A 57671-nucleotide genomic window follows, 5' to 3' on the forward strand; every position below is an offset into this window, starting at 1 on the left:
CCGCGATGCAGAATCGCCCGGATCTCGGCGAGGCTCATGCCCACGCTCTGGCATGACAGCACGATCCGGCACCTGCTCAGGTGCTCGGCCGAATAGTCACGGTGCCCGGCCGCTGTCCGGTCCGGCACGACGACGCCTTCGTCCTCCCAGTGCCTGAGTACATGCGCTGCCGTCCCCAGCTGCGCGGCCGCATCCCCGATCTTCATGACTCCATGATGACACCTTGACTTCAGGTCGACCTGAAGTTCTACCGTCGATTCATGACGACGCCCACCGATCGCAGCCCCGCTTTCCGCATATCCACCGACCGCATCACCTTGAGCGACGGCGCCGAGGTGGCCACCACGACCATCTCACCGACCTCCCACGGCAACGTCCATGACCGCCTCGGCGAGGTGATCATCTGCCACGGAACCCCGTGGTCATCCCGCATGTGGCTGCCACTCGCCCGGGACCTCGCGCATACGAACCGCATCCGCCTCTGGGACATGCCCGGATACGGCGAGTCGATTCCCGCCACATCCGACGATTCCATCCCCGATCCCTCCACTACGTCGGCACAGCCGACGGGCAATCCCCTCGCCGAGGCGGCCCCCGCCGTTGATCTCATCACCCAACGTCGTCGACTGGCCGAGCTCATCGACTGTTGGAACGTCTCGAATCCCCATGTCATCGCCCATGACATCGGCGGTGCTGTGGCGCTCGGTGCGCACTTGCTCGAGGGCTGCGATTTCGCGTCGCTGTATCTGCTCGACGTCGTCACTCTCGACCCGTGGGGTTCACCGTTCTTCCGCCTCGTCGCCGAGAACGAAAAGGTCTTCGCCGCCCTCCCGCCTCGCCTCCATCGCGCACTGGTCCGCGAATACATCGCGGGTGCGGCAGCCGCGACAGCCGACGATTCTCCGACAGGCGAAAACCGCTCGAGTCTCAGCGAAGAATGGATCGCCGCACTCAGCGCACCCTGGTGCACTATCGCTGGTCAGTCTGCGTTCTACCAGCAAATCGCCGCGCTGCGTCCCGAGCACACGCCACCCATCGTCGACCGCCTCGGCGAGGTGCGTTGCCCGGTCCGCATCGGGTGGGGTGAGGACGACCCATGGATTCCCGTCGACCAGGCCGACCGTCTCGCCGAGGCGCTTCCCCGCCGTCCACACGTGACCCGATTTCCGCACTCGGGCCACCTCGTCCCGCTCGAAGCACCGCACGATCTGCTCGCCGATGTGACCGCGTGGCTCGACGGGTGAGAGTCGTGTGCGCGAGGATGGAAACATGCGCGCATTCGACGAGCTCGTCACCGAAGCACAGTCCGCCGATGTCACCGGGTGGGGGTTCGGCTGGCTCGATGGGCGCGCCACCGAGGAGCGGCCACCCTGGGGTTACGCAAACCTCCTCGCCAGGCGGCTGTCGACGGCGACCGCGGCCCTCGACATCGACACCGGCGGCGGTGAGGTCGTCGATGAGGCACCGGTTCTGCCGCCGCGCATGGCGGTGACCGAATCGTACCGCCCCAATATCGCTGTGGCCCGTCACCGGCTCGGCCCGCGAGGAGTCGATGTCGTCGAAGCCGACCCGCGCCGATTGCCGTTTGCCAATGGCAGCTTCGACCTCGTCACTTCGCGGCATCCCGTGAGTCCTGCGTGGTCAGAGATCAGCCGTGTGCTCGTCCCCGGCGGCACTTACCTCGCACAGCACGTAGGTCCGGCCTCGGCGTTCGAACTCATCGAGTTCTTCCTCGGACCGCTTCCCGAAAACCGCAAAGCTCGACATCCAAAGACCGAATCGGATGCCGCCGAGGCGGCCGGACTCACGGTCGAAACGCTGACCACCGCACGCTGCCGCATGGAGTTCTACGACGTCGGCGCGGTCGTCTGGATCCTGCGCAAGTGCCCATGGTGGGTGCCCGATTTCGCGGTCGCCGATTACCTTCCGCAGCTGCAAGAGCTCGACACGCAGATGCGCACGGGCGAACCCTTCGTTGCTCATTCGACGCGGCACCTCATCATCGCGTCAAAGCGCTGAACCGCCCCGTCGCCGGCAAGTCACCGAGCAGCAGCGCCCACCCGGAACCGTTCCGGCACACTGCTGGCTCCCGTTGCGAGGTCGGCCGCGAACTCACCGAGCAGCGGCGCAAACTTCGCCCCGTGCCCCGAACAGGCAGACACGATGACCAGGCCATCCACCTCGTCGATGACGAAATCCTCGTTCGGTGTGTTCGTGAACAGACACGTGGTCTCCGCGTACGGTTCCGGAACGAGCCCCGGCAGGTTCCGCTTCGCATAGTCGATCATTCGGGTCCGCATCTCCTCGGTGATCTGTCCGTCCTGGTCGAGCGCCGAACCGATGACCTTCCCGCCGTTGAATTGCGCGAACTTCTGCCCCGCGAAGCCGGCATCCCGCCCGCCGGGCAGTCCGTAGGTGAACATTTCACCGGATTTGTGGATGAACGTCGGCCAGGGTGTGCTCGGCCGTCCGTCTGCGTCGGCATCGCGGTAGGGCATGTGGAAGGCCTGCTCCTGCCGCACTTCGAACCTCGGCAGTGCGTCGAGGAATCCTTGCGGAAGGCCAAGATCGCCGAGGAGGTCGGGCAGCCACCCGCCCGCAGCGACGATCACGCGGTCGCCCTCCACAGATTCCCCCGTCGCCGAGGTGACACTGAAGCCGCCCACGCAACGTCGGGCCACCTCGGTGACCGTCCAATCGGTGAGTATCCGAGCCTGACCGGTGTCCACTGCACGGTCGAGCATGGTCGTCACCGTGGTCTCGGCATCGATGACGCCGGCGTCGGGGTGCCACAGAACTTCGGTATCGAAGGCGAACTGCGGCCACCGTTCTGCGCCCTGTGCCGGATCGAGGACTTCGTATTCGACGCCGACGGCTTCGAAGATCTCGGCGAGGAAATCCGTGTGCCTGGCGTCGCCGAAGTCGAGAGCTCCGGTGCGAGTGATCAGCTCCGTCCCCGATTTCGCCTCGAGGTCGTCCCACAGTTCACGGGCGCGCACCACGAGTTCGGTGTAGAGACGATCGGGATAGGCATACCGGAAGATCCGCGCTGAGCCATGGGAGCTGCCACGGTCGTTGGCCGGGGTATGCCGTTCGAGCACAGTGACGTCCTCGCCGCGCGCGGTCAGTGAGCATGCGGCCGCGGCACCGGCCAAGCCCGCTCCGATGACGATATGGTGGGTCATAGCAGTGCTCCTGTCGAGTGGGTGACGACGGTCGGCCCGGCTTCCTCGTAACTACTTCAACTTGAGGTCGGTCACGCAGGTGGGCCCATCGCTTCTCGTGGAGAAATCGGTCGTACCGGTCTTGCCCTCGGCGGTGACCTCGATGGTACCGGTGATGCCGGACGGCACCCAGAATCCGACGAACCCGTTATCGAAGGTCGTCGTCGACTCATCCACCACTGCTTCGCCCGTCTCTGAGTCTGTGATCACCACATCGACGTCCTTCTCGCTCAACTCGCCCCGACAGGTCGTGAGGCTGTGGTAGGAGCAGTCGTGCGTCTCATCGACGAAAGGAGCGATGGAGACGTAGCTCTTCCCCTCCGGCAGTGCCATCGTCGCCTCTTGCTGTCCATCGGTGAGAACAAGTTCGTCCGGCTGGACCGAGGCCATGAGGTCGGTGGGCCTCTCGTCGACAGGCAGGCGATCGAGTTGATCGATGACTCCTGTGACGTCCTCGTCGGCCAGATCGAGGTCAGCTAGCAGCGTTTCAGCCGAACCCGACTGCACTGCTGCAGACTCTCCTGATTCTGTGGATGCTTCGCTTCCCGTTCCAGAAGCAGAACACCCGGGCAGGGCAAGAACGAAGGCCGCAGCCCCCAACACGAATTGCGTCGTCTTCATATATATCCCCATGTCACTACGGATGCAGAGCACGTATGCCGTCTTGGCAATCATACCCATAAGGGGTATAGGGTGACCGTGGCGGGTCCACGAGATGGGATGCCCTGAAAGGTTCCCATCTGCCGCCGAGCGAATCCGACGCGACCGTCTCACCGAACCAGGAGACCACTCATGAAGAAGCTCAATCCAGCCGCCCGCCTCACTGCGGTCACCGCAGCACTCGGACTGGCTCTGGCAGGCTGCTCAACTGCGAATGACGAGGGCCGCGGATCGGGCGGAGAAGACCCCCACGGCAGCCACGAGTCCGCCTCGAGCGAAACTGGCGGCTCCGAACACGACGACATGGACCACAGCGAATCCGGACACGAATCGGGTGGCCATGAAGGGCACGCCGCCGACGGCGGCGACCCACCGGAGGGCATCAAGAAAGCCGCCGACCCGAAGTTCGATGTCGGCGACACAGTCGTCCTCTCCGCCGACCACATGCCGGGAATGAAGGGCGCCGAGGCAACAGTCTCCGGCGCCTTCGACACCACGACCTACTCAATCAGCTACACGCCGACCGACGGCGGCGACCCGGTCAAGGATCACAAGTGGGTCGTCCACGAAGAGCTCAAGGACCCAGGCAAGGCACCGCTGCAGCAGGGCGACAAGGCCACCGTCAACGCCGATCATATGCCCGGAATGAAGGGTGCCGAGGCGACGATCGACTCAGCGACGGACGAGACCGTCTACATGGTCGATATCAAGACCGATGAGATGGAGATGACGAACCACAAATGGGTCGTCGAAAGCGAGATGAAACCCGCGAAGTAACGGAGTGGTTCACCAGGTCCGACCAAATCGTGCGAGGCAGTGCCAAAGCTTCTTGCTCTGCTGCCCGTCGAGGTCCCACACCCGTCTGGCACGTGCGACATGAATGGGGAGCAACTGGGTTGAGTTCGCCAGCCTCTCGACGATCCGCTGCGCGAGCTCGACCACATCCTGGCCCCGATATTCCGGGTGCGCCGCAATTTCGGCAACCTCGGCGACATAGCCGGGGTGAGTCTCGACAACGAGGCCGCAGCGGCCGGCTCTCTCCACGACCGCATGATCGGCGAAGCTTGGATCGACCACCAATGCTTCAACATCATCGGGCACCTTCACCCCTCCGTGGATATGGGCCTCGATGTAGTGATCGAGACGGTCGACGATGCCGCATCCCTGGGCAGCAGCCTGGTCGGCAGCCCGCTCGTCACGACGATAGTCGGCAATGAGCCTCATCCGGTCAGCCACCCCGAAGAGCTCCGGCTCAAAGGTGCTGTCCGGGTAAGCGAACGTCGCTCGCGCAAGGACCTCCGGACGGAGACGCAGGTAGGCCGACCCGAACCGCGGTGCCGGCCCAAAGGGGTCGCCGTCGAGGTCAAGTGCCCCATAGACCGGTCGGTGGTGCACCTCCACATGGTCATAGGCTCCACCGAAGATTCTCTGCTCCCAGAGCCACCGGTCGCCGCCGGGGAAGGCCGTCAGACCGCCATTGCTCGTGCCTGTGGCGAACTGGGAAAGATACTGTCCCAGCTCGAGAATCGACTCGAGCACCCCAGCCTCAGAGGCGTCATCACCGGGATGGAAATGCAGTGCCACCCGCGCCCCGACCGGCAGCTCGTGCCCTGGCGCGGAACGTGCTCGGACCCAGTGAAGTGCTGTTGCGGCTGGGTCCGATTGCGTCATCGTTCTTGGTTCGGCAACATCCCCGCGGCCTCGACGGCGCTGCGGACGATCTCTTCGAGACCGAACTCGGCCTTCCAACTGAGCAGGGCCGAGATCCGGGTGACGTCGGCGACCAGCGCCGGCGGGTCACCGGCGCGACGCTCGCCCATTTCGGGGACGATGTCACGGCCGGTCACCTCGGCGATGGTGTCGATGACTTCCTTCACCGAGGCGCCGGTCCCGGTGCCGACGTTGAACACGGTCTCCATGGTGTCGCCGGCCTTCATGTAGTCGAGGGCGGCGATATGCGCCTCGGCGAGGTCCTTGACGTGAACGTAATCGCGGATGCACGTGCCGTCAGGGGTGTCGTAGTCGTCGCCGAAGATGATCGGCGCCTTGCCGTCCTTCAGCCGCCCGAGCACGATCGGGATGAGGTTCATGACGGCGGTGTCGGCGAGTTCGCTCCAGCCGGCACCGGCGACGTTGAAGTAGCGCAGCTTCACGGCGTTGAACGTGGTGCCCCGCATCTGCGAGGCGGTGATCTGGTTGTCGATCATCCACTCGCCGATGAGCTTCGTCTGGCCGTACGGGTTGATGGGGCGGCAGTCGAGATCCTCAGGCACCATGTCGACATCGGGCATGCCGTAGGTCGCGGCTGAGGAGGAGAAGACGAGCGATTCGATGCCGGTCGCCTCGACGGCGGCGAGGATGTTCGTCAGTGCCCCGATGTTCTGCCGGTAGTACATGACCGGTTCTTCGACGGACTCGCCGACCTGCTTCTTCGCGGCGAAGTGAATGATCGAGTCCACGCCGTGCTCCTTGATGGCGGACACGAGGCGCTCTTCGGCATCAGCGGCGGCCAGGTCGAGGTTGACCACGGGCAGTCCGTCGACGCGCGCGTCGATGCCGGTGGAGAAGTCGTCGACGACGAGCACCTCGTCGCCGCGTTCGGTGAGCAGCCGCACCACGTGCGACCCGATGTAGCCTGCCCCGCCTGTGACCAGTACTGCCATGCCCGGTCTCTCCTTCATCTCGACGACTCTTCACTGTCAGAATGCTCGGTATCAGAATACGCGCTCAGACTCCGAAGCTCTGATTCGGGCTGAATGCGCGGTGGGAAAACATCGTGCACGAAAACGTTGCATGTCCAGGCCGACCACCAGCTGGCGCTGAGGGGGGGGGTTACGCGTCATCTGCGGCAGCGTTATGGTGATCATAGGCTCCGGGTCAACGTGAAACCGGAGAGAACAGGAGCAGAAATCATGACGCAGTCAGTGACAGTTCCCGACCCCCATGGCTCAGAGAAGACAACCCGCGAGAACGCCGAACGCGGCTTCATCGCCTCCGACGCCCTGACCAAGAACCTCCAAACGGTTCTGGTCGACTTCATCGCTCTGAGCCTGACCGCCAAGCAGGCGCATTGGAATATCGTGGGCACGAACTTCCGAGACCTCCACCTCAACCTCGACGAAGTCACGGACATCGCCCGTGCAGGCAGCGATGAGATCGCTGAACGCATGCGTGCCCTCCACTCCACTCCGGACGGTCGCCCCGCGGTGATCGCCGAACAGACAGGGCTGCCGGAGTTCCCGAACGGAGAGATCAGCACCCACGACGCCATCGACCACATGGTCGCGTCGATCGAGGCAACTGTAGCGTCCATGCGTGACTGCCATGACGAGGTCGACTCGGCGGACCCGACAACTGCCGACATCTTCCACAGCTACATCGCCCAACTCGAGCAGCAGGCCTGGTTCATCAGCGCAGAGACCCGCACACCCAAGTGAGTCGGCGCGACTGAGCAGCCGCTCTGGCATTCGGGCCGCCTCCCCTTCCTCACGGTCGGGCAGGCGGCCCTTCGTCGTCGAGGCCCGCCACCGGCATCATCGCCCGTCGATGATGCCGACGAGGTGTTCGGCAATGGCCAGCGCCGAGGTGGCTCCCGGGGACGGCGCGTTCCTGACGAACATCGTGGCTCCCGCCCGATCGATGACGAAATCATCAACGAGTGTTCCATCCCGATTCATGGCCTGCGCGCGGATCCCGCGGGTGGCGCGGTGACCGTTGGCTCCGGCGAGCGAGGGAACGTAGCGGGCCGCCTCGGCGACGAATCTCTCGATCGAGAGCACCCCGGGTAGCTCACGGGCAGCGGTGGCCATATTGGCTGCTGCGAAGCGCCAGAATCCAGGGTCGGCGGCCACAGCGAGGGAGTCGGGGATGTTGAGGCCGAGGCCTCGGTAGCCTTCGCGGGATAAGGAGAGGAAAGCGTTGGGCCCGATCATCAGTCCGCCGTCGATGCGCCGGGTCACGTGGACGCCGAGGAAAGGATACTTCGGGTCCGGGACGGGGTAGATGAGCCCGTTGACGGCGTCGCTGTATTCATCGTCGAGGATGAAGTACTGACCGAAGAACGGCACCACGGTCGGGGTACGGCTTTCTCCGGAGCGGCCGGCGAGGCGGTCGGATTGGAGGCCCGCGCAGACGACGACGTGGTCGAACTCCTGGGCATCGACCAGGGTGCGGACGATGGCGGAGCCACGGGTGGTGGGTCCGCCTCGTCGATCGATGCTTTTGACCGGGGTGGAGAAACGGACACGGCCGCCATGGGCGCGGAAGTCGGCGACGAGGGCGTCGGTGAGGCCGGGGTAGTCGATGATTGCAGTGTGGGGTGAGTGGAGGGCGGCGAGGCCTTCGGCGTTCGGTTCGATGTCGCGCAGTCCGTCGCGATCGAGCATGGCGATATCGGGGACGCCGTTGGCCAGAGCGCGGTTGTGGATGGCGTGGAGGCGTTCGACTTCTGTCTCGTCGGTGGCAACGACGACCTTGCCGCATTCGTCGAAAGCGACGTTGTGTTCGTTTGCGAAGTCGCGGATGAGGTCGACACCGCGGCGACAGAGCGTGGCTTTGAGGCTGCCCGGCTCGTAGTAGAGACCGGCGTGGACGACTCCGGAATTGTGCCCGATCTGGTGGGCGGCGGGGTGGTCTTCCTTTTCGAAGAGGGTGACGTCGGCGGAGTCGTGGCGGCCCAGGATCTCGCGGGCCACGGCGGCTCCGATGATGCCGGCTCCGACCACTGCCCATCGCGTGCGCTCCGCCATGTCTCAACTCCCTCGTCGATCTCCGTCGTTCCTGCCGTTCGACTCGACTGTAGATACTGACGAAGCGTCCGTTTCGGTCCGTCCACACCATGGAAGCCGTGACCTTGCCGCTGACGGCTTGGTCACGGGTCGACATCGCAGGCAGCTCTTTAAATCTCAATTTGTGACATATGGACGCAGCACAATGACTCGGTCATGACTGGCGCATCTCCCGGAACACTGAATCCACTTGCGATCGTCAGACCTGTGAACTGGCCTTTTGTCGGCTACAGCGCCTGCGAGACCTGACTGACAGGATTTCGCAATGCCCGCCTACATCTACTTCAACGTAACTATAACGACGAGGTAACTTTTCTTGTGATCCACTGATTACTTTTTCATTACTCCGTAACGTTGTGAGGGATCTGTCAGGAAACTGCCCGTTTCCGTCCAGGCCAAGCTTGGAAATGATCAGGATCCGAACGATGTGGAGAACCATGAGAAAACTGAGAGGCCGGCCCGGAACCGGTCGGAAGATCGCGGTGGGGTCCGTCGCCGCAGCGACAGCTGTGGGACTGACGCTGCTGACGACCTCGCCCGGTGCCGCCGATGAACAGAACCCGAACGAAGACTCAGAAGCCTACGGGCAGCTGATTGAGAGTGACCTTCTCGGCGGACAGCTTGCCGATGTCGCATCTGCGTACAGCAGCTCTCCCAACAACACCGATGAGGTCGCGACTCCGCTAGATGTCGAGGCTCTGCAAGCTCTCGATCTCGATCTCGGCAACGGCCTTTCGCTGCCTCTTGTCAGTGAGCCCGGCGGAGATGGGCTGCTCGATCTCGGCGCAGTGGGTGCCCTTAATGCCTTTGGCCATGCCCCTTCGTACGATTCATCGACGGCGAGCGCCGGAGCAGTTGGAGCGGACGGCGCTCTCAACCTCGACCCCGACAATCCCGGTGAATTTGGTAACGCGCAGGTCAATCTGACCGACCTGTTGTCTCAGCTCAACGTCGACGCGCTCTCGGACGAGATCGTCGACCAGCTCTCACTCGAGCTCGGCGCAATGGGCAGCACAGCCACCGCGTCCGGAGACAGCATTGACTCCGAATATGTCGTGGCCGACGCCGAAGTCAACCTGCACAGTCCTCTTGCGGGCAAGGTTTCTGGTCAGCTCGACGACACTTTCACAGGTGTCGGCGACACCGTCGATGCTGCGACCGGATCGGAGGGAGCCCTTGGCCAGATCCTCAGCGATCTTAATATCGAGCTAAGCGCTCTCGGCGTCGGAGTCGCAGTCGAGTCCGGAACCATCGGAGTCGACGGCCTTGACACGGCTCTCGACGACCTCAGCGATGAACTCATCAATGAGCCACTCGTCGACTCAAACGAAATCGTGTCGATCAATCTTGCCACCGGCGAAGTGTCGGTCAATGTGGCAAATGCTGCCGGGGAGAACGGACTGAATGGTCTCGGTCCCAATACACAGCTGCTGGACGAGGCCACGATCACGAACATCACAGAGGCGATCACCGACGCTCTTGGAACACTGACGACGAAGGTCACCGACGGAGTCACCGATGTACTCAACGACACCTCAGTGACTCTGAATCTCAACGCCGAACTCTCGTATTTGGTGAACAGCACAACAGCAGACATCACCGTTGAAACCACACTCGGCCAGCTCGCTGGAACGGACACGGCTACCGACCCGGTCATTGACATCGATGCTGACGGCGGAGTGCTAGACACGATCTTGGGGCTGCTCGGAATCAGCCTCAATGACCTGACGGAAGACTTGGTAGAGCCACTGCTCGATGAGTTGGTCGATACGCTGAGCGGAACCCTGGGCACAGTGATCGAAGATATCGGGACGGACCTGTCGGATAACCTCGATGGACTGATCAATCCAGTTGTTGATGGTCTCGGTGGAGTCTTCGACAACCTCAACCTGATTGCTGACGTGACGATCAACGAACAGCCCACTGAAAAGGATCCGGCGCAGGAGAGCCAAGTCAACGGAAACAACGGTCCTGGTTTCACAGTCAATGCGGTGAGCCTTGAACTGCTCCCCGGAATCAGCGCCGCGGACATCAACCTGGCCTCGTCCTCGGTCCGTGCGACCGCGGACGCACCGGCCCCGGGCGATGACGATGCGAACACCAACGCAGCGGCATCGGCCTCGGCTTCGGCCGACGCCGATGGTGACAACAACCCGGCCGCCCAGGCTGCCTCCGAGGCAGCTGCCGATGACAATGCCGACAACACGGCATCGGCAGCAGCTGACGAGAACGCCGAAGCAGCCGCCGAGTCGGCAGCAACCGAGGACGCATCCTCCGAGGCGTCGGCTGATTCGACAACGGATGAGAATGCTTCGTCGACGGCTGCTTCGCAGGCCGCTGCACAGGCTGACAACTCCGATGACACGAACGCAGAGGCATCGACGGCGTCGGACGCGAACTCCGCTGCCGCTTCTGAGGCCGCTTCCACCGCTGATTCCTCGAACGAGGCCTCCGCAGAGGCAGCAGCCGAGTCTGACGCCAGCGCAGCAGCAGATCCTGATGCCGCGAACGAAGCAGACGCGAATGCCAATGTGAACGCAGCCGCTTCGGCCTCGGCTTCGGCCAACGCCGATGACGAAAGCAACGCTGCAGCTGAGGCAGCAGCAGTAGCAGCTGCCGATGACGATGCCAACAACACGGCATCGGCAGCAGCTAACGAGAACGCCGAAGCAGCCGCAGAGTCGGCAGCCAACGAAGAGGCCTCCTCGGAGACCTCGACGGATGCGACATCGGATCCGAACGCCTCGGCACAGCGGGCAGCCAACGCCGCCGCGAACGCCGACAACTCGGACTCGACGAACGCCGATGCTTCGGCCGCCGCTGATGCCGATCCGGCAGCTGCTGCGTCCGCAGCTTCTACCGCTGATTCCTCCTCGGAAGCTTCTGCCAACGCAGCTGCTGACGCCGACGGTGCTGATGACGGAGCCGCGGCCACCGCTTCGGACGATTCCGATGCGAATGCCAATGTGAACGCTGCCGCATCGGCCTCGGCTTCGGCCAACGCCGATGACAACAGCAACGCAGTCGCAGAGGCAGCCGCCCAGGCAGCAGCCGACAACGATGCCAACAACACGGCATCGGCAGCAGCTGACGAGAACGCCGAAGCAGCCGCAGAGTCCGCCGCCAACGAAGAGGCCTCCTCGGAGACCTCAGCGGATGCGACATCGGATCCGAACGCCTCGGCACAGCAGGCAGCCAACGCAGCCGCAAACGCCGACAACTCGGATGACAGCAATGCACAGGCATCTGCCGCAGCCAACGCCAACGCCGGTGCCGCCGCTTCTGCAGCGTCGACGGCGGACTCCTCCTCCGAGGCGTCCGCTGCAGCAGCGGCAGACGGCGACGAAGCCAACGCATCGTCGGCAGACGACGCGAATGAGGCTTCGGCAGATTCGGATCAGGCCGCATCGGCCAACGCCGGATCGTCGGCCAACGCCGGAACCGGAGCAGACGCCTCAGCTGGCTCGAGCACTAACGCCTCGGGCAATGCCGGTGGAGACCTGCCGCGGACGGGTGCCGATGGCCTCCCGGCCATGGTCGGATTCGCCGCACTGCTCATCGCCGGTGGTGCAGCAGCGGTGTGGGGAACCCGCCGCTACCGCGCCTCGGCTGGCAAGCACTGAGTGCGTGCAACCGAGCAGGTGATCCAGCTCAGCGCTTGAGCTGAAACCGCGAACGGCGGGATCGAAGAGAAATCTTCGATCCCGCCGTTCGACATTCACCCAAGACCTACAACCCGCGCCCTGCCTCCCACGGCTCTTCTGAGGCACCGGTGATCAGGGCGTTGACCGACATGGCCTGCGCATCGGTGAACGAGGCGATGTAGTCCACGACCGCCCGTGCTCGACCACGCCGCACGATGCCGGCCGCGCCCTCGTCCCCCAACGCAGCAGGGTTGCGCGCGTACAGATCCGAATACTCCTGCGTGGCCGCCTCGACGGAATCGACCAGACGCCGGGGAATCCGCGTAGCCTCATCCGGATCGAGCAGCCACTCATGGAATCCCTCGACCAGAGACGCGATGATCCGCGTCTGCCCACGCTGATACACGGCCAGGTCAGACCGTTCGAGCACGAACCGCGAATGCACGAACTTGAGCACCACGACATCGTGCCAAGCCTCCTGGCTCAGCCGCACATGACCGCTGCGGATATGCGGATCCGGGTCGACGACGATCGAGGCCTGCAACCGATCGATCCACCGCCGGGTGAACCCGGTGACCGCCCGATCCGCCTCCAGTCCCCCGTCGTAGGGGACGCCGAGGAGTCCCTCGACGAGATCCCGGTTGACCCGCTCCACCGACTCCCGGAACGCCTCCTCCGAGGCGATCCACGGATCCTTCTCCCCGATGTGTCGCCGGATTGCTTCGAGCGCATGGCCGGGACGGCGCCGATCCAACTCCGCAGAGTCCAGGGCCGCCAACTCGCGATGATCGCGCAGCCACCGCCCGAGCTCAGCGGACACAGCCGTGTACTGCAGCACGTTCGACCGGTAGAAGTCGTCCAGGTCGTGCACCGCGTAGGCAATGTCGTCAGCGACGTCCATGACCGCGCACTCGAGCGTCTGCTGATACTTCCCGATCGCCGGGAACGCCGAGAGCACGTCCGCCATCTCTTCGACCTCGGTGGCGTAGGCGGAGAACTTCATCGCTCCCTCGCTGACATCGTCGCCGACCCCGCGTGGCATCCGCGCCGCCGACGACGCCCGGTCGCCGGTCCATTCCCCGCGCTCCCACGGATATTTGAGCACCGCGGCCCGAATCGCGCGTGTGAGGTTGAGACCGCGCGCCGTGGCCTCACAGCTGTCGAGGGCGGTGAGGATCCGAAACGTCTGCGCATTCCCCTCGAACCCGTCCTCGAGGCGCAGCACCTGCCGCGACACCCGGTCGAGTTCCTTCTCGCCGAGGTGGCCGAACGGAGGGTGCCCCAGATCGTGGGCGGCCGCGGCCGCCTGGACGACAACCGGATCACACCCGCCGAGGCGGTTGACCGTTTCCCGAGTCCCTTCGTCAGCGTTGTTCAACGTGATCGCGATCGACCGGGCCACCGCGGAGACCTTGAGCGAATGCGTCAGCCGGTTGTGGATGACCGTGCCCGACCCTGCCTGCGGGATGACCTGGGTGACCGAGGCCAGGCGGGAGAAGAACGGGGAGAACCGGATCCGTTCGATATCGACGCGGAACTCGTCCTCTCCGGGGCGGGCCTCCTCGGCGACATTGCGATCGCGACCTCCGGTGGTGTGAAATCTCTGTCGTTCCATGAACTCAGACTACCGATTCCGCACCCTGAAAACCCTCTATCGCTACCTGACGGCGGCCCAGCAACCTGGCGCCAGGTTGCTGGGCCGCCGTCAGGTAGCAATAGGGGCCCTTGAGACTCAGTTCACAGCATCGTATGGTGAGGATACCTGTAGGAGGTGGTCACGATGACCGGAGTCAATGAAGATTTCTACCAGCCAGCGACCCAACCCGGTGACATCATCGAAGTCAAGGACGAAGAGACCGGTGAGATGGTCAAACACATCATCTACCTCGACGAGTTCGGCAATGGCACGAAGACGCGGCCGCTGACCGAGGACGAGCTCAAAGACCTCGACAACGTCTGAGTCCCCCCTCGCCGAGGCGGCTCCCCCACTTCCCGTCCCACCGCCGATTCGTGTGGTGCAGGGCAGGGTGAGCCGCCCGGCGAGCGGGCTGGTTCACCAACGAGCGCGGACGGTTTCCGTGGGGCCGTCGACTTCGGTGAAGCCCGCGTCGACGACGCTGATCTGCTGGTCGTTCGCGGCCCACGATTCCCGGCTCGCCGTGATCACGCGCAAGCTGAAACTCGATTCCCGCCAGCGATCCCGCACATCGTCGGGCATCTGCTCGAACGCCAGCTGCGCGGCATGACCGCATTGGGCGGCGGCCTTTCCCGTCGTCAGCGTCAGATCGGGTGAGAGTTCGATCGTCACAACCGCCTCGGCGGCGGGGACCGAACTCTCGCCCTCGTCCGGGAACTCGGTGCCGCCGACCTGCAGCTTCTTCAGCTCAGGCGGAAGGGGCTCGACCGGACCGGGCGCGAACACCAGCGCCTCGGCAGGGGCGAAATCGTCGGTGCCGCCGAAGGTCACGCTCACGCACCCGAGTGCCCGTGCGTCCTCAAGTTTCTTCCCGTCGCCACGGCGCACGACCTTGCGGATCGCTCCGTCACGCCAGTATTCGACGGCCTCATTCCAGTCCCCGTCCGGCTGCGAGCGCGGATCGTCGAGGAAGGTCACGACAGCACGAGAGGTGGCCTCGAGGACATCGATGTGGCGAGAGATAGCGGTCTTGGACCGGCGCACGACGATCGGCAGTGACCAAGGGATTTCGTGGTCGGTCTCGTGCCTGCGCATGTGTTCGGTCAAGGGTTGGCTCCTGCAGTGTCTTCGGCGGTGAAGGACTGGTGTCACAGTCCCCTTGTCATAACAGCGACGATCGGCAGATATTCCGGATCTTCTCAGGTGAGTCCTACCGCGGCCGCCGACGCTGGCCTCGCTAAGCTGGGAATCATTGCCGCCGACCAAGAATGAGGCTGATGATTCCCGGCGTGACCGTCGACCCCGCGCTCACCGAAGCGCTGCTGGCCACCATTCCTGCCGACATCGTGGCATCGATGTCGCCGCAGATGCGCGAGATCATGGCCGTCCAGGCCACTCGGGCCGACGCGTGCCGCCGAGCCGGCGAGGACTTCGCCGCTGCCTCCGGTGACCTCTCCCCTGCCGCTCGATCCTTGGCCGCCAAACGCGCCGAATACCGGGCCGAACGCGCGCTGTGGAATGAGGGTGGGCCGACCATGGCCCGCACCGATGATCACCACATCCGCACCGCCGGGGTCGACGTTCCGATCCGCATCCATCGCCCCACCACCGAGGCGGTCCTGCCCGGTCTCCTGTTCCTCCACGGCGGTGGGTTCAGCCTCGGCGACCTCGATACACATGACCGAATCATGCGCGTGCTCGCCGCTGCCGGCGGCTTCGCCGTGATCGGAGTCGACTATTCGCTGTCGCCGGAGGTGAAGTTCCCGCAGGCGCTGCACGAATGTGCCGGGGTCGTCGACCACCTCGCCGGCCACGGTGAGGATTTCGGCATCGACGGCACACGTCTGGCCATCTCCGGGGATTCGGCTGGGGCGGTTCTCACCCTCGGCGCAGGTCTGCTTCTGCGCGATGAACCGGAGACCATCGGGGCGAGTCCCGCGAGCTTCTCGGCTCTGCGCGCCCTCCTGCCCATCTACGGCAGCCACGGTCTCATCGACTCGGCCAGTCGCAGGCTCTACGGCGGCGACTGGGACGGCATGGGCATCCACGACCTCAGCAACCTCCTCGACGACTACCTGCCGACCCCTGAGGACGAACATTCACCGTTCGTCGCGCATCTGACCGCCGATCTGTCCGGTCTGCCGCCGGTGTTCGTCGCGGCCGCCGGGCTCGATCCGCTGCGCGATGACAGCCGGGCGCTGGCCAGGACCCTGCAGCGGGCAGGCAACGACGTCCGCTTCGAGGAGTATCCGCATGTGCTCCATTCGTTCCTCCATTTCGGGCGGGTGCTCGACGACACGAACACCGTGCTTCACAATGCCGCCGAGTTCGCCGCACGTCGTCTGAACTGATTCCTGCGGTCTGCGGCACCGTCGGACTGCCGTTGCCGCTCGCGTTCGATCTCAGCGTCGAACTCGGCGCCGAGGAGAAGCGAGAGGTTGACCATCCACACCCAGGCGAGCCCGACGATCACTCCCCCGATCGACCCATAGGTGACGTTGTAGCTGCTGAAGTTGTTGATGTAGAGAACGAAGCAGGCCGACACGGCAAGCAGCACGAGCAGCGCGACTAAGGCACCGAGGCTGACCCACCGGAACTTCGGCTGCCTGACGTTCGGGGTCACGTAGTAGAGCAGCGCGATGAGCAGCATGACGAAGAAGACGAAGACCGGCCATCTGACCACGTTCCAGATCAGCAGGGCAACCGCGCCCATTCCGATGAACTCGCCGAGCGTTTCGGCGATGGGCCCGGACAGCACGAGCAGCAGCCCCAGAGCGGCCAGGACGATGAGCGTGATCACGGTCATCAGGAGCATGAGCGGCTTGAACTTCCAGTACGGCCGAGTCTCCTCGACCCGGTAGACAGCGTTCAGGGCACGGCCGAATGCGCCGATGTATTTCGACGACGACCAGATCGCCAGCAGCAGGCTGCCGATGAGGGTGGCTCCGGCCGAAGACGACTCGGTGAGTTCGACGATGAACGGGCGGATCGCCGTGGCCGCCTCAGCCGAGACTCCGTGGACCAGGGAGAGCACCGCCTTCGTAGTCGACTCGGCTTCCCCGACCACGCCGAGCAGCGACACCATGGCGAGGATCGCCGGGGCAGCAGAGAGCAGAGCGTAGAAGCTCAGCCCGGCTGCTCTGTCGAGGCACTCGTCGTCGAGCAGACGCCGAAGAGCGCCCTTGACGATTCGCACTCGATTCAACCGTGGCCCGGCCCGTCTCAACGCTGTCCCACTCTGTAGTCTTTGGCCGCGTGGATCATCGCATTGAGAGTCGCGATGACCGGCACGGAGAAGAAGGCCCCGGCGATGCCCGCCACCGCTGCTCCCGCTGTCACCCCGAGGATCACCGCCAAGGGGTGGATCTTCACTGTGGGTCCTGTCAGCCACGGCTGCAGGACGTGGCTTTCGAGCTGCTGGACGACGATGACGACCCCGAGCATGATCAGGCCGTGCACCCAGCCGTTGAAGAGCAGTGCCAAGCCCACTGCGACCGCTCCGCCCACGATCGCTCCGACGAACGGCACGAAGGCACCGAGGAAGACCACCATGGCGATCGGCACCGCCAAGGGGACGCCGAGGATCAGTGCACCGACTCCGATTCCGATCGCATCGCTGGCCGCGACGACGAGCTGGATCCGAATGAAGTTCGTCAGCGTCTTCCAACCGGCCTCACCGGCCGCGGAGATCCGCGCATGCGCCTTCTTCGGCCAGATGTTGACGACCCAGGTCCAGATGCCGCGTCCGTCGATGAGCGCGAAGAGGGTGACGAACAGGATGATGATGACGCCTTCGATGACATGCGCCGCCGTCGTGCCCACCTCGGCGGCACCGGAGCCGAGACCGGCGGCGTTGTCCTGCAGCCACTTCCCCGAGGAATCGACGAGGTCATTGAGTTTGGCTTCGGTGATTCCGAACGGCTGAGTGGCCAAGAGCTGCTTCGCCGCGTCCAGGGTCGTCGCCACCTGCTTCTGGATCTCAGGTATCTCACTTCTGATCTGAAAGGTGATGAGGAGGACGAGTCCGGCCAACAGGCCGAGGACGACGACCCAGACTGTGACCACCGCCAACCACTTCGGCCACCGATGCCGCTGCAGGAACGTCGACATGGGGACCAGGAGGGCAGAGAGGACGAGCCCAGCCAGGAATGGAACGACGATCTGTGCGACCTGCAGTGCTACGAAGATCGCGACTGTGATTCCCGCGATGATCACCAGCAGGTATCCGGTGAAGCGGGCACCGAGTCTGAGTCCCTCGGGTATCGGGTCATCGCGATTCGGAGGCGCGTTCAATGGACCTTCTGTCATGAACCAACACTAATGCCGCGAGCCGCACAGTGGGTGGACCATTCTGTTCTGCCCCGCCGGCGCGGGCGAGAACGGGGCTCCGGTCAGCCGCCTCCGAGGAAAATCCGAAGATGTACTAAAAGTGAATTACTACGGTGTTCCGATGACCAGATTGCGACGTTGGCCCTACACCTTTGCCATGGTGCTCGCTCTCCTCGTCGGAGCGGCCGCCGTGTTCTCCTCCCTCTTCCTCGATCTCCCGCTGCGGGACCCCGACGGATTCCTCGGCCCCTCATACATCCGTCTGCCTCTGCTGATTCTCGGATTCATCGGCGCCGGGCTAGTCGTGGAAACGGTGAGGCGAAACGGGTGGCGAAATCTGCCGACGTCGGTCGTCGACATCGCAAAGAAGGAATGGAACACCCACCGGCTGCTGTGCATCGGCGCCGGACTGCTGAGCTTCTACGTCTGCTACGTCGCCTACCGCAATCTCAAGAGCGTGCTGCCGGTGTACCGCGAGGGCACCCTCTTCGATCAGCAGCTGTTCCGCCTCGACCATTGGCTCGCCGGCGGGAACACTCCGGCCGTGCTCCTGCACGAACTTCTGGGCACCGGCATCGCGGCGAACCTGCTGTCGATCGCCTACCTCGCTTACCTGCCGCTCATTCCGATCAGCCTCGGCGCGGTCCTCGTGCTCAATCGCAGACTCGCCGTCGGCGCTTGGTATACGACGATGTTGAGCCTCAATTGGGTGCTCGGCACCGTCAGCTACTATCTCCTGCCGTCGGTCGGTCCAGTGTTCAGCCACGCCGAGGTCTTCCGGGCGCTGCCCGACACCGGAGTCAGTGAGCTCCAGGAATCCCTCATCGACACTCGCCTCGACTACCTCAGCAACCCGATCGGAAGCGATTCCATCCAGGGTGTCGCCGCGTTCGCTTCGCTTCACGTCTCCGTCACCTTCGCCGCAGCACTGTTCATGACGCTGACGAAACAGCATCGCGCCGTCCAGGTGTTCACCTGGATCTTCTTCGGTGTGACGGTCGTGGCCACCATCTACTTCGGATGGCATTACATCCTCGACGACATCGCGGGCATCGGCATCGGCTGGGCGTCGGTGGCGCTCTCCGCATGGGTGACCGGGCACCGCCGAGTTCGCCGACGGCCGGTCGCCGCAGTCTCCGAGCCTGATTCCGTGCCCGCCGCGAAGCCCGCGGATTCTGTCTCACGCGCCGCCGGGGCTATACTGTAATTACTTGCGAACCCGATTTCGGGTTCCCTGCGTCGTCAGGACGCCTCGTCTCTGCAGCTGGGTGATAGCACCCGCGCATTTCCGAAGCCGTTTTCTCTCGGCGATCGAGAGCGCCGACAGCGCTCATTCCATGACCGGAAGCGGTTGCCTGCCACCTATTCACGGCACCGGCACGCCCTCCGGCACGTCGAAGGGCCATCCCATCACTACTTCACAGACACGCACCAATCCCCGCAGCACCCGCACCCACGGAGGCAGCACACGCAACACCACCGCAGGCAGCACCGGCAATCGCGCGAAGAAAGCCACCTCGTTCGCCGACCTCGGTGTTCCCGCCAAGCTCGTCGACTCCCTCGACCGTGAAGGCAAGACCCAGGCCTTCCCGATCCAGCAGGACACTCTGCCCGACACGCTGGCCGGCCGTGATGTGCTCGGCCGCGGAAAGACCGGGTCCGGCAAGACCCTGGCGTTCTCCATTCCGCTCGTCGCTCGCCTGTCCGAATCCGGCGAGGGTTCGCAGAAGTTCCGCCATCCGCGCGGGCTCGTCCTTGCTCCCACCCGTGAGCTCGCCACGCAGATCACCGAGGCCATCGATCCGTTGGCCAAGGCCGTGGGCCTGCGGACGACGACGATCTTCGGCGGCGTCAAGCAGCGTCGCCAGGAGGTCGCGCTCAAGGCCGGAGTCGATATCGTCGTGGCCTGCCCGGGTCGCCTCGAGGACCTGCTCCAGCAGGACATCCTCACGCTCGAGAACATCGAGGTCACCATCCTCGACGAGGCCGACCACATGGCTGACCTCGGGTTCCTGCCCGGAGTCACCCGAATCCTCAACCAGACCCCGGCTGAGGGACAGCGGATGTTCTTCTCCGCCACCTTGGACAACGACGTCGACAAACTCGTCCGTCGTTTCCTCCACAACGAGGTCCTCCACTCCGTGGACGAGGCGACCTCCCACGTTTCGGCCATGACCCACCACGTGTTCGAGGTGTCGGTCGACGACAAGAACGAACTCGTACACAAGCTCGCCTCCGGCACGGGCCGCCGCATCCTCTTCACCCGCACGAAGCACCGGGCCAAACGCTTCGCCCGCCAACTCACGGCAGCCGGTATCCCCGCGGTCGACCTGCACGGCAATCTGTCGCAGGGTGCGCGCGACCGCAACCTCGCCGCGTTCACCGATGGCGAGGCGAAGGTGCTCGTGGCCACAGACATCGCCGCCCGCGGCGTCCACGTCGACTCCGTCGAGCTCGTCGTCCACGTCGATCCCCCGACCGAACACAAGGCTTACCTGCACCGCTCCGGTCGCACCGCACGTGCCGGCAGCGCCGGTGACGTCGTCACGGTGATGACCGCCGAAGAGCGCAAGGACACTCAGATCCTCCTGCGCAAGGCTGCCATCAAGGCGACCCCGCAGAAGGTCAACGCAGAGTCCCCCGAGGTGACCGAGCTCGTCGGTGAGATCGCCGAGTTCGTCGCCCCGCAGCCGAAGGAACCCGTCCAGCCGCGCAGGAAGACCGAACCTTCCTCGTCGAATGGTCGTTCATCCCGCCGTCGCCGAGGTGGCCGTGGCGGACGCGGCGGAAGCTCGGGTCGCGGTGACGCCGGCAGCGACCGCAGCCGTGAGAACTCGGACGCCACCGGTGGCGGTCGCAGCGGCGAATCGCGTCGCAGCGAGAGCGGCGGCCGCGGCCGGGGCGCCGGGCACACCGGCGAGAGAAATCGTCGTCGCGAGAACTCCCGCGGCGGCCGCTCCGGCAATGGCCGCTCGGGCAGTCAGCGCGCGGAATCTTCGGGTCGTCAGCCGAGCAGCCACCGCGCGTCCGAATCCCGCGGCACCAGCCCCGAGACTCGTCGCCGCAACCGCACCCGTGCCGGAGGCTCGCAACAGGTCTACTCGACCAGCAGCTGACGTCCTCACAATCCAATAACCCTGCTTGGCTACTACACTTTGGTGTAAATGCCGACTGGGCGAACCAGCTGTGAGAGGAGTCTGCCGATGAGCCACGACCGCGATTCCCTCACCCTCGTCTGGTTCCGCGACGACCTGCGCGTCGAGGACCACGAGGCCCTGACAGCGGCCTGCGGCGACGGGCAGGTGATCGGCCTCTGGATCAGAGAGTGCCGCAGCGACGACGGCCTGGGCCCACGCCCGTTAGGCGGGGCGGCCCGGTGGTGGGCGCACGAATCGCTGCGCGTCCTGGAGACCGAACTCGCACAGCTCGGCATCCCGCTGCTCTTCGCAGCAGGCTCGGCCGCCGACATCGTCCCGCAGGCGGCTGCGGACCTGAAAGTCGATGCTGTGCGCTGGTCGCGCCGTTATGCGCCGGCTGCACGTCGCCTGGACGCGCAGATCAAGACGGACCTGGCTGATGCCGGTCGTGCCGTGCACTCCCATACCGGCGCGCTGCTCGTCGAGCCTTGGACGGTCAGCCCTCAGGGCGGTGACTTCTACAAGGTCTTCACGCCGTTCTTCAACGCTGTGCGCGATCGCAGCGTCGGCGACAGCCTCCCGGCGCCGCGCACACAGAGTTCTCCGACGAAGGCCCAGCGACAGGCTTTTGCCGGGCACTCCTGGGTGCGCGACCTCGACGATCTCGGTCTTCTCGACGGGACCGACACGGGCTCGGGCAGCTTCGCCTCGGCGAGGACTCCACAGTGGTGGCGGACGACCGTGGCCGGGCATTGGAACCCCGGGTGCAGGGAAGCGGCCCGTGAGCTCGACTGCTTGAGCGACGGGCTCGACGGCTACGCAGATTCTCACGATGTCCCCGCAGACCCTGACAGCACGTCAGGCCTGTCGCCGCGACTGCGCTTCGGCGAACTCTCCCCCCGCCAGCTGCTGGCAGCGGCCCTGGACATACCGGAGGTGAGGGACGATGATCGGCAGGCATGGATCCGGCAGCTCTACTGGCGGGAGTTCTCCTGGCACCTGACCTATCATCTGCCGGCCGTCGAATCCGAACCGATGCGACCTGAATTCGCGTCCTTCCCCTATGAGGACGACCCCGAGGCACTCGACCACTGGTGCAGCGGCACGACCGGGATCGACCTCGTCGACGCCGGCATGGCTCAGCTGTGGCAGACCGGATGGATGCACAATCGAGTGCGGATGGCCACGGCGAGCTTTCTCACGAAGAATCTGCTGCTCCACTGGTGGCACGGCGAGCAGTGGTTCTGGGACACGCTGGTCGACGCCGATGAAGCCAACAACCCGGTCTCGTGGCAATGGGTGGCCGGGTGCGGAGCCGATGCGGCTCCATATTTTCGGATCTTCAATCCCGAACGCCAACGTGAGCGTTTCGATCCCGACTGCGAGTACGTGGGCAGGTGGTTGGGCCGCGGTCCGGGCGGTCTCACTCGGGCGGAACGCTCGCAGGGTGATCGCGAGCCGATCGTCGATCTCAAGGCATCGCGCCAGGCGGCATTGGCCGCCTATGACCGGATGAAGAGTGAGGCGAAATGAGCACGACGAACGGTCGCAGGATTCTCATGGCCGGGTGCGGAGACCTGGGCACACGGCTGGGCCTGCGACTGGTCGACCAGGGGCACCGGGTGATCGGACTGCGCCGACGCGTCGCCGAACTGCCCGACGCCTTCGAGACGATCAGTATGGACCTCTCCGGATTCGGAGCTCCCGGCCGCGATAGGGTCGATGCCGCGGACCGCAGCGATCCGCGACTGGACGCACTCGATGCGGTCGTGATCACTCTGACTTCGGACGAACCGACTCGGACCGGATACGAACGGGCCTACCTCCACGGGCTGAGAGGTCTCGCCCGCGTGCTCGGGTCACAGCCGGGCCGAGTCGTCCTGGTCTCCTCCACGCGTGTCCTTGCGGAGGACCCGACGCGTGTGATCACCGAAGACGCTCCACTCGCCCCAGGGTCCGGGCCGGGTGAGGTCCTCGCTGCGGCCGAGTCCGAGGCGGCCGAGCTCTTCGACCACCTCACGATCGTCCGCCCGGCTGGTATCTACGGACCTGGCCGCACCCGCCTCATCGACTCCGTGCGACGCGGCCAGCGGTTCAACCATCAGCGGTGGACGAACCGCATCCACCGAGACGACCTCGTTCGCGGCCTCGAGCACTTGGCACTTGCCTCGGAACCGCCGGACCTGGTCCACGCTGTCGATTCGCTTCCTGCTCAGATGGGCGACGTCGCCGCCTTCATCGCCGGCCGCCTCGGCGTGCCCGTCCCCGGCCATGCCGACGACGAGAAGCCGAGCGGCAAACGGATCGACGGAACTCGCTTCGGCTCGCTCATGGGCGAACTCGGCTACCCCACGTACAGGCACGGCTTCGCTTCGATGCTGACGACAGCCCCCTGATCATCAACAAAACCGGGAACGTTCAGGCTCGGCGCCGCGCCTCGGCTGCGATGTTCTTCGCCATGGCGGGAAAGATGAAGCGATGAAACGGGGCGACGAGGGCCCAGTAGATGCGGCCTCGCACTCCAGTGGGGATAAAGGTCGCCGTCTGGTGATACTCACAGCCTTCGACTGAGTCTGTCAGAGCGAATTCGAGCCACGCGTGACCGGAGACCTTCATCTCGGCGCGCAGCAGAAGACGAGAGTTCGGCTCCAGCTGTTCGACTCGCCACCAGTCGACGGGATCGCCGATGCGCAGGCTGTCGGGCAGCCGTCGGCCCCGGTTGAGGCCAGCGCCTCCGACTGCTTTGTCCCAGATCCCACGAATCTTCCATGCCAGCGGCCACGAGTACCAGCCGTTGGTCCCACCGATCCCCTCGATCACAGGCCACACCTCGGCGGCGCTGACACCGCTGATCGTCGTCGACCGTTCATCGGTGTAGATGCGCCGGCCGGACCACTTCGGATCACTGGGCGACGGCTGGGCCGCCTCGTCGAGCTCTCCGGCGTCGGCGTCCCAGTTCGTATCCACGGCACCTTCGATTTCACGGCGCAGGGCGAGTCGGACGGCGTCGGCGAACCCGATGAGCCCGGACTCGGGCGGCGGGATGACCGCGTCGACGTCCTGGTCCGAGGCCACAGCATCCTCCTGCACGGATTGGACGAGCGGCAAGGTGAGGCTGAACGGCAGCGGGGTGACCAACCCGACCCAGATGCCTGACAGCGTCGGTGCGGGAAGAGGCAAAGCGATGACGTGGCGGGGCTTGAGCCCTGCGACGGCAGCAAAGGTACGCATCACGTTCGCATAAGTGAGGATCTGACGTGAACCGATATCGAAGGACCGGTTGACCGCCTCCTGCACATCGGCCGCGGAGAGAAGGTAGTAGAGAGCGTCACGAACCGAGAGCGGCTCGACACGGTTGGACACCCAGTCCGGTGCCGGCATCCAGCGCAGGGTCATGGCGAGGTGGCGGATCATCTCGAACGAAGCCGATCCGGAGCCGATGATGATGCCGGCGTTGAAGACGATCGCTTCGACTTCGGAGTCGAGCAGAATCCGTCCGACGTTCGCTCGTGAACGCATGTGCTTCGAGAGCTCACGTCCCTCCGGATGGAGCCCTCCGAGGTAGACTATGCGACGCACGCCGGCAGACGCGGCCGCGCTGGCGAAGCGCCTGGCCGCTTCGGCTTCGGCTGCCTCGAAGTCCCCGCCGGAGCCCATGGAATGCACCAGGTAATAGACGGTCTCGATGCCGCCGAGGCTGTCATCGAGACCGCCACCGGTGTCGAGGTCGACGGTTCTCACGTCGACGTCGGCTGCCCATGGAACCTGCTTGAGCTTCTCCGGCCGCCGCACCCCGACCCGAACCCGGTGCCCGGCCTGCAGCAGTCGGGGCACAAGGCGACCGCCGATGTAACCGGTCGCCCCGAGCACGAGCACGCGTCGCGGGGTGCGGGTTTGGCGGATGACTTCGTCGCCGAGCGACTTCGGGCCGGGCGGGGTCGAGCGTTCCGTCGGGCGATTCATCAGGAGATCCTTCCGGCCTGCCGAGATCGGCTGTCACTGACCAACCATACACATGTAACCCATTGACTACTGCCGACCATCGTATAGCTGCTGCTCAGTCCGCCAGCGCAGCGCCGACGTCGTAGCGGAGGATCGCAGCTATGCCGTCGCTCATCGGATCGTGACTGAGACCGACCTCAGCTGAGGACAGGATAGCCGCGGAGACGATCTCCGCTTCTCCTGCTGAGGCCTCGGCATCATCGAGCAGAAGGACCGCCGCTGCTCCGCGTTCCACTGCCTTTTCGACTTCTGCTCGCCCTTCGACCGCACGGCCGTGTGCTTTGCTTTCGCCCAGACGCTCCGAGTTCTCAGCCTCTCGTTCTTCGGCGAGCCTCGTCACCAACGTCCTGATGGCCACGTCAATCGCCTCTTCGGCACCTTCGTCTCCATCGCCGCCCTCGGAGATCTCATGAAGCATCTCCTCGGCTCGTGCCGACAGCTCAGCCTTGACGGCGGTTCTGCCCTGCACCTCTCCGGCCAGAACGAGTGCGTCCGACGCGTGGTCGGTGATGAGACCGTCGACGAAGTCGGCGACACTGCGTGCATTGTCCTTGATGATCTCGTCGACACGGCGCCGGATCTGGTTGTGCGAGTATGCTCCTCGCCGCGGCTTGTTGATGTCTTCGTCGTTGTCGCCGGTGACGTGGACCGACTCTTTCTCGGTGCGTTCGCGATCCGGGGTTACGCTCAGCTCACGAATGGCCGCTCCGTCCTGGCCGGCGATGACGAGGACGACATCGAACTGTCTGCACTCCTGTCGGAGAAAGGCTCCAAGCTCCGGCGCCTCGCCGTAGTGGGCCGAATCTCCTTCTCCCAGCGCCGCGTCCCAGTGTTCGTCCAGCAGAACTCCCTGTGAGTTCGCGACGATGGTCCGGCCGTCTGTATGCACCTCGGTGGGTTCGTCGGCGAGGATGATCGCATCGATGGACTCGAGGAGAGACTCCTCTGCCCCGCTTTCGGACAGCTGGTCTCGCAGCTCCGACCACCGCAGGCGCAGCTGCGTATCGGCATCGGCTGATGGGGTTCGTCCTTCGAGGTAGACGGTGGCATATGGCCCGCCGCTCTCGACGACCGTGCGCAAGTGATTGTGGTTCATCCCCTGTTCCTCCTCAGCGTCTGTGGCTGTCTGACCTGCCCCCGCGGGGCTCGCCGCGCTGCGCGCGGTGTTATCAGCGTGGCATTGTGGGGAGACCGCTGTAAACAGTCTTGACAAACCGGGGTCGGGCATTTACAGAAAAAGTCAGGCCAGCTTGGGCTTCTGAAGTGACACAATGTGAACATGAACACCGATACAAACACCGAAACGATGATGCGCGCCGTCAGTCAGCAGACTTTTGGAAGCGCCGACGTCCTCGAAATCACCGAGATCCCACGACCGAAGCCCCGCACCAACGAAATCCTTGTGAAAGTCCACGCTGCGGGTCTCAACCCGACCGATTGGAAGCACCGTTCCGGCCACGGCTTCGTCGACGATCTGCCATTGGTGCTCGGCTGGGACGTCTCCGGAGTGGTCGAAGCCGTCGGCATCGGCGTCGCGACGTTCGCGCCCGGAGACGAGGTGTTCGGCATGCTGTCGTATCCGTTTGGGCTCGGCTCCCACGCCGAATACGTCGCCGCCCCGGCCAGATTCTTCGCGTCGAAACCCCGATCGGTCGACCATGTGCAGGCGGGAGCACTCCCCCTCGCCTCTCTGACCGCTTGGCAGGCGCTCGTCGACAACGCCGGCTTACAGCCCGGACAGCGTGTGCTGATTCACGCGGCCGCAGGCGGCGTCGGGCACATAGCCGTACAGATCGCGAAATCGCTGGGCGCATACGTGATCGGAACCGCGAGTTCGGCGAAGCACGGCTTCCTGCGCGAGCTCGGCGTCGATGAAGTCGTCGACTACCGTACAGAGGACCTAACCAAGCGAGTGCAAGACGTCGACGCGGTGCTCGACACGATCGGCGGTGACACGGCAATGCGCTCCCTGCACACGCTTCGAAAAGGCGGCTCTCTAGTGTCGCTCATCCCTGTCGGCTCCGCTGATCTCCTTCGCGAAGCAGATCAGCTCGGAGTGCGAGCTCTTCGAATGCTCGTGGACTCCTCGCGCAGTACACTGGAAATCGTCTCCGGACTCGTCGACGATGGTGCACTGCGTGCCACCATCGCGGGCACTTTCCCGCTCTCGAAGGCAGCAGAAGCCCATCGAGAGGGCGAGACCAACCGCACCACCGGCAAACTCGTACTCACAATGGACGAGTAGGCCAAGCGCAATCTGGTCAGTTCCTCACTCGAAGCGGCACTATGCTCACTGCCGCGACGCAGGGCCCGGCACCTGTGCATCGGTGCCGGGCCCTGCGATCACGGAAGTCAGTAGTGTGCTGGCGGATCGCTCGCGGGGAAGGACTCTTCCTCCCACTCATCGACCAATTCGTCCTCTTTCTCCTTCGACGCGGAATCCGTGCCGGGCATTTCCGCAACGTCATCCTTGGCTCCCTCGGGGGCCACTTTCGGATCCTTCTCGTCTTCGCTGAAATCGCTCATCACGATCATCCCTTCTCTATCGAGTGTACGAATCTATGCTGACACTCTTTGGTCCAACTGGATAGGGGGGTGCGGGCATATTGGCATGAGGCATTACGGGGGTGCCGCTCGGCAGAGGCCCCACGTAGACTGATCACCTATCCGCGCTCTCCAGCGAAAGGTGACCAGAATGTCAACCGACGACAACAGCACCGAAGGCAACACATCAGACAGCATGCGCAAGGCTGCGGAGAACCTCGATCACGAGGCCGGAGGTGCACCGTCATCCGAGTACCTCGATAAGGTCGATCCCGACGAATTCGGCCGCAACGATGAAACCGGCGAGGATGAGGACCGCGACGAGGATGCCGCCTCCGACGATAACGCATCGGCGAACGGTTCTACCTCGACTGATCGCTGACGACCTTCAGAGCATCGTCGGCTCACAACACAGTTTGGGGCGGGTAGCACAGGTTTGAACAGGTGCTATCCGCCCCAAACTGTGCCACAAGCCCTCAGAACTTCGGCACGTCGGCGATCAGCTCCCGCGTGTATTCGTGCGACGGATCCTCGAGCACCGAGGCGGTCGGCCCGTAGTCGACGATCTTGCCCTTGTTGAGCACGGCAAGATTGTCCGCGATATGCCGCGACAGCGCAATATTGTGCGTGACGAAGAGCATCGCCAGCTGACGTTCCTCCCGCAAGCTCCGCAGCAGGGCAACGATCGATGCCTGCACGCTGACGTCGAGCGCCGAGGTGATCTCATCACAGACCATGACCGACGGTGCGTTGACCAGCGCACGGGCGATCGCCGCCCTCTGCCGCTCACCACCGGAGAGGTCACCGGGGCGCCGGTGGTAGAACGTCCGTCCCAGACGCACCGAATCCAGCGCCTCCTCGACAGCGGCCTTCCGGCTCGCGGCCGTTCCCTGACCGCTCATCTCCAATGGCACCGTCAGCGACTGACCGATGGATCGTCGCGGGTTGAGCGATGAGAAGGGCGACTGGAACACGTACTGGATGCCCACACGCTGTTCGTTCGTGCGTTTGCGCGTCGAACGTGCCAGCTCCGTTCCGCGCAGCTTCACCGAGCCCTTGTAGTCGTCGTTGAGCCCGGCCACACACTGCGACAGAGTTGTCTTACCCGACCCGGATTCTCCGAGCAGCATCGTGCACTCCCCCGGCTCGAGCGTCAGGTTGATCCCGTCGAGGATCTGCGTCTTCCCGTAGGCGAGCGCCACATCTTTGACCTCGAGCAGAGGCGCAGTCACCGAGGGGGCCTCACCGCCCCCATCCCTCACCGAGGCAGCCGCCCCGTCAGCATCGGTCCGTTCCGTTTCCGAATCGCCGGACTTCTCCCCCGCCGACACGAGGATATGTGTCTTCTCATCAGCCTCGGCGACGGCTTTCGCTTCCGCGGCCCCGTCACCGATCGTCTTCCGCCCGGCCAAGTCCGGCACCGCTGCCATGAGCATCTTTGTGTAGTCGTGCTGCGGACGTTCGAGCACCGCCGACACCGGGCCCTCTTCGACGAGGTCGCCGCGCAGCATCACAGCCACTCGGTCGGAGATGTCCTTGATCACCGCGAGGTCGTGGGTGATGTAGAGACCGGCGACGTTGTTCGCCACCGTCATCTGCCGGATCGTGTCGAGCACGACCGACTGCGTGGACACGTCCAGGCCGGTCGTCGGTTCGTCGAGGATGAGCACATCGGGGTACATGGCGAAGGCCATGGCGATGCCGATGCGCTGCTGCTGACCGCCGGAGAGCTGATGGGGCCAGCGTCGCTGATAGGCACGATCCCCGGGCAAGCCGACGTCAACGAGCACCTCTGCAACGCGATCAGCTCGCTCACGATCCGAGGATCCGAAGTCGTGGATGTCGAGGACTTCCCGGATCTGCTCGCCGACACGCATGGCCGGGTTGAGCGAGAGCGCAGGATCCTGAGGGATGTACGCGATGCGGGATCCGCGCAGATCGCGCCGAGCCACCTCGTCGAGGTCGCCGACCTCAAGGTGGGTGGCGTCACCGCGCGGCCAGATGCTCACGGACCCAGACCCGAATTTCAGGCCCTCCCGGAAGTGTCCCATGCAGGCCAGGCCGGCCGTGGTCTTACCGGAACCGGACTCGCCGACGAGTCCGAGGATCTCTCCTCGGGACAGGGCGAAGTCGACTCCGTGAAGGATCTCGTCCCCGGCATTGGTCAGGACGCGCAGGTCGCTGACGCGCAGGACGATCTTCTCGTTCGGCTCGTTCGCATCATCGTGGCGAACGGTCTCTGTCTTCGGGCTCATCATGCCTCCACGGATGTTGATGCGGTGGCTCGGGCGAAGGAGTCCGCGAGCAGGTTGGTGCCGATGGTCAGCAGCGCGATCGCAACGACCGGCAGCAGCACACCCCAGGGCTGGATGGACAGGGCGATGCGGTTCTCGTTGATCATCAGGCCCCAGTCGGCCGCGGGCGGCTGCAGACCGAGTCCGAGGAACGACAGCGACGCGATGTAGCCGATCGAGTAGGTCAGACGCAGTCCCGCCTCCACGCTCAGCGGTCCGGTGATGTTGGGAAGCAGCTCACGGATGAGCACCTTCCACCTGGGCATCGCGTACATCTCGGCCGCCTTGATGTAGTCCTCGGTGATGACACCCAGCGTCGCGGACCTCGCGACGCGGGCGATGCGCGGGGCGTGGGTGAGGCCGATGACGGTCACGAGCACCCATCCTTGAGGTCCCAACACTGTGATGGCCAGGAGGGCGAACACGAGCTGCGGGATGGCGAGGAAGACGTCGTTGATGCGCATGATCACAGCGTCGAAGGTCCCACCGATGTATGCGGCGAGCATGCCGACGAGGGCACCGACGATCATGCCGAGCGCCGTGGCGAGCACCGCATAGACGATGAGGGTCAGTCCTCCGGCCAGGAACCGGGAGAAGACATCGCGGCCGAGGTTGTCCGAGCCGAAGAGCCCGTAGGGGCTGAATGGCTTCGTGACGAACTCGGTGGCGGTGTTGCCGGTGGCCCAGGGCAGCAGCAGCGGTCCGCACAGGGCGAGCGCCACGACGACCACAGTGATGATCAGACCGATCTTGCCCTGTTTCTGAGCGAGCACCCGTTTGTAGAAGGGAACGTAGGTGGTGGCGGACTCTTTGGGCACCTCAGCGGCATCGGTGGCCGCGGACTTGAGGTCATCAAGACTGTTGGCGTCGGTGCTCATGCTGCGCTCCTGAGTTTCGGGTTGGTGAGGATGCCGACGACGTCGGCCGCCAGGTTCACCACGACGTAGACGGCGGCGACGAGCATGGAGATCGCTTGGACGACCTGCACGTCGCGGTAGGTCACCGCATCGATGAGTGCTTGGCCGAGTCCCGGGTAGCGGAAGAGGAACTCGACGACGACCACTCCGCCGGCCAGCCAGGCCAGCTGGATCGCGACGACCTGAGCGACCGGTCCGAGGGCGTGGGGCACAGCGTGACGCATGATCACGCGCTTCTCAGGGACACCCTTGAGACGCGCCATCTCCACGAATCCGGAGTCGAGGACTTCGATCATCGTCGCTCGCATCATCCGCACGATGTAGGGAGTGACGACGAGGACGAGGGTCAGCGTCGGCAGGATCAGCTGTTCGGGGCGTTTCCACACCGGGTCTCCCGGCGGAGCCAGGGTCACGGCCGGCAAGATCTGGAACACCGAGGTCGCGAAGAGCGCGACGAGGCCGATGCCGATGACGAACTCGGGCATGGAGGCCAGCACCAGGGAGATGCCGGTCATCGTCTGGTCACGGCGCTTCCCACGGTGCAGAGCCTGATAGACACCGAGGCCGATGCCCAAAGGCACGGAGATGACCGCGGCAAGTGCCATGAGGATGAAGGACGCCCCGAGGCGGTCGCCGAGCAGTTCGGAGACAGGTCCACCCGACGCCGAGGAGGTTCCGAAATCGCCGACGAACAGCCCGCCCAGCCAGTGGAGGTAGCGCAGCCAAGCGGGGTCGTTGAGCCCCAGCTGTTCGTTCAAGGCCGCAATGCGTTCCGGGGTGGCCTGTTGGCCGAGGATCGCCCGGGCGGCATCGCCGGGCAGCAGCAGAGTAGCGCCGAAGACGAGCAGAGAGACGGCGAGGAGGATGAATGCGGAGAAGAGCAGCCGCTTACCGATGACTTTTCCGAACATGTCAGACCTCTCCGATCCATACGCGGTCAAGTCTCCAACCGCCCAACGGTCTGCCGGTGGCGTTCTCCTTCAAACCCCCGACGTACTTCTGATAGGCGTCGACCTGGTTGGCGAAGCCCCAGATGATGTAGCCGCCCTCGTCGTAGAGCATCTTCTGCGCTTCGTGTTCGAGATTCTTCCGTTTGTCGCTCTCCGGAATCCCCCGTGCTTTCTGCACGATGGACGAGAACTCCTTGTCGACCCAGTGGGTTTCATTGAACGGGGAGATTTCCATCGCACATGACACGCACTGCGGAAGGAAGTCGCGGGTGTACCAGAAGTCCTGGGCGAAGTCCCACTTGAGGTACTCGTCCCCGAAGAACGTCGTCGCATCGACCTTGCGGATCTTGACCCGGATCCCGGCGTCGGCGGCCTGCTGGGCGAAGACCTGAGCGGCTTCGACGACGCCGGATTGGATGGGTGCGGTGACGAGTTCGACCTCGAGGCCGTCTGGATAGCCCGCCTCGGCGAGGAGTTTCTTGGCTTTCGGAATGTCGCGTTTCCGCTGCGGGAAGTCCGGATAGTTCTCGCTCAGCGGGCCGAACATGTCGTTGCCGATCGTGCCGAAGCCCGAGAGCACCTGTTCGATCATCTGTTCGCGATCGACGACGAGGCGGAAGGCCTGCCGGACCCTGACGTCGTCGAAGGGCTTCTTGTCCACGCGCATGGTGAAGGGCAGCCACATACCTGTCTTCGAGTTGAGGATGGCCATGCGTTCGTCGGCATCGATGACCTCGACGAGAGCCAGCGGTATCTGCGCGATCGCATCGACCTGCGAGGACAGAAGGGCGTTGATGAGAGCATCAGAGTCGTTGAAGTTGAGGATCGAGACGTCTTTAAGGTAGGTCGAGTCCCGCCAGTAGTACTCGTTGCGTTCGATCACCGTCGACTGCCCTGGGGTGTGGGACTTGAGTTTGAACGGCCCCGAGCACACCGGGTTCTTCGGATCGTAGTCGGACGGGACGATTCCTGTCGTGTACTCGGACACCGAGTCATTGAGCAGACCGTTCGGTTCGGACAGCCTGAATTCGACGGTCCGCTCACCGGTTGCAACGACCTTGTCGAGCATCGTGAAGCTCGACGAGGCGGTCTTCGGATCGTCAGGGTCGTTGATCCGTTCAAAGCTGAAGACGACGTCGTCGGGGGTGATGTCGCGCCCGTCCGAGAACTTGACGCCCTTGCGCAGGGTGGCCGTCCACACAGTCGAATCCGAGTTCGGCTCGAACGACTCCGCCAGCTCCGGCTGGATCTTGTAGTCGTCGGTTCGCGACAGCAGGCAGTTGTAGAGATTGACTGTGCGAGCTATGTCGCCGCTGTTGACGGGGATGTGGGCGTCGACGGTGTCCGCGGAGTTTCCGCCGGTGACGCCGACACGCAGAGATCCACCCTTGACGGGTTCGCCGGCGTCGGCGGCGCCGACGGCCCCTCCGCCGCAGGCGCTCAAGCCCGCCACGCCGGCCACGGCAAGGCCCGCGCCCAGCGCTTGTCTTCGGTTCGGTGTGTTCATGTGCCTTCTTCCTAGGACGTCGGGTCGAGTCGGCCAGCAGTGGCGACCCGGTCTGACTTCGGGTGTCGGGTGTCGTCGGATGGTTCGAGGAGGACGTGAGCGGCGAGGTAGTTCTCGAGCATGGTCAGCGCTTCATCCTCGGCGATAGGCACCTGACCTGTGCTGCGGGCGACGCCGAGTCCGTCGATGAAGATCGCCAGAGATTTGACCATAAGCGCAGTGTCGCCGGTGCGGATCAGTCCCAAGCGTTGGCCGCTGTCGACGAGGCTGGCGATCATGCTCAGCCATTCGCCGTAGACGGCCATGAGGTTCTCACGTGCGTTGTCGTCCGTGGCGGCGCGGGCCCAGCACTGCAGCCAGATCGACCACACCCGCCGGATCTTGACGTTGACCCCGGCGTGGATGCGGGCAAAGTGCCGGAGCACGGAGATCGGGTCGTCGGCGTTGAGGTGGCGCGCCTCAGCGATGATGTCGAGGGAGTAGCGAAGGGCCGCCTGCAGCAGTTGGTCTTTCGTTCGGAAATGGTAGTTCACAGCCGAGGGACTCACCCCGGCGACGTCCGCAACGTCTTCGGTGCGAACCTTGTCGATGCCGAGGTCGGCGAATAGTTTCCAGGCCGCGGCGATGATCTTCAGCCGGTTGCGGGTGCCTTTCGACATCCAGTCCTGCTCAGCAGCAGCTCCGGATGCCGCTTCCCCATCGACATCCTCAATCCGTCCATCAGCTGCGGCATGGCGGGCAGACGATTCGATGAGTGCAGCGGGGATGTCGGTGACCATAGCTCGCCGAGGCAGCTGTGCCTTCCGGCCGGTCGTCAGCCAATCGGTGGTGACCCCGGTGAGTTCAGCGATGCGAGAGACCTCTTCGACCCGGAACTTCCGCACTCCGGCGAGGGACTTCGAGAGCTTGCTGGCGTCGAGCCCGATCCGTCGGGCGACTTCGCTGTGGTTGACTCCTGCGTCTCTGATGGCGGTTCGGACACGGCTGACCAGGGACGTCTCTGTGCTTTCAGCACTATTGCCTGTCGTGACCACCACTACAGTCTGCACATAAGTTGCGATTTTGGCAATAGACACTGGCAGCTTTAATAGCTTCGAGTGGCTCAGCCACAGGGGCAGCCAGAAGCGAACGTTCGATTTGGGCCATCGACCAGGGCCCGCACATTTTCATGATCCACGCGCCTCCACGGATTCACGCAACAGCAGATGTAGCATAGTAGCTTGCGCGAGTTCCCCCGCGACATGTGAACACTGCTATGGAGCCAAGATGACTGAATTGCCCGCAAAGACAGGCCCCAACCCAACCGGGATTGATGTCAGCGTGGTCATCCCTGTGTACAACTGCGAAAAGTACATCCAGGAAACGGTCGAATCCGTAAGAGCCCAGGACATGCACGCCGGAGCACTAGAAATTATTGCTGTTGACGACGGGTCGACAGACGATTCACTGAACATCCTCAACAAACTGGCCGCGGACTGCATCGACCTTCACGTCCACTCGACCCCCAACAGCGGGTCTGCTGCTGCGCCTCGTAACTTTGGACTCGAACGAGCCCGTGGCCGCTACGTTTTCTTCCTCGACGCGGATGACAAATTCTCCCCAAACGCACTCTCCCGGCTGACCGAGGTCGCGGACAGCACAGGCTCAGGGGTCGTACTCGGCAAGATGGGACTGTTCGGGGAGAAGAGGGCCGGCAACGTACCTTCGACTGCTTTCGGTAAGACACTGTTCGCCGTCGATTTCATCGATTCCAAGGCACATTCGACGCTCGGAGCATGGAAACTTTTTCGCAGGTCGATCTTGCTGGATAATGACATCCGATTCCCGCTCGGCTACAAGATAGGCGAAGATCAACCGTTCACGATGAAGGCCTATCTTCACAGCCCGCACATTTCGATATTGGCTGACCAGGTCTATTATTGGCTCCGAGGCAGAGACGACGGAACTAATATCACCGCAACTGGTCAACCTCCGCGTAAGCATCTCTGCCGAATCCTCACGCTCATTAAGACGATCGTCGACAATACCGAGCCAGGCGAGCGTCGTGACCATCTGCTCCGGCGTCCGATCGTCGGAGCAGCAGGGGTCAAGTCTGTGTTCGGCAAGAAGATGCTTGCCGCTCACGACCGAGCTGAACGTGAAGCCATGGTGAAGGAATTCCGCGAAGTAGTCGCGCCCCTTTGGAACTCAAACATCCGTGACCACGGCGTGCCTGAGTCACAGATCCTGGTGGATCTTGCCGTTCGCGGCGACATCGACGAAATTGAGACCGTCAGTCGTCTTTTGGCGCAGAAGAAGCCCGTCCCTCTCAGTTTCGATGAGGAACACGCACAAATGGTCTACGAACCCCGCGCGGGTGACAGTGTGGGCGACCTGCGAGTCAGGCTCCACCAATCACTCGAGTCGATTACTTCGACGGCAGACGGGATCATTATCCGGGGCGAGTTCGGAGTCGCCGGCTTAGGCCGCGCTCCTGACAGCGCCCACATCATCCTTCGCCACCGTAAGCTAGGAACAAAGATCACGTCCAAGATTGACATTTCTCGGACGTACACTCGGAGCTTCGGTACTCGCGTGAGATTTTCGACCGATGTTCAGATTTCGAAGTTGGCCGATTCCGGCATTTGGGAACTATTTATCAAAGCGAAGTGGTCATCAATGGTGGTCCGTGAACGTCTCGGGATAGCCCGGGCAGCAGGGATGGATACTGCTCCGATCATAATCGGCGACCCGGTCGAAGGCGTCGTATTCTTCGATCAATCTGACGGACTTTCCGTCGACTTGGGACCCACTGAGAAGCATCTCGATCCCGTCAAGAGACATGAGCTGCACGTCGTTGATCAGTTCGAAGTCGGACGTTCAATGGTCTTCGTGATCAGCGGCCCGGTTTCGAACATGAAGGCCGCGTCCTATCAAGCAGACGACAAGTCCAAGTCAAAATCTGCCAGATTCATCGTCCATTCAACTGATCAAGCGTCAATAGTCATCCCTCGTTCAGCTGCAAAAAAGCAGGGCTGCGCGATCGAGTTGAAAGATGCAGAAGGGAACTCAGTCGAAATAGCACTGACTGAGCTCAGAGACTGAGAACGCAATCTTCTGAGGACGAATCAGCTCCTGAACAGAACTGGCCGCAACCACCCGTTTACGCATCGGCCGTCATCTCCGCTGTCTGCCGAATCTCGGGACGCACTATCGCTTCAATCCACGCTTCAGCCGAGTCCTCACACTTCGCAGTAGCGACTGCGGCTGTGTGCGACCGGACTGTCCAACGGACGGTTCCACTGCGTTTGCGGCAATCTTGTCCTGGTAGAAGCCATACGATCGACGAAGCTTACGTCGCATCTTCTCTTGGTATTGCTTTCGTGATGTACCCGCATAGCGTGGCAACTTCTCTCGGAGCTCCTCAAGTGAGTAGGGTTCGATCTGTTCGCTGGGTTTGAGGATGCCTTTCAATCCTGAGAACAGGGTTCGATAGACCGAGATCATGAAATCGTCGTCCTTCTCCACGCCCTCGCTCATAGCTCTGTCGAGGGCGCTGAGAACTGTCGAAGGCTTCCAATCTGCCGACTCCAGCGCTCGTTCCGGATAATCGACAGAACGATAGAAATCCGGAACCTTGAAATTCCACGTCAGCCCGATTGAAGGGATGTCGAAGGCGAACGAGGTGATCGACGCGTGAAGACGATATGCGATGACACCATCACAGCTGCGAAGCTGTTCGATGAGCTCTTCTGGCGAGTTGAGAGTGACGGCAGCTTTCTTCCCCTGCACCCCGTGGTGTCGAACCAGAGAATCGAGGAAGATCTCATCGTCGAAATGACCAGTGGTGAACAGTCGATAGTCGTCGCCTCTCGCTGTCAGCTCGTCGATCACTCCAAGCCAGAAATTGCGCTGATCTGCTTCACTGAAAGGAATTCCGTTGTCGGGGAACACACCGGACCTTGTGACGACGAGGCCGATACGTTTCCGGCTGCGTCCACGCGGATCGTCAATTGGACGCACCTTCTCAAACACCGAATCAGCGAAGACCGCGGGGTCAGACACGAGCGCTGTAGGAATCCCTGTCCCCTCAACATATTTCTGTGTCGATTCCAGATCGTCTCTGGTGGTGATCTGGCGAACGACGGATTTCCTCAGCGCACTCTGCAGCGCCAGCGAACGTTCGTCTGCGTAATTGTAGGGCTCCACGCCGATACTGGAGAAGAGCACAGGGACCCCGTACTCCTCGGCAAGTTCGACCGTCCGGATAGTTCGCCGGTAGAAGACTTGGTAGACGTAGTTGAATAATGGCGCTCCGCCGAAGACTACTACGTCAGCCCTGGAAATGGCACGTCGAGCCGACTCGAGCAGAGACTCGTCACCCGTGCTCATGTATTTCTTGCTGATGATGCTGGCTGCTCGGCTGCGAACGATAAACGACTGTGATGCAATTCCGAGGTTCTCTGCAGCCGCTTTCAGCAGGCTGATTACAGAGGCTTCAATAATCTGATCACCGATATTGTCAGAATCTCGGTTAGTCAGCAGCAGAACTTCAGTGCGTGCCACGATTGACTCTTTCTCTAGCGTCCACAATCAATCCGTTGACTGTGCTTTGTCATATAGCTTCTGGTAGTTCTCGTAAGTACGACGCAGCTTCCGGTTGACCTTATCGCGGTAGCCCTTGGGACCAGTAGCCAACTGCCGGGGCATCCCTTCCCATAGCTCCGAGAATTCGTAGGGGGTTGCAGGATTGCCGGGAGCGAGCACGTCTCGGATCCCGGTAAACAGGGTGTTGTAGACGGACTTGAGGAATTCTTCGTCTTTGGCGATGCCTTCCTGCATTGCGCGCTCGATCGCGGTAACGACCTTCTCGGCTTGCCACTCTTCCGGACTCAGCGCGCGATCCCCATAGCCCACGGATTCGTAGAAATACGGCACCTTAAAGTTCCACGACAGTCCGATAGAGGGAACGCCGAGTGCAAACGACGTGATGCTTGCATGCAAACGATAGGCGATGACCCCGCTACACCCACGCAGTTCGCGAATGAGTTCGTCTGGAGAATTCACCGTAACTGCAGCCTTTTTGGCCGGAATACCAGAGGTCTTGATAAGGGTGTCGAGGAAAACTTCATCTGAAAAATGGCCAGTGGTGAAGAGACGGTAGTCGTATCCCTTCTCTTCGAGCAGCGCGATCGTCTCGAGCCAGAATCTGCGCTGATCATCCTCACTGAAGTCGATTCGGTTGTCAGCGAAGATTCCCGCTCTGGTGACAACCAGACCGATACGTTGAGGCTTCGGTTCCGTAGCAACTGGCGCTTTAGCAACAGGTTGAACCGGGGCTGTCTCAGGCTTAGCCACGCTGGATCCGGCTGACCTGGCGACAATGCTTTTGACAATTCGTTTGAGCTTCCGCTTCGCTCGCACGGGAACGGACGGCACTGGCTTAGGCGCCGGGGCAGGTTCAGGCTTCTTCCGATAGACGATATCGGCCAATACTGCGGGGTCGGCAACATGAGCAACCGGTACGTCTGTGCCTTCAGCATATTTGCGCAGTGATTCGATGTCATCGCGCGTTGTGATCTGCTTGACTACAGGAAGTTCAAGCGCCTTTTTGAGAGCCTGGCTCTTTTTGTTCGTCGCATCGAACTTCTCCACACCGATGCTCGAGAAGATCACTGGCACGTCATACTCCTGCGCCAGTTCCAGAGTGACGATCGTTCGACGATAGAAATTCTGATAAGCATAGTTGAAGAGCGGGGCCCCACCGAAGATGATCAGATCAGCTTTCGAAATCTCGTCCCGGGCCGCTGTCAACAGCTCTGGGTCTTTGGTGGCCATGTATCTTCTCGAGATGATTCCTGCAGCACGGCTTGATATGACGAAGTCATCGGTGCCGATGCCAAGATTCTTCATCACGCCTTTGATGATGGACAGGACTGTGGCCTCGATGATCTGGTCTCCGACATTGTCCGAATCACGGTTTGTCAGCAGAAGAATTCTGGTGGGGCTCATAGACGTTCAGGTCTCCTCATCAATGCAACGAACAGCGTCGTTACCGAAATTGTGGCACGTCGTACCGGTTGGTGAGTGAAAGAGGTATGGTGTTTTTCGATCAGTCGATGAGCGGACCGTCTTCGAACGTCCGAACTGTCCGGGAGACGCCGTCAGTGAGCGAAGTTCCCGCGCCCCACCCGAGCGCGGTGAGCTTGGCCGCGTCCAAGCCGAGAGAAGCTACCGGGGAGAACGATCGCCCGTCCCGCGGGTTGACGAAGTCCAGCTCGAGCTTCTTCTCCGGCCGTGCAGCGGCAAAGGTCTCGGCCAGTTCACGGATGCTGATGTTCCCGGCAGGATCGGCGATGTTGTAGACCTGTTCTTCACCACGCAGGTGAGCGAAGAACAGTCCCTCCACTGCATCTGCGACATACGTGTAGGTCCGAGTCGCGGCACCGGCACTCATCATTCGCACGTTGCGACCGCGAATGACGTCGGCGAGGAAATCGGCTTGTACTCGACCGTCATCGAGAGCCATGCCCGGTCCATAGATGTGCCCGAAACGCAGGCTGAGTCCCCTGATACCGAACTCGTCGGCATATGCGGCCAGTGCGGTCTCGGCAATTCGCTTGCCTTCCGAATAGCTGGCCCGCGGGGCGAAATGCTGCAGAGTTCCTTCGTCATCTTCGCCAATGAGGTCTTTACCCTTGACCGCACCGTAGACCTCCGACGAGGACAGGAGGACAAACGACTCCCCCCTCGCCTCGACAAGCGCGTCAAGCAGATTGATCGTGCCCACTGTGTTTGCCTTCAGTGTCGTGACCGGAGACGACTTGTGGAGACTTGGACGGGCCGGCGAGGCGCCGTGGAAGATTGTCGAGAACTTCCGTTCAAAGCTCTGCGAATCGATGACATCGCCCGCGAGTAGTGTGAAATCCGAGCGCTCGAGCGCAGAGCCGAATCGCTCTTCAGCTTTCGTTCGGTTCCGCACCAATCCTGTGACACGAAGCCCGAGGTCATGGGCATCGTTCGCGGCCAGCAGCGCTCCGACGATGTACATCGGGATCATTCCGGAGGCACCAGTGACGAGGATCTCGGTGTTCCGGTATTTCTCCCACGGCAGCTGTGCTGAGGCGATGCGGGCAACGTCTTCAGAGAAGACAGGAGTATCGAACAGAACGACGTCGGTGGCTTCGGCCGCTGAGACGACCGCTCGGTCATCACTCACCGCCGAAGGCCTCCCTATCCTCGATGAGCGTGAGGAAGGTCCGGCAGACGTAGTAGTCCGAGGCAGTCGTGATCTTAATATTCGTGCGCGGCCCTTCCACACGGTGTACGTCGTAGCCGAATCCGTTCATCAGTGTGCAGGTGTCAATTGAGTCGTTCTCGCCTTCCGCGACCGCACGATCGTATCCGGCGAGGACGTCCTTGAGCGGGAATGTCTGTGGGGCCTGCGCAGTCCACAGCGGGTCGCGGGGGATGACTTCCTTAATACCCGAGCCTTCCTCCACGACAACCGTCTCAGTCATCTTGGTACAGGTGACTGCCGAACCGAACTCACGGGCGCTCGCGATGTTCCTCGAGATGAGGTCCGCATCGATGAGGGGACGGACACCGTCGTGGATTAGCACGATGCTGTCTGGGTCGTTGTGTTCAGCGACGACTTTGAGAGCGTTGTGGCGCGATTCCTGACCGGTCGATCCTCCATCGACGATCCACTGGACTTTGTCGAGTTCATAGCGCTTGATCAGGCGTTCCAGGTGCTCCCGGTACTGCGGAAGGATGGCGACTGCGATCGAGTCGATCTCCGGGTGCTGCTGGAAGATGTCGAGCGTGTGCACAATCACGGGTCGACCATGGATCTCCAGGAACTGCTTCGGACGAGAGCTGTGCGCCATTCGAGCGCCGACGCCTCCTGCGAAGACTACTGCGATGTTTGCCATTGGTTCTCCTCGTCCTCTTCTTCGGTCTTATAGCTGCCGTCGGAATCGTTGTCCGTCGGGTCGTTGAGCTGGTCTTCTTGCCCGGGCGCACCGGGATCTTCCTCACCGACACGTTCGGACATACGGTGATCTTCGTCTTCGGAAGGCACCTGTGGTTCCGTGGCAGGCTCGCTGAGGATGAGCGTGTCGATCACTCGGTCGGAGTTGTTCGTGTCCACGTAGTCGAAGTTCTCTTTGACGAACTCCTTCGTCGCTTCGTTGCTCAACTGGGGTCGGCGGAGCAGTTCGACGAGTTCGTCGAAGGTCGTAGCGATGCTTCCCGGGGCGGCTTCCCGGTAGTCTTTGTGCATTCCTCGCGTCGCGGAATAGGTATCGAGATCGTAGGCGAAGAAGATCATCGGGCGCTCGAGCAGCGAATACTCGTAGATGACCGACGAGTAGTCTGTAATGAGCACGTCCGAGATGAGCATCAGATCGTTGGTGTCCGGGCAAGACGCGACGTCGATGAGTCGGTCGCTGAATTCCTGTGGGATCGGAGCCGGATCAGGCACGAAATGATGCTGTCGGAACAGCACGACGGAATCGTCGCCGCACGACTCGTACAGCTCCCGGAAATCGATCTGGTCGTAGTCGTAGTGGGCGTCTCCGGAGCCGCGACCGCGGAAAGTAGGCGCAAAGAGGATCTTCCGCTTGCCTTTCGCCGTCGGGAACTGCTTCTCGAAGTCGACAAGGACCTCTTCTGCACGTCCTTCTCTAAGGAAACCGTCGATACGAGGCAGACCGGTCGCGAGGACTGCGTCTCTCTCGATGCCGAAAGCTTCGCTGTAGACATCCCGCAAGTGCTGGGAACCGCAGATGGCATACGAATAGAGGCGATGGGCGTTTCGCAGATTCGGTGAACCGTACTGCCCGAAGCGGCTGTAGCCCACTGACTTGAATCCGCTTCCTGCGTGCCACAGCTGGATGATCTTCTGTTCATCTCGGTTGCCCAGGTCCTTGAGGATGGCGAAGTAGTCATCGATGAGGATGGTGTTCGCTTTGCCCATCTCCCACGCCAGCGCGAACGCACTCTGGCGGCTGCTGGTGCGGCCGGTACGGAACGAATAGCCGAAGTTGAATTGCGAATCGAGACCGCGTTCGAGCATGCGGTCATGTACAGCTTTGAGGTTGCCCTGCATGTTCGGACGGGCCTCGGATGCGAACAAGATGTTGCTTCCGTCAGACGGCCGTTTGTAAGCAGAGATGGCGAATACGGTCCGAAGAGCCTTCCGCTTGGTCTTCGTCCACTTCTTGCGAGCTTTCGACTTCAGGCGTGCCACCGTAGACGAGGGCTTACCTCCGGAACGACCGAAGGAGTAGGTGCGCATGAGGAAATAGGGAGCCGCCTCGTCGTCAGAGATGCCAAACGTCACGGTGTAAGCAGAGAAGTTCTTGTTGTAGACGAAAGCTCGGGAGGCATCCCCGAGCTCTTCGGCTCTCGCCAGGGGGTAGGACGCCGGAAGGTTAACGTCCCCACGTCGAGCAACTAGGTAATACGTTCCGTTGGGTACCTGGGCTCGTCGATTGAATTGAGTCACGTTGATTGTGAGCTGAAAACGCCCCTCCCCCAACGGTTCTGAGCGAACGGGGAGCTCAACTTCGTATGGACGCGAGTTCGGTGTCAGAAAGAACGAGTCAGGGGTATCCCCGGAAACCCTGACGACAAATGTCAGAATCACACGTTCCCACGAGATTCTTTCAATTGTCAGCTCATCTACCACAGGTTCCCCTCACCAGCATGATTTTGAAATGCTGACGCAACTCGTTCACTCTCGATTAACGTTGATAGCCTAGCAGTTTGCCTGTGGCAGTCGGTAACTTAACGACACGCCCGCGGACCGCATCCGAGTCGATCACTTCGTGTTCTCATGGGCTGTCATGAAACGATATTCTGGCCGAGTCGTCGGTTGCATCTAAGGCATTGAGCCGTTGCGGATCCGAATTCACAACTGCAAGGAGTTCGAACAGTGGCTAACCCGGTCCGATGGGTCGCACGCACCGCAGTGCGCTCTAGCGCGTGGAAACGCACCAGCAAATGGATCAGGGGCGCTGAGAAGTGGAACCGCCTCGAATACGAATATGACGGCAGCTACGTCGATGCCGAAGTCGTCGTCTACTTCGGCGACCGCAGTTCGAAGTTCTACCAACTCGAACAGTGGATCCCGGTCCTCGAGCAACTCCATAAGGTGCACAGGGTCGTCATCGTCGTGCGAAAAGGTTCAGCTTTGACCAGCGTGATGGAAACCACTCACCTCCCCGTGGTGTTCAAACGAAAGTTCGATCCCCTGCAGACCTTCTACCACGCCAATGACTTCAAGCTCGCTCTGTACGTCAACAACGGAATGACGAATTTCCAGTCGCTCAGTTTCGCTCCGATGGTCCACGTCCATGTCAATCACGGCGAATCGGACAAACTGAGCATGGTCTCCAATCAGGCCAAGGCCTATGACAAGGTCTTCATTGCCGGCGAGGCCGCTGTGGAACGACACCGCAGGGCTCTCATCGACTTTGATGAATCCCAGCTCGTCCGAGTCGGCCGGCCCCAATTGGATATCGAAAGGCCGCTCGAGCTCGAACCTTCGTCTGCCAGGACGATCATGTATGCGCCCACGTGGGAGGGCGAGAATGATGCGAACAACTACACCTCGGTCGATCGCTTTGGTCCGCAGATCGTCGAAGCCGCCCTCCAGATTCCCGGTGCGCGTTTGATCTACAAACCCCATCCTCGGGTCGAAACGTCCAAAGACCCGGACGTGGTCGAGGCGAATGCTCGAATTCTCGACCTCATCGAGGCGGCAAATGTGTCGATCGCCAACGAGACTCAGCAGCACCAGGTGCTCATGCAGGGAGACATCCTCGGCATGTTCGACACGGTCGACCTGCTCATCACCGATATCTCCAGCGTCGGACTCGACTTCCTCTATCTCCACCCGGATAAGCCGCTCGTTCTCACCGACCGTCGCGGTGACACCGAATCACTCAATGCCGAGGCGCCGATCAGCCGCGCCGCGCCCCTCATCAACGATGAGTCGATCGGAAGTGTCGAATCGCTGCTCAAAGAGATGCTCGTGCGCGATTCTTCAGCAGAGATCAGGCATGAACTCCGCCGCCACTATTTCGGCGACGGCGAACCCGGATCATCGACCGTTCTGTTCACCGAGGCGGTGTCCAGGCTGATCGCTGATCGTACGGCTGCGCTGCAGACCTACCACACCGAGAGCGTCAACGCCGAGGCCGACGACGAATAGCCGTGATCGGACTCCGCCAGCGGGTCATCGCCGCGGTCAGCGCGTCACCGGAACATGCGGACGCCTGAAGCTCGAATTACTTCCGAGGTCTGACCGAGAGGTTCCCGTGCTTCGTGGCATACCATTCGCTGGCTGTCGCAGTCGTGACGCGGAATCGCTTCGGAGTGCTGATTCTCCGCTTCGATGACCACAGATCATGGGGTCGGCGAAGAAAGACGTCGAATGTCTCACCAGCGGACTCGGAAAAGCTCTCATCGTCCACGTCGAAAGTAAGCACCGTTCGGTGTCCGAACCAGCGGAATGAGGTCTCGGACTGGTCGCAGAGGAAGAACGTACTGAGTTTCCTGCCGGCCACGACCAGCTGCAGCGTCTCTGCAATCGACTGAAGAATACCGTCGATTTCGATTTCAACTCTGCTGCCGCCCGCAATCGGGGTGCAGGTGAGCTTCTTCGCTTCGATCGAACGAGCCGACTTCGTGTCAACGCGGTCCGGCAAGTTCGTCAACCGCATCTCACCGAGCGCCTCCTGCCAACGCCGGTATCCGGCTTCGGGGAGATACCTTTCGACGGACTTCACCGCTGCTCGACGCATGGGCTCGACTTCGCTGGATTCCAGAGAGAGGAACCTTTCGATCTGGTCGGCCAGTGCGTCGATGTCGCTCCACGGCGTAATGAAGCCGTTGTCGCCCTGATCGATGAGGTCTCGCGGACCGTAGGTGATGTCGTAGACGATGGGCACGCACCCTGCTCCCATCGCCTCCAGCAGGGACAGCGGCAACCCCTCACTCGTGCTGGTCAGTGTGGAGAACGACGCCGATGTCAGTCGTTCGTGCACATTATTGACGTACCCCGGCAATTCGACACGATCGCTGAGGTCGAGCTCATCGATGAGAGCTTCCAGCTTTGGTCTCGCGGGTCCCTCTCCGAGCACAGTCAGGGAGACTGCGATTCCACGGTGGCGCAGCTTCGCGACCGCGCGAATCGGGTGATCGATGCGTTTGAGGTCGATGAGGTTCGCGACCATTACGGCATTCCCCGTGTCTCGCAGCATCGGCGGATCAGAGACGACCGATCCTTGCGGCAGTTCCCCTGTCAGAAGTCTGATGTTCTCGCCTGAGAAGCCCATCGCTCGAATTGCTTCGGCCTGCTGCTGTGTCTGCACTCCGACGATGTCGAATCGGTCGAAGTTGCGCATCGTATCTGTACGGGCCTTCAGAGGCTGCCCGTGATCGCCGTTCCACGGGTGGCGGAGATGACTCCCGTGGAGAAAGAGGATGAGTGCGAAGCCGCGGTCAGGGATCTCGTGGATGAATTCGCTGACCTTCTTGTCATCGACGATGACGACCGCCGGCGACTTCGTCACGGTCGCCGTGATCCACGCATTGTAGAAGTCCCGCGGGCGTCGCCACTCGGCCATCGGCTCCCCGGCCGGGGAATGCAGGATGAACCGTCTGCCCAGTTTCGGATCCTCGATGTCAGCAAGCAGCAGACTTCCGTCGCCCCGCAGGTAGTTGCGCCGGATGACCCGACCGGTCCGCGAGTTTCGGAACACGTCGTAGAAAGCGGTGATGTTCTCGAGTTCGCCGTCTTCGTCGGGGATCGGCATCCTCGGGGGCTCACCCTCAAGGCTGGCCAGTTCGGCTTCGCTTCGTCCTCGCAGATCCTGCCAGATATTGACCAGTTCAACGTTCTCTCGCATCTTCCCCTGTGCGATCAGACGGTCCCTGATCTCATCTGTGTCCATGCGCGGACTGAACGTCAGAATGGTCTGTGACAGCGGGTTGCCGAAGTCCTGGAAGCTCCGAATCCGACGCAGCGCAGCCGTCGTCATGCCGCCCATGGACTCCGGAATGCCCCACAGCACGTTGTATACGTGGACTGCGTCGGTCCCAAATGCGGGACCGTCTGGTTCAGCGTCCCGGCCGTTGCCGTTTGGGTTCGTTCGGGGTCGCAATCTCACAAGTGGTACCTTTCCTCAGCGCTCATCGACGGCGAACGGGCAATCAGCGCGTCAGCGCCATGTGGCCGAAGTGGCGAGCCTGACGACGCCAATTGACGATCTTGGGAACATCCGATGCCTCCCACTGAGCGTGGATGTTCCAGTCACCGTCGAGGTCGGCGTACCGGCCTTTCACGGTCATCTGCATCGCGTCGATATAGCTGAGGCCGTTCTGCTGCACGAGACCGAGGACTCGTTCCACGATGCCTTCGCTGCGCAGGCCGGCCAGATTGAGCACGGCGATCTGCGGGTCGAACGGCACGAAGTCTTCGTTCATCCCTGCGTGGCTGGCGAAGACGAAATCGAGGGCGCCCGTGTGATCGTCACCGAACGAGCTCGCGATACGTCGCATCAGTGTGAGACCGCTGGATCGGCTCTTCCTGACGTCATGTTTCGCGGCCAGCAGCGTGTCCTTGAAGTCGACGGTCGAGAGCTCGGTGATGTCTGCAGACACCTCGGCGGTCGCAGGCACGACGATGAGTCGCTCGTGGTCTGCAAAGAGCCTCGGCAGCAACGCAGACAGCACGCCAGGCGCATTCTGTGTCCCATCGAATTCCACAGTCGGGAGGACGTGGATGCTTCCCTGAGCGAGCTTGCCTCGGATCGCGTCGACCTCGGCTGACGTCAACGAGCCGTTCGGCAACCACACTCGGTAGGCAGACCCGGCGTGAGCGTCGATGGATCGGAGCGCCTGCCCGACCAGAGGAGCCTCACCCTTTTCAACGGTCATGACGATATCGGTGGTCTGCGCATCGGGCGCTGGGCGTTCAAATCCGATCAGCGCTGAGGCCACGGCTCGGTTGTCAGCAACGGGCAGTGTTGCCGCAGCCAGGTACTCGTCGGCGAAGGCCATCTCGTCCGCGGTGATCTCGACCCACTTCGCGTAGATCTCGTCTTCGTGCGCACCTGTGGCGATGAGGGGCAGCAGCTCGGAGAGCTTGTCGAGGATTCCATTGCGAATGGCGTCGAACTCGGCCGCGTCGATGCCGATGAGTCCGCCGAACCGCGAATCGGACTTGTTCTTGGGTTCGAAGTCGACGTCGGCACCGACAGACCTGGCCGGCAGATTCGCGTGCAGGCGGGAAGTGAGGACGTGCTTGTACTTATAGGCGTAATCAGCGACCCAATTGCGTGCGAGTTCGAGGTTCTCCGGGAACGACTTGTCACGAATCGCGGTGACGGTCTGCTTCTTCTTCGGCCCCTTGCTGTCCTTCGTCCAGTCGACGCGCAACGTCCCCGAGCGACGATCAGGTGAGGCTGCAGGGAAGAGAGTATCGACTGTCGTCGTCAGGCAGCCAGAGAAGAACGCGGGCACACCGACTGCGCGCAGCACGGCGACGGACTGCCAGTCACGGCAACCGACCGGTCCGTACTTCTTCAGGTAAGCGATGGCATCGGGCGTGAGCATCTCGGGATAGCGCACGAACACAGACAGCAGGATCGGGCGCAGATTCGGGTGGAACGGAATATTGAACGACTTACCAAAGATGTCGTGCATGTACCAGCCGAAGGCGATGTACCAGGTGTCCTCCGGGATGTCCTGGTAGACGTTGCCGTCTCGATAGACCTCGACCAGGTTGAGTTCGCCCTCAGGTCCCGCGTACTTCCGCTCCTCCTTGACCGACTGGCGCAGTTTTGCGAAGAGTTCGGTCAGTCCGGTGTCGCCGGTGAAGCTGAGGTTCTCGTAGCGGAGCAGGTGCCCGATCGATGCGATCGTCTGGATGTAGTCGCCGATGTTGCGCGAGCGGATTCCCGGCTGGTCGTAGCTGAGGACACCGAAGTTGCGTTTGCCGGCAGTCGTCGGAAGCGGGTCGAGGTGCTTTCCTCCCGGGAGCCAGTCGCGCATGCGATTGAGCTCGTAGCGCACGGCCGAATCCGCGTCGTCATCCATCTGGTCGAGGCGCGTTTCGATCAGAGTCCGGACATAGTCGAAAGCGTCGATGCAGAAAGCCGACTCGGCGGTGCGCAGCACGGCCTTCGCATTCCAGCTGTCGATCTCGCCTGTCTCGTGTGCCGAGTCCAGGAGCGGCAGAGCGTCATCTCCGAGGGTGTCGATCGCGGTCGGGTAGTACTCTTCGGCGGCGGAGACGATGATGTCTCGGTCATCGATCTTCTCGAATTGCGCCCACGCCACTTCGGGATCAGATGTCCGCTGGTAGGCCATGCCCAAGAGAACTCTGCCGGCATCCTCGGTGGATGGCTTGTTGCGGAGGTTGAGCCCGATCGACACTACATCGGCCATATGTCCGCCGGCGACGAGCGACCGTCCTGCTTCCACAACCGCGGTTCCGAGCGACGATCCCTGGGTCAGCGCCTCAGACAGAGCGGAGTGCGCCTTGAGACGCGCCAGCTGACGAGCCTTACCGTCGACCTCGCGTGCGGAGGGAGCGACGGTCCACCCGTCGGTGTTCTCTGCTGTCGCACCGAGCAAGCCTGCTGCCAGTTTCCGATAGGCCCGAGCGGTCTCGGTCGCGATCTTCTTGGGCTTGCCGGACGCCTTCCCGGATCCTTTTCCGCCCTCCGTGCGTTCGCGCACGTATCTCGTCCCGGAGGCCCGTTCGACCACAGGCAGAGCTCGACGGGCGATCCCGTGAACAACTGGTTTCACCAGTTCTCTTCCCTTGTTGAGGTATCGGTCTGCGGCATTTCGTCCAGTGGTCACTCGTTTGGTCCTTTGCAGAGGCTTCGGTGGACGGTCGTGGGCTTAGGTGTGTCGTTCGGGATCAATCAGGCACACGATATCGAACTTGACTGTCAGTTCGATGAACCGGTGACCTGGGATCCCTTCGGTTCTCAGTCAAAGGTGTCCAAGCCTGATCGGCTGAGTCTCGAACTGAGCTGCGGCGCGAGAGTCTGCGCATAGGTCGCGGTGATATGGGCGGTATCGAAGTAGGTGATGACTCCGCCGATGACTGGCTCGCAGCGTCCTTCAGGGCAGAACCAGTCCTGGGGGTAGATGACCGACAGCTTCTTCGAATCAATGGTCCTCGCGGAGGCCGCGAGCGGGTCCATCCAATGCCAAGATTCTGGTGTTCCGGAGCACTGCTCGAGGTCGTCTTCATGCTTGGCAACGCAATCCGGAACAGTGATATCCGCTCCGCCCGGGTAAGGGGTGTCTCGAATGACCACAACATCCAAATCAGCATCGACCCAGCGCTGCAGGATCTCACGATGTCCTTCGGGCGCCTGCTTCTCGGTCTCTTCCCAGTCCATACCTTCCAGCGGCGTAGACTGGCGTTCCGAAGTGATGACTGCGTCGAAGCCGCCTTCGGTAGTTCTCTTCGAGACCCAATCGGCGTAGTCCTGACACCCCCTGGTTTCCTCCGGCGTCGAAAGGTCCTGAGGCAGGGTGGAAATGCTGCAGTTCGAGGCGAGGAAAGTGGTGATCGTCAGATCATGCTCATCCGCCAAGCGCTCGAGTGTCGGCAGCCAATGACCGGCGTGCGAATTTCCGACCAGCGCGACATGTTTCGACCCGTCTCCATAGGTGCACTCCGGTTTGCTCGCATATGGTGCACTGGCCCAGCAACCATCGGCATAGGCTTTGGACTTGTCTTTCTTGGCCGCAGCGGGCTCCATCTGCAGTGAGTCCTTGTCTTCGCAGTTGGGGTTGTCCTTGGCACTGGGGAGGAGAATTCCGGCGCCGAGGCAGGACTCGGGATCGTCCAACTGGGCCTGCAATTTGTCTTCGTTCTGCTCGACGATGGTGTTGGCGATGACCATCTGGCTGAGTCCCAGTGCGGCGACGAGCGCCATCGCCAAGGCTGCGAACGTGAAGGTCTTCTTCGAACTGCTGAAGAACGACGACTTGCGGAATCGGTTCTCGACCCAGGTTGTCGAAGCCCAGGCGGCGATGATCGAGACCAAGATGATGGCGATATTGTCCAGGACGCCGAGGCTCTCGGAAATTCCGAACTTGACCGAGGCATAAGGCACGAGGACGATCAGCGGCCAGTGCCAGAGGTAGACGGAGTACGAGATATCGCCGAGGAAACGCACCGGCCGCAATGACAGGAGCGGAAGCACAGATGCCGGGCCCCGAGAGTCGACGAGGATGACAAGTGCTGTCGACACCACGGGCACCAACGCGATGTAGCCGGGGAACGGCTTGTCTGCGCGGATGAGAAAGGTGGCAGCCACAATTCCGGCGAGACCGATCCACCCGAGCACTGAACTGAATGGTATCTTCTCGGGTCGAACATAGAGCACAAAGACGGCGACGAGCCCGCCGGTGGCCAGCTCCCACATCCGGGTCGGAGTGATGAAGTAGGCCATTGCAGGTTCGTTGGCCGTGTACCAGACAGAAAAGACGAACGAGGCTAGGAAGATCCCGAGGACGGTGAATCCGACGAACTTTTTGGACCGGCCGAGCTTCGTCCCCAAGAGGAACGCCAAGCCGATGATCATCGGCCAGAGGAAGTAGAACTGCTCTTCGACCGACAGCGACCAGAAGTGCTGGACCGGTGACGGAGCATTGTCGGCAGCCAGATAGTCGACGCTGGAGATGGCGAAGTCCCAGTTGACGACGTAGAGACCTGCCGAAAGGATCTGCCGACCGGTATCGGCCCAGACCGACTGCGGAGCGACGAGGAAGGTAGCGATGCCGACGAGGAAAAGCACGAGCAGCGATGCCGGCAGCAGTCGCCGGACACGCCGCGCCCAGAACTTTGCCACATCTCCCCAACTTCGTGGAGGGGACTTGATGAGGTGACTGGTGATCAGGAAGCCGGAGATGACGAAGAAGACGTCGACTCCGACGAATCCGCCGACGAAGCGATCGGGCCACAGGTGATAGAGCAGAACGATCCCCACGGCCAGGGCTCGCAGCCCTTGGATATCGGAGCGAAAGCCTGGGGGTTTCGGCACGCTCGAACTCTGTGGGGAGTTTTCAGCGACGGGGGCTGTCGACTGCATCAATCGGCTCCACTCAGTTTCTCAGTCGGTTGGTTCGGACCCGACTGCGGTCCATTTCATTACTCGTTTCTGTTGTACGCGGAAGACAGCATGCTCTCCGGAGACTCCTCCAGTTTGATTGCTGCTGTATCGACGCGCACCGTTCCGCCATAGCGGCGTGAGGTCACACGATCGGCGGCCGCCCGTGCCTGGACATTCGAAGTACGCCTCTTCCTGACAGCTTTTGGCGGTCCTCGTCCTGACCCCACGGGTCGTGACGCCATCCGGCTCGCCATCCTTCCATCCATGCTTTGAGCTGGTGAGGCTTGTTGGCCCATTTGAGGAACTGCATCAATGTCCAGGAGCCCACATAGGCCCAGCTGAAGGGCCATGGCAGATTGCGCCGAGCCAGCCAAACCCGGTTTCTCGCGTTCATGTAGAAGTATTCATCGTGGCGCCTCGGGTCGATCACCGGATGAGCGACGGCGAGGTCACCCATGTACCAGACGATGTAGCCGGCGTCCCAGACCCTCCACGCGAGTTCGATCCCCTCGTGCGCGTACCAGAACGGTGCTGGCCATCCGCCGCACTCATCGAAGGCCCGACGCTGCATGCAGACTGCGCCTTCCCACACCGAGAACACATTCGATGAATGGTCGGCGCTTCCCTTCTTCAGTCTGGGGATCCACCGTTTCGGGGCATCCGGCCCACCGGGTTCCTCAACCCTCGGCTGGATCAGCCCGATTTGCGGTTTCGTGCGCATCAGCTGTGCCATGCGCATCAGCGACGTGTCATCAGGCAGCCATGCGTCGTCGTCGAGGAAGAACAGGAATTCGCCTTCGACGTGGGGAACTCCTGCATTTCGGCCCGCAGGGATTCCGAGGTTCTCCGGCAGTCCCAGCTTCTTGACTTGGTCCGGGATGCCGTCCGGCTCCCAACCGTTGCCCACGCAGACGATGTCGAGGTCGACGCCCTTCTGTGCCAGCAGCGACTCAAATCCACGATTGAGATCATCCAGTCGCTTCCCCTGGCTGAGAACGACAACGCCGAAGGTGTAGCGCCTGTTGTCTTCGAATCGTTGAGAGAGGATCCGCGACGACTTGCTCATGACAGCCTCCTCGATGCCATGATCGACATGAAATGCCCGATCACAGAGAGCAGACACAGCGGAGCCATGATGAGGACGAGCCAACGTTCGCCGAACAAGGGCTCAGCTCCTGCCGAAACCGCTATCACGGTGACAATGCTCGATACCAGCGCCATCAATGACATCTCTACCGAGTGGAAGATGCGGTGGAAAGGCACAAACCGAGCGATTCGTTTGAGAGTGGCCACGACTCCGGGATTGAGCGCTGTGGCTTCCTTCGAATCCGCGAGTTTATCGAGTCCGTTGAACGCACGGGAGACGTGAACCATGTCGTTGAGGGCTTTGTTGAGTAGCACCAATCCTGCAAGGACCGTTCCAGCGAGCAGAAGCGGGTAGGATCCGGCAGGGTCGTCGATGAGGTTGCTCCACTCCCCGACTGCTCGAACTCCGAGCGCGACGGCAACCAGACCTTCGGTCGTATAGTGGCCGACCTTATCGAGAAACACACCTTTGGCGCCGCTGGTGCCGCGCCACCGAGCGACCTCGCCGTCGCAGCAGTCGATGTACATCTGGACTTGCGAGAAGAAGACAGCAAGAATCGCTCCCCAGATTCCCGGAATCAGAAGGCTGAAGGCGATGCACCAACCGGACAAGATCATCAGGCCGGTGACGCCATTTGCGCTGATCCTGGTGCGCACGAGCAGCATCGTGAAATAGATCGAGATATGGCGGAGATAAAGCTGCGCCGACCAGTGCTCCGCGTTCTTGCGACTGCGGACCTCTATCGGCTGTGCTTTCGCCCGAAGCTCCGACAGTGTCGGATGTTTCGCCGAAGACTTTTCGGGCACGTCCGTTCCTCTCAGATCCATGGATGATGTCCAGCAACGATAGCGCGAAGTTCGCGCCGTTGCTGTCAGGACTTGCCCAGCTCGCTCTTGATCCGCGTTGTCGAGATCTCGGGCGTGCGTTCCAGATAGACGACTTCGCACTTGTCTTTGAGGAAGTCGAACTTCCCGGTCCAGTCGTCCCCCATGACGAAGGTGTCAATATGGTACTTATCGATATCGGTCGATTTCTGCTCCCAGTTATCCTCAGGCACAACGAGATCGACGTAGCGGATCGCTTCGAGCATGTGTTTGCGCTCTTCATAGGAGAAGTAAGACTTCTTGCCCTTGCCAGCATTGAATTCGTCACTCGACAGCGCAACTACCAGGTAGTCGCCCTGATCCTTACAACGTTGGAGCAGTCGAATATGCCCGTAATGGAGCAGGTCGAATGTCCCGTAAGTGATGACTCGTTTCATTGCTGAATCCGTCCAGAGGTCGAAGCTCACCTCGTGAGCCGCAGAATAGTTCCGCGTTAGTTTATCATTTTGTTACTTCAGGTTAAGAAAATGTCACACCGCTCACTGAGCGTGCTTCAGACGACGTTCTTCCGAGCGATCTCGGATCACGCGTTCGCTTGATTCGATGAAACGAGCGGTCTGCTCACCGTCTGCTGTGTCGCCCAGATAGAACTGCGCCAATTCTGCAACCGATCCACTGCGCGAGACTGCCTCGTCGATGAGATCGACAACACCCACGCGGCTCTTCGGGTCGACGGTGGGGCAGCGATCCAGGAGTCCACCATCGAGAACTTCTGCCTGGGGATCGTGCGGCTTGACCATGACCAGCGGCTTTCCGGAGGCAAGCCAGTCGAATGCCACCGATGTCATTTCCACGACCGCAAGATCCGCCTCATCCAACTGCCAGGACACGTCAGGCGATTCGTCGAGGAATCCTCGCGGATCGCATCGGACGATTTCGGCCACGTTTTCCACGGCCTTTTCGAACTCGCTGCGCATCACTCCCGTGCGGGGGTGAGGCCGGAAGATCACCCGGTAGCCGGCTTCCAGCAGCGAGGTGACGATGTCTTCGCCGTTGTAGGCGATAGTTCCGTACGCCATCGACGGGGAGTCTCCCTCCCACGTCGGCGCATAGAAGACCACTTTGCCATCTGAGTTCTTGGTCTTGAACTCTTCCCATTCGGACGGGACCGATCGAGGACTGTCCAACTGAGGCCGACCGACATCGAGCATCCGATCGGCGCGCATACCGTAGAGAGTCTGCTCGATCCGCTCTCTCGCGGCTTGGCCGGCGGTGAATATGTAGTCGTATCCCTTGAGCTGATTGGAGATCATCGAGATCTTCTCGCTCTCACCATGGCTCAGATGGACATGGGCAGGTTCCGGATAGCGCAGTGCCTGGAAGTTGCTTGTTCCCTGGTTGACGTAGAACACGGCTCGCAGGCTCGGTGACTGCATGAACTTGTCGAGTCCCTTAGTCAGTCGCGAGAACCGAACCGGAAAATCGGTAACTCCTTTGAGGTGTTTCGCGACCACGGCATTGCGGACGATGATACCGAAGGGCTGCTGGCTGTGTCCCAGTTCCTTGAGACGGGCCTCAAGCTGCTCGAATGGCCACAACCACTGTTCGAGCTGATAGACCGAGCTGAGATCACCGGCGAAATAAGCAGCTACAACGAACTCGTCGTCGTCCTGAGGGTGAAATTCGTCAGGCAGCCGTGATTCGCGAACACGCTCACGGAGTCTCAGCGCAGCGAGTTTCGCCACCGATTGTGCAAAGTTGGCACCACGAACTGCGGTGTGCGGCAGATCTGCCGGTAGGAAGGTCATGAAAACTATTGTGCATGCCTATCTGTGTTCGACCTGAACTTGACCTCCGTTCCAGGTGAGCCTCAGTCCCACTGCAGTCGACTAGCACAAAGGCAATCCGCTAGTTTTGGTTGGGATTCTGCGAAAGGGAGCACATGTCACCTGAAAGTCGCCAGCGGTTCGATCGGCCGTCATTGCGAAAACGAGCGACTCCCGGCTCCAAAGAGTCCGCACCTCGGGCTACGACACTTTTCAGCCGCAAGATCGTCAACAGCGAGCCTCAGGAGCTTCATACCGCGCATACGTTCCACGACGCCCTGACCCCGCGCACTGCCGATAGTCCTGAATCGAACTCGACAGGGTCAACCACTCAAGTAATCATTCCTTGGTCGACTCCCGAACTCCTCGCAGAACTGGCTTCAGCATGGGACCTGCATCCGGTGCTCGTCGACGATCTCTTCCACGCGAACCAGCGGGCCAAAGTCGAGCGCTACGGTGAGGTGCTCTTCGCCGTTCTGAAATCAGCCGTCTACATCGATGCGAAAGAGGAAGTCGAGTTCAACGAGTTCCACCTACTCATGAAGGACGATGTGCTCGTCATCATCTGTCAGGGAGATCGCTTCATCGACGGCACCCCGATTGCGACGGACACAAGTGGAATCCAGGAATACTTCACAAACGAGAAGCGCAGCTGGACGAAAGACCGTGAACTGCTCGCACTCGGTCCAGAGGCACTCATCTACCGTCTGCTCGACACTGCAGTCGACGGGTACTTCCCTGTGCTCGACGGGCTTCAGGACGACAAAGACGGGATCGAGAGACAGGTCTTCAGCGGGGACACTGCCGCTGCCGAGCGCATCTATCTCCTCAGCCAGGAAGTCATCGATGTCTTGCACAACTCCACTCACCTCAATCGGCTGACTCAAGCTCTAGGTAACGGAGCCGCCAAGTACGCAATTCCCGACGACCTACGTGCCTACCTCGATGACGTCTCAGACCACCTCACCAGAGTCCTTGCCGAAGCCGGAGAACTACGCGAATCTCTGTCGCAGATCCTCAATGTCAATTCCACTCTGGTCGCTCAACGTCAGAACGAGGATATGAAGAAGATCTCCGGGTGGGCGGCTATCCTCTTTGCTCCAACTCTGGTCGGCGCGATCTACGGAATGAACTTCGACGATATGCCCGAACTCCATTGGGCCTTCGGCTATCCGATGGCATTGGGGCTCATGCTTGGGCTGGGCGTCGTTCTCTACGTCGTCTTCAGAGTCAAGAAGTGGATGTAGGCGGCGAATCGCTCGCCGACGAAAATGGCCTTCGGAATCTGACTATCCGACCGGCTGTGCCGGCCGGTCGAAGAACAGTCGACGTTCCTTGACGAGGATGATCGCCGAGAGGACGAGCATCAGGCCGGTCTGAATGATCTTCGAGTCAGGATCGGTCATGAAGATCTCCGCGGACATATTCGCAGAGGCGTGGAAGACCACCGGAACCAAGATGCTGCGACCGCACCGAAAGTACAGCCAGTTCATCACGAGGACGAACGCCACCATCGAGACCGGGAAGTTCAGGGTCTGCAGCACTCCTGATTCGACGACCTCGTTCTGGTAGTAGCCGTCGATAAATGACAACGGCACATGCCACAGCGCCCAGATGAGAGTGAAGAGCATCGACGCCGAGAACACCCGCATCTTCCTCACCAAGGTGTCGGTGCCGTAGCTGTGCCAAGCAAGCTCTTCGATGACAGCGGCCCCGATCAGAGTCACCCACACCGGCATCAGCCCCGTTGAGAACGTGAACCCGCCCCGAAGCTTGAACTGGCCGGGGTCGTAGCCGAAGAACAGTGACAGCCCCTGCGCAGCCATGAGAGTGACGGGAACGAGGAACACCGCGGCGACAAAGAACGGCCACCGCGCAGAACTCGGCCACTTCAACCTGTTGACGATGTCGGCTCGCAGCTCCGGGCGGTGCCGGACGAAAGCGACGACCACGGCAAGTGGGGCGAACAGTCCCGCCAATGACAGCACCAAGGTCGCGACGAGCACGGCCTGATTCTGCTCAGGCAGATGACTGAGATAGGCAGCCGCGAACCAGAACACCCATGGCAGCACGGTTGCCCACACATAGAACGGAACCGGGCGATCGTACTTGTGCAGAACCGCTTCGTCCTGGCGGCCCCGTGCGATGTCGGGGTCCATCGGAGCTCGG

Annotated in this window: 47 protein-coding genes (2 of these 47 running past the window's edge); 16 read left to right on the forward strand and 31 right to left on the reverse strand. The window is 61.9% G+C overall.

Going from position 1 to position 57671, the window contains the following annotated elements; genetic code table 11:
- A protein-coding gene (locus SB749_RS00750; protein WP_410708538.1) for a MerR family transcriptional regulator crosses the window boundary here: on the reverse strand, positions 1-206 show its 5' portion. The gene continues 157 nt to the left of window position 1, outside the view; only the first 206 of its 363 coding nucleotides appear in the window; its start codon is at positions 204-206; its stop codon lies beyond the left edge, outside the window.
- Positions 207-260: 54 nt separating this feature from the next.
- Between SB749_RS00750 and SB749_RS00755 the strand changes: the two genes are divergently transcribed.
- The gene (locus SB749_RS00755; RefSeq protein WP_410708539.1) at positions 261-1244 is read left to right on the forward strand and encodes an alpha/beta fold hydrolase; all 984 of its coding nucleotides are present in this window, start codon (positions 261-263) and stop codon (positions 1242-1244) included.
- A 25-nt stretch (positions 1245-1269) separates the two neighbouring features.
- On the forward strand, positions 1270-2019 hold the full coding sequence (locus tag SB749_RS00760) for a class I SAM-dependent methyltransferase (RefSeq protein ID WP_410708540.1): 750 nt from the start codon (positions 1270-1272) through the stop codon (positions 2017-2019).
- A 20-nt stretch (positions 2020-2039) separates the two neighbouring features.
- On the opposite strand, the gene SB749_RS00765 is transcribed toward SB749_RS00760, so the two are convergent.
- Together SB749_RS00765 and SB749_RS00770 are read right to left on the reverse strand one after the other, a co-directional pair.
- Positions 2040-3185 (reverse strand): FAD-dependent oxidoreductase, encoded by a 1146-nt coding sequence (locus tag SB749_RS00765; protein ID WP_410708541.1) that lies wholly within the window; start codon positions 3183-3185, stop codon positions 2040-2042.
- A 51-nt stretch (positions 3186-3236) separates the two neighbouring features.
- Positions 3237-3845 (reverse strand): CueP family metal-binding protein, encoded by a 609-nt coding sequence (locus SB749_RS00770; protein WP_410708542.1) that lies wholly within the window; start codon positions 3843-3845, stop codon positions 3237-3239.
- Between the two features lie 171 nt (positions 3846-4016).
- On the opposite strand from SB749_RS00770, the gene SB749_RS00775 reads away from it, so the two are divergent.
- Positions 4017-4661, forward strand: a complete 645-nt coding sequence (locus tag SB749_RS00775; protein WP_410708543.1) for a YdhK family protein — start codon at positions 4017-4019, stop codon at positions 4659-4661.
- 9 nt (positions 4662-4670) lie between these two features.
- Here SB749_RS00775 and SB749_RS00780 read toward each other — a convergent pair whose 3' ends face one another.
- Together SB749_RS00780 and galE are read right to left on the reverse strand one after the other, a co-directional pair.
- Positions 4671-5468, reverse strand: a complete 798-nt coding sequence (locus tag SB749_RS00780) for a DUF3626 domain-containing protein (protein WP_369864455.1) — start codon at positions 5466-5468, stop codon at positions 4671-4673.
- Between the two features lie 83 nt (positions 5469-5551).
- Positions 5552-6547 carry a UDP-glucose 4-epimerase GalE gene (gene galE, locus SB749_RS00785; RefSeq protein ID WP_410708544.1) on the reverse strand — a complete coding sequence of 332 codons (996 nt, stop codon included), beginning with the start codon at positions 6545-6547 and terminating at the stop codon, positions 5552-5554.
- Positions 6548-6796: 249 nt separating this feature from the next.
- Between galE and SB749_RS00790 the strand changes: the two genes are divergently transcribed.
- Positions 6797-7321 carry a Dps family protein gene (locus SB749_RS00790; RefSeq protein WP_025779292.1) on the forward strand — a complete coding sequence of 175 codons (525 nt, stop codon included), beginning with the start codon at positions 6797-6799 and terminating at the stop codon, positions 7319-7321.
- 96 nt (positions 7322-7417) lie between these two features.
- On the opposite strand, the gene lhgO is transcribed toward SB749_RS00790, so the two are convergent.
- Positions 7418-8632: an L-2-hydroxyglutarate oxidase gene (gene lhgO, locus SB749_RS00795; protein WP_410708545.1), complete on the reverse strand. Its 1215-nt coding sequence runs from the start codon at positions 8630-8632 to the stop codon at positions 7418-7420.
- Positions 8633-9108: 476 nt separating this feature from the next.
- Here lhgO and SB749_RS00800 point away from each other — a divergent pair, with 476 nt between their 5' ends.
- Positions 9109-12294 (forward strand): choice-of-anchor G family protein, encoded by a 3186-nt coding sequence (locus SB749_RS00800; RefSeq protein ID WP_410708546.1) that lies wholly within the window; start codon positions 9109-9111, stop codon positions 12292-12294.
- A 106-nt stretch (positions 12295-12400) separates the two neighbouring features.
- On the opposite strand, the gene SB749_RS00805 is transcribed toward SB749_RS00800, so the two are convergent.
- Positions 12401-13930: a deoxyguanosinetriphosphate triphosphohydrolase family protein gene (locus SB749_RS00805; protein WP_410708547.1), complete on the reverse strand. Its 1530-nt coding sequence runs from the start codon at positions 13928-13930 to the stop codon at positions 12401-12403.
- A gap of 165 nt (positions 13931-14095) precedes the next feature.
- On the opposite strand from SB749_RS00805, the gene SB749_RS00810 reads away from it, so the two are divergent.
- The gene (locus tag SB749_RS00810; protein WP_264799475.1) at positions 14096-14275 is read left to right on the forward strand and encodes a hypothetical protein; all 180 of its coding nucleotides are present in this window, start codon (positions 14096-14098) and stop codon (positions 14273-14275) included.
- Positions 14276-14368: 93 nt separating this feature from the next.
- On the opposite strand, the gene SB749_RS00815 is transcribed toward SB749_RS00810, so the two are convergent.
- Positions 14369-15058, reverse strand: coding sequence for a peptidyl-tRNA hydrolase (locus SB749_RS00815; protein ID WP_410708548.1), 690 nt, complete (start codon positions 15056-15058; stop codon positions 14369-14371).
- A gap of 170 nt (positions 15059-15228) precedes the next feature.
- Here SB749_RS00815 and SB749_RS00820 point away from each other — a divergent pair, with 170 nt between their 5' ends.
- A complete protein-coding gene (locus SB749_RS00820) occupies positions 15229-16302 on the forward strand; it encodes an alpha/beta hydrolase fold domain-containing protein (protein WP_410708549.1) in 1074 nt (357 codons plus the stop codon).
- Here the strand turns inward: SB749_RS00820 and SB749_RS00825 are convergent.
- Both SB749_RS00825 and SB749_RS00830 read right to left on the reverse strand, forming a co-directional pair.
- Positions 16263-17147, reverse strand: coding sequence for a YihY/virulence factor BrkB family protein (locus tag SB749_RS00825; RefSeq protein ID WP_410708550.1), 885 nt, complete (start codon positions 17145-17147; stop codon positions 16263-16265). The genes SB749_RS00820 and SB749_RS00825 overlap by 40 nt on opposite strands.
- Before the next feature lie 26 nt (positions 17148-17173).
- Positions 17174-18259 carry an AI-2E family transporter gene (locus SB749_RS00830; protein ID WP_410708551.1) on the reverse strand — a complete coding sequence of 362 codons (1086 nt, stop codon included), beginning with the start codon at positions 18257-18259 and terminating at the stop codon, positions 17174-17176.
- Between the two features lie 142 nt (positions 18260-18401).
- Between SB749_RS00830 and SB749_RS00835 the strand changes: the two genes are divergently transcribed.
- The 4 genes from SB749_RS00835 to SB749_RS00850 all read left to right on the forward strand — a co-directional run bounded on the left by SB749_RS00835 (position 18402) and on the right by SB749_RS00850 (position 23813).
- Positions 18402-19487 (forward strand): phosphatase PAP2 family protein, encoded by a 1086-nt coding sequence (locus tag SB749_RS00835; protein WP_410708552.1) that lies wholly within the window; start codon positions 18402-18404, stop codon positions 19485-19487.
- A 130-nt stretch (positions 19488-19617) separates the two neighbouring features.
- A complete protein-coding gene (locus SB749_RS00840; protein ID WP_410708553.1) occupies positions 19618-21396 on the forward strand; it encodes a DEAD/DEAH box helicase in 1779 nt (592 codons plus the stop codon).
- An 87-nt stretch (positions 21397-21483) separates the two neighbouring features.
- Positions 21484-22950: a cryptochrome/photolyase family protein gene (locus SB749_RS00845; RefSeq protein ID WP_410708554.1), complete on the forward strand. Its 1467-nt coding sequence runs from the start codon at positions 21484-21486 to the stop codon at positions 22948-22950.
- Positions 22947-23813: an NAD-dependent dehydratase gene (locus SB749_RS00850; protein ID WP_410708555.1), complete on the forward strand. Its 867-nt coding sequence runs from the start codon at positions 22947-22949 to the stop codon at positions 23811-23813. Before SB749_RS00845 ends, SB749_RS00850 begins: the two co-directional genes overlap by 4 nt.
- Positions 23814-23835: 22 nt before the next feature.
- Here SB749_RS00850 and SB749_RS00855 read toward each other — a convergent pair whose 3' ends face one another.
- Positions 23836-25380: an SDR family oxidoreductase gene (locus SB749_RS00855; protein ID WP_410708556.1), complete on the reverse strand. Its 1545-nt coding sequence runs from the start codon at positions 25378-25380 to the stop codon at positions 23836-23838.
- Between the two features lie 94 nt (positions 25381-25474).
- Positions 25475-26515 (reverse strand): Vms1/Ankzf1 family peptidyl-tRNA hydrolase, encoded by a 1041-nt coding sequence (locus SB749_RS00860; protein ID WP_410708557.1) that lies wholly within the window; start codon positions 26513-26515, stop codon positions 25475-25477.
- Positions 26516-26698: 183 nt separating this feature from the next.
- Between SB749_RS00860 and SB749_RS00865 the strand changes: the two genes are divergently transcribed.
- Positions 26699-27664: an NADP-dependent oxidoreductase gene (locus SB749_RS00865; RefSeq protein WP_410708558.1), complete on the forward strand. Its 966-nt coding sequence runs from the start codon at positions 26699-26701 to the stop codon at positions 27662-27664.
- Between the two features lie 107 nt (positions 27665-27771).
- Here the strand turns inward: SB749_RS00865 and SB749_RS00870 are convergent, their stop codons facing one another.
- Positions 27772-27945: a hypothetical protein gene (locus SB749_RS00870; protein ID WP_410708559.1), complete on the reverse strand. Its 174-nt coding sequence runs from the start codon at positions 27943-27945 to the stop codon at positions 27772-27774.
- A gap of 169 nt (positions 27946-28114) precedes the next feature.
- On the opposite strand from SB749_RS00870, the gene SB749_RS00875 reads away from it, so the two are divergent.
- Positions 28115-28345: a hypothetical protein gene (locus tag SB749_RS00875; protein WP_410708560.1), complete on the forward strand. Its 231-nt coding sequence runs from the start codon at positions 28115-28117 to the stop codon at positions 28343-28345.
- Positions 28346-28439: 94 nt separating this feature from the next.
- On the opposite strand, the gene SB749_RS00880 is transcribed toward SB749_RS00875, so the two are convergent.
- From SB749_RS00880 to SB749_RS00900, 5 genes are read right to left on the reverse strand one after another with little or no spacing between them, the layout of a single operon-like run.
- A complete protein-coding gene (locus SB749_RS00880) occupies positions 28440-30218 on the reverse strand; it encodes an ABC transporter ATP-binding protein (protein ID WP_410708561.1) in 1779 nt (592 codons plus the stop codon).
- Entirely contained in the window at positions 30218-31135 is a 918-nt protein-coding gene (locus tag SB749_RS00885) for an ABC transporter permease (RefSeq protein WP_410708562.1), read from the reverse strand. The genes SB749_RS00880 and SB749_RS00885 overlap by 1 nt, the downstream gene beginning before the upstream one ends.
- The gene (locus SB749_RS00890) at positions 31132-32085 is read right to left on the reverse strand and encodes an ABC transporter permease (RefSeq protein WP_410708563.1); all 954 of its coding nucleotides are present in this window, start codon (positions 32083-32085) and stop codon (positions 31132-31134) included. Before SB749_RS00890 ends, SB749_RS00885 begins: the two co-directional genes overlap by 4 nt.
- Before the next feature lies 1 nt (position 32086).
- Positions 32087-33631: an ABC transporter substrate-binding protein gene (locus tag SB749_RS00895; protein ID WP_410708564.1), complete on the reverse strand. Its 1545-nt coding sequence runs from the start codon at positions 33629-33631 to the stop codon at positions 32087-32089.
- 11 nt (positions 33632-33642) lie between these two features.
- The gene (locus SB749_RS00900) at positions 33643-34665 is read right to left on the reverse strand and encodes a TetR family transcriptional regulator (RefSeq protein WP_410708565.1); all 1023 of its coding nucleotides are present in this window, start codon (positions 34663-34665) and stop codon (positions 33643-33645) included.
- Between the two features lie 232 nt (positions 34666-34897).
- Here SB749_RS00900 and SB749_RS00905 point away from each other — a divergent pair, with 232 nt between their 5' ends.
- On the forward strand, positions 34898-36715 hold the full coding sequence (locus SB749_RS00905) for a glycosyltransferase family 2 protein (RefSeq protein WP_410708566.1): 1818 nt from the start codon (positions 34898-34900) through the stop codon (positions 36713-36715).
- Between the two features lie 105 nt (positions 36716-36820).
- On the opposite strand, the gene SB749_RS00910 is transcribed toward SB749_RS00905, so the two are convergent.
- The 5 genes from SB749_RS00910 to SB749_RS00930 form a co-directional block, all read right to left on the reverse strand.
- Positions 36821-38176: a polysaccharide pyruvyl transferase family protein gene (locus SB749_RS00910; RefSeq protein ID WP_410708567.1), complete on the reverse strand. Its 1356-nt coding sequence runs from the start codon at positions 38174-38176 to the stop codon at positions 36821-36823.
- A gap of 27 nt (positions 38177-38203) precedes the next feature.
- The gene (locus SB749_RS00915; protein ID WP_410708568.1) at positions 38204-39622 is read right to left on the reverse strand and encodes a polysaccharide pyruvyl transferase family protein; all 1419 of its coding nucleotides are present in this window, start codon (positions 39620-39622) and stop codon (positions 38204-38206) included.
- A gap of 100 nt (positions 39623-39722) precedes the next feature.
- A complete protein-coding gene (locus tag SB749_RS00920) occupies positions 39723-40829 on the reverse strand; it encodes an NAD-dependent epimerase/dehydratase family protein (protein ID WP_410708569.1) in 1107 nt (368 codons plus the stop codon).
- Entirely contained in the window at positions 40822-41544 is a 723-nt protein-coding gene (locus SB749_RS00925; RefSeq protein ID WP_410708570.1) for a 2-C-methyl-D-erythritol 4-phosphate cytidylyltransferase, read from the reverse strand. Before SB749_RS00925 ends, SB749_RS00920 begins: the two co-directional genes overlap by 8 nt.
- Complete coding sequence (locus tag SB749_RS00930; RefSeq protein ID WP_410708571.1) at positions 41526-42956, reverse strand: CDP-glycerol glycerophosphotransferase family protein; 1431 nt, start codon at positions 42954-42956, stop codon at positions 41526-41528. Before SB749_RS00930 ends, SB749_RS00925 begins: the two co-directional genes overlap by 19 nt.
- 594 nt (positions 42957-43550) lie before the next feature.
- Here SB749_RS00930 and SB749_RS00935 point away from each other — a divergent pair.
- Positions 43551-44831 (forward strand): CDP-glycerol glycerophosphotransferase family protein, encoded by a 1281-nt coding sequence (locus SB749_RS00935; RefSeq protein WP_410708572.1) that lies wholly within the window; start codon positions 43551-43553, stop codon positions 44829-44831.
- Between the two features lie 76 nt (positions 44832-44907).
- Here SB749_RS00935 and SB749_RS00940 read toward each other — a convergent pair whose 3' ends face one another.
- From SB749_RS00940 to SB749_RS00970, 7 genes are all read right to left on the reverse strand, one after another.
- On the reverse strand, positions 44908-46791 hold the full coding sequence (locus SB749_RS00940; RefSeq protein ID WP_410708573.1) for a glycosyltransferase: 1884 nt from the start codon (positions 46789-46791) through the stop codon (positions 44908-44910).
- Between the two features lie 43 nt (positions 46792-46834).
- On the reverse strand, positions 46835-49438 hold the full coding sequence (locus SB749_RS00945; protein ID WP_410708574.1) for a hypothetical protein: 2604 nt from the start codon (positions 49436-49438) through the stop codon (positions 46835-46837).
- A gap of 185 nt (positions 49439-49623) precedes the next feature.
- Positions 49624-51696 carry an acyltransferase family protein gene (locus SB749_RS00950; RefSeq protein ID WP_410708575.1) on the reverse strand — a complete coding sequence of 691 codons (2073 nt, stop codon included), beginning with the start codon at positions 51694-51696 and terminating at the stop codon, positions 49624-49626.
- 211 nt (positions 51697-51907) lie between these two features.
- Positions 51908-52831: a glycosyltransferase family 2 protein gene (locus SB749_RS00955; protein WP_410708576.1), complete on the reverse strand. Its 924-nt coding sequence runs from the start codon at positions 52829-52831 to the stop codon at positions 51908-51910.
- A complete protein-coding gene (locus SB749_RS00960; RefSeq protein WP_410708577.1) occupies positions 52828-53658 on the reverse strand; it encodes a CDP-alcohol phosphatidyltransferase family protein in 831 nt (276 codons plus the stop codon). The genes SB749_RS00955 and SB749_RS00960 overlap by 4 nt, the downstream gene beginning before the upstream one ends.
- 65 nt (positions 53659-53723) lie before the next feature.
- A complete protein-coding gene (gene tagD, locus SB749_RS00965; RefSeq protein ID WP_172170610.1) occupies positions 53724-54113 on the reverse strand; it encodes a glycerol-3-phosphate cytidylyltransferase in 390 nt (129 codons plus the stop codon).
- A 102-nt stretch (positions 54114-54215) separates the two neighbouring features.
- Positions 54216-55484, reverse strand: a complete 1269-nt coding sequence (locus tag SB749_RS00970; protein WP_410708578.1) for a CDP-glycerol glycerophosphotransferase family protein — start codon at positions 55482-55484, stop codon at positions 54216-54218.
- 134 nt (positions 55485-55618) lie between these two features.
- Between SB749_RS00970 and SB749_RS00975 the strand changes: the two genes are divergently transcribed.
- Positions 55619-56749, forward strand: coding sequence for a magnesium and cobalt transport protein CorA (locus tag SB749_RS00975; protein ID WP_410708579.1), 1131 nt, complete (start codon positions 55619-55621; stop codon positions 56747-56749).
- 42 nt (positions 56750-56791) lie between these two features.
- Here SB749_RS00975 and SB749_RS00980 read toward each other — a convergent pair whose 3' ends face one another.
- Positions 56792-57671: the 3' portion of a CPBP family intramembrane glutamic endopeptidase gene (locus SB749_RS00980; RefSeq protein ID WP_410708580.1), read on the reverse strand. Its footprint extends 23 nt past the window's final position; 880 of the gene's 903 nt are visible here — the last part of the coding sequence; its start codon lies off the right edge, out of view; its stop codon occupies positions 56792-56794.

Origin of the sequence: Brevibacterium sp. SIMBA_078 (assembly GCF_046534565.1) — a bacterium.
GTDB lineage: Bacteria > Actinomycetota > Actinomycetes > Actinomycetales > Brevibacteriaceae > Brevibacterium.

Coding starts and splice junctions, on each gene's coding strand:
- SB749_RS00755 (WP_410708539.1), top strand. CDS start 261: ATGACGACGCCCACCGATCGCAGCCCCGCTTTCCGCATATCCACCGAC.
- SB749_RS00760 (WP_410708540.1), top strand. CDS start 1,270: ATGCGCGCATTCGACGAGCTCGTCACCGAAGCACAGTCCGCCGATGTC.
- SB749_RS00765 (WP_410708541.1), bottom strand. CDS start 3,185: ATGACCCACCATATCGTCATCGGAGCGGGCTTGGCCGGTGCCGCGGCC.
- SB749_RS00770 (WP_410708542.1), bottom strand. CDS start 3,845: ATGAAGACGACGCAATTCGTGTTGGGGGCTGCGGCCTTCGTTCTTGCC.
- SB749_RS00775 (WP_410708543.1), top strand. CDS start 4,017: ATGAAGAAGCTCAATCCAGCCGCCCGCCTCACTGCGGTCACCGCAGCA.
- galE (WP_410708544.1), bottom strand. CDS start 6,547: ATGGCAGTACTGGTCACAGGCGGGGCAGGCTACATCGGGTCGCACGTG.
- SB749_RS00790 (WP_025779292.1), top strand. CDS start 6,797: ATGACGCAGTCAGTGACAGTTCCCGACCCCCATGGCTCAGAGAAGACA.
- lhgO (WP_410708545.1), bottom strand. CDS start 8,632: ATGGCGGAGCGCACGCGATGGGCAGTGGTCGGAGCCGGCATCATCGGA.
- SB749_RS00800 (WP_410708546.1), top strand. CDS start 9,109: ATGAGAAAACTGAGAGGCCGGCCCGGAACCGGTCGGAAGATCGCGGTG.
- SB749_RS00805 (WP_410708547.1), bottom strand. CDS start 13,930: ATGGAACGACAGAGATTTCACACCACCGGAGGTCGCGATCGCAATGTC.
- SB749_RS00810 (WP_264799475.1), top strand. CDS start 14,096: ATGACCGGAGTCAATGAAGATTTCTACCAGCCAGCGACCCAACCCGGT.
- SB749_RS00820 (WP_410708549.1), top strand. CDS start 15,229: ATGATTCCCGGCGTGACCGTCGACCCCGCGCTCACCGAAGCGCTGCTG.
- SB749_RS00830 (WP_410708551.1), bottom strand. CDS start 18,259: ATGACAGAAGGTCCATTGAACGCGCCTCCGAATCGCGATGACCCGATA.
- SB749_RS00835 (WP_410708552.1), top strand. CDS start 18,402: ATGACCAGATTGCGACGTTGGCCCTACACCTTTGCCATGGTGCTCGCT.
- SB749_RS00840 (WP_410708553.1), top strand. CDS start 19,618: ATGACCGGAAGCGGTTGCCTGCCACCTATTCACGGCACCGGCACGCCC.
- SB749_RS00845 (WP_410708554.1), top strand. CDS start 21,484: ATGAGCCACGACCGCGATTCCCTCACCCTCGTCTGGTTCCGCGACGAC.
- SB749_RS00850 (WP_410708555.1), top strand. CDS start 22,947: ATGAGCACGACGAACGGTCGCAGGATTCTCATGGCCGGGTGCGGAGAC.
- SB749_RS00855 (WP_410708556.1), bottom strand. CDS start 25,380: ATGAATCGCCCGACGGAACGCTCGACCCCGCCCGGCCCGAAGTCGCTC.
- SB749_RS00860 (WP_410708557.1), bottom strand. CDS start 26,515: ATGAACCACAATCACTTGCGCACGGTCGTCGAGAGCGGCGGGCCATAT.
- SB749_RS00865 (WP_410708558.1), top strand. CDS start 26,699: ATGAACACCGATACAAACACCGAAACGATGATGCGCGCCGTCAGTCAG.
- SB749_RS00870 (WP_410708559.1), bottom strand. CDS start 27,945: ATGAGCGATTTCAGCGAAGACGAGAAGGATCCGAAAGTGGCCCCCGAG.
- SB749_RS00875 (WP_410708560.1), top strand. CDS start 28,115: ATGTCAACCGACGACAACAGCACCGAAGGCAACACATCAGACAGCATG.
- SB749_RS00880 (WP_410708561.1), bottom strand. CDS start 30,218: ATGAGCCCGAAGACAGAGACCGTTCGCCACGATGATGCGAACGAGCCG.
- SB749_RS00885 (WP_410708562.1), bottom strand. CDS start 31,135: ATGAGCACCGACGCCAACAGTCTTGATGACCTCAAGTCCGCGGCCACC.
- SB749_RS00890 (WP_410708563.1), bottom strand. CDS start 32,085: ATGTTCGGAAAAGTCATCGGTAAGCGGCTGCTCTTCTCCGCATTCATC.
- SB749_RS00895 (WP_410708564.1), bottom strand. CDS start 33,631: ATGAACACACCGAACCGAAGACAAGCGCTGGGCGCGGGCCTTGCCGTG.
- SB749_RS00905 (WP_410708566.1), top strand. CDS start 34,898: ATGACTGAATTGCCCGCAAAGACAGGCCCCAACCCAACCGGGATTGAT.
- SB749_RS00915 (WP_410708568.1), bottom strand. CDS start 39,622: ATGAGCCCCACCAGAATTCTTCTGCTGACAAACCGTGATTCGGACAAT.
- SB749_RS00925 (WP_410708570.1), bottom strand. CDS start 41,544: ATGGCAAACATCGCAGTAGTCTTCGCAGGAGGCGTCGGCGCTCGAATG.
- SB749_RS00955 (WP_410708576.1), bottom strand. CDS start 52,831: ATGAGCAAGTCGTCGCGGATCCTCTCTCAACGATTCGAAGACAACAGG.
- tagD (WP_172170610.1), bottom strand. CDS start 54,113: ATGAAACGAGTCATCACTTACGGGACATTCGACCTGCTCCATTACGGG.
- SB749_RS00970 (WP_410708578.1), bottom strand. CDS start 55,484: ATGACCTTCCTACCGGCAGATCTGCCGCACACCGCAGTTCGTGGTGCC.
- SB749_RS00975 (WP_410708579.1), top strand. CDS start 55,619: ATGTCACCTGAAAGTCGCCAGCGGTTCGATCGGCCGTCATTGCGAAAA.